Source organism: Pedobacter psychrodurus, assembly GCF_032678585.1.
GTDB classification, from domain to species: domain Bacteria; phylum Bacteroidota; class Bacteroidia; order Sphingobacteriales; family Sphingobacteriaceae; genus Pedobacter; species Pedobacter psychrodurus_A.
This window is the reverse complement of sequence record NZ_JAVTSN010000052.1, coordinates 1-47,630: the sequence shown is the minus strand read 5'-3', so window position 1 is coordinate 47,630 and position 47,630 is coordinate 1. Positions and strand designations below refer to the sequence as shown.

Genomic DNA, 47,630 nt, shown 5'->3' with positions numbered 1-47,630 from the left:
GTCCGCTCGAAATGACGATCAAATCAAGAAAAACCCTCTGCAATTAATTTTGAAGAGGGTTTTTATACATTTTACTGAAACCGACAAACACAACATTAAGTCAAATAAACCTGATTGACGGGAAAAGCTCCCGATTTTTCATCGGGACTTGTACCAAAAAGCAGGACCATAATAACCGATTAGCACCACAATTGCTTTCCAAAAAAGCTATTATTGCTCTATAAGCTATAAATGATTATTTCAACTTACTCAAAGCCGTTTTAATTCTTGGCAACATGTCTTTAATATCCTGCAAGGTACAAGCACCAACTGACGCCCTGAACCATGGCATGCTATCTTCATTTCCGAAAGCAGAGAACGGAACCAATGCTGCCCCGGCTTCTTTGATCAGATAGAAATTTACATCGGCACTGTCTTTTAAAAGCTGACCATCTTCAGTTGTTTTTCCGATGTAATCGATTTTAATGGTTAAATAAATAGCGCCCATTGGCTCAACGGCATCAACACTAAAACCTTCCGCTTTTAATTCGTTAAAGCCATTGTAAAGTGCGTTTAAGCTATCCTGGATTTTGCCTTTAAAGCTGGTTAAAAACGCATCAACCTGTGCCTTATCATTAAAATAGTTCGACATGGCTACCTGCTCTGCTTTTGGTGCCCAGGCACCCATATGGCCAACCAAGGCTTTCATTCTATTGATAATGTCTTCAGGACCGAACCCCCACCCAACACGTACGCCAGTTGCCGCCAAACACTTCGAACTGCCATCCACAAAAATGGTAAATGGTCTCATTTCCGGACGTAAAGAAACCGGATTTACATGCTCTTTTCCAAAAGTTAAAAGCGAATAAATCTGATCATACATCATGTAAAGTGGCTTTTCGTCAGCTCCACGTGAGGCGTTTTCTTCTAAAACGGCATCACAGATTTCCGCTAATGAATCTGCATCAAACATCGTTCCCGTCGGATTTAGAGGTGAACACAAAGCCAATAACGTTGCACCTTTTAAATGCGGTTTTAACTGTGCAGCTGTCGGCATAAAATTATGTGCAGCATCTGTTTCTACAGCAATTGTTTTTGCCGAAGTTAAATGCGAATAGTGGTTGTTGTTCCAGGATGGCGCAGGAAAAACCACAGTATTACCCGGATCGATCAAAGCCAGATAAGTAGCGTAGATCAGAGGACGGGATCCACCGGAAACTAAAATGCTATTGGTGTTGTACTCTAAACCAAATCTTTCTTTTAATAATTCTGAAACCGTTTCGCGCAAAGGCAAAACACCATCAGCAGGTGGATAATTGGTTTGATTGGCATTATAAGCATCAACAATTCCAGCTTTTAATTCAGTTGGGATTGGGTAAATATTTGCATCAAAATCACCTATGGTTAAGTTGGCGATTGAAGCACCTTTGCGCTTCATTTCGTTAACCTCGTTACCAATTTTTATAATTTCTGAGCCAATTAATGAACTGGCTAATACTGAAACTTTCATCTGTTTATATTTTGTTTCTATGGTGATAAAGCTATCATGACTTAGCGGTTACTCCATTGTGGAAAATCATGATCGTTTTATATTTATATATTGAATGCTATTCTTCCGATTTATAATGCTTTAATTATTTTTTGAAGTTCTCTTTTATCAATACTACTTTCTTCTGATTTATCGTAAAGGGTCAACATATTGATAATTGTACCATCTGGAGTACTTGAAACTAAATATGTTATTATCCTAAATCCTCCACTTTTACCCTTTCCTTTGCTTTTTACAGCAAGTCTAATTTTGTATAAACCTGCACCAAGATCATTGCCTTGCTGTGGATTTTCTAGAAGTTTTTCTTCTAATTCGTAGAGATCATCGACTAAAGAAAGATATTTCTTTTTATATACTTTGGCCTTTTTGATGAAAACATCTGAATAAATAACCTCATTAGCCATTAAATATCTTTTAAGCTTAAGGGCTTCCGTTTTCCTTGCTGCATTTCCTTAATTTCTTTTAAAGCCTGAACAATTTCGGAGGTAATTTGACTAGTTGGTTCTACCTTAACTTTAGCCCCAATCTTGCTAAGGAACTCTTTTACGAACCCTGCATCTTTATCCTTAATTTCTATCGTTAAAGTTGTCATAATTACAAAATTAGCAAATTTTTATTTAACCAAATCTTCAATCGCTTTATTCACTTTTCCGAAGCCAAATTGCGACAGAACATCCTGCATTGCTGCAGAAATTTGTGCGTTACAAAGGTTGCCTATGCTTCCCTCGTGTGTATGATGTATTTGGCCAGAAGGTGCAAAAGTACTATTTTCTATCTGCTCACCAACAATTTTATAAGCCTCTCTAAACGGAACACCTTGTAAAGCCAGATCGTTCACTACTTCAACGCTAAACAGGTAGTCATATTTTTTATCTTTCAAAATATCATTCTTTATCGTGATGTTCTGAAACATAAAAGTGGCGATCTCTAAACATTCGTTCAGGGAGGTAATCGCTGGGAAAAGATTTTCTTTTAGCAATTGTAAATCACGGTGATAACCCGATGGCAAATTGGTAATCATCATGGCAATTTCGTTTGGCAAAGCCTGGATTTTATTGCAACGTGAGCGGATCAATTCAAAAACATCAGGATTTTTCTTGTGCGGCATAATGCTCGAACCTGTAGTGAGTTCTGCCGGAAAACTAATAAAACCAAAATTCTGATTGATGAACAAACATACATCCATCGCCATTTTAGCTAAGGTAGCAGCCACTGCCGACATCGCCTGTGCTAAAATTCTTTCCGTTTTACCTCTACCCATCTGCGCATAAACCACATTATAATTTAAGCTTTCAAAACCCAATAATTCAGTTGTTAAAGTTCTGTTTAATGGAAATGAAGAACCATAACCTGCTGCAGAACCCAATGGGTTTTTATTGCAGATTTTCCAGGCAGCCAACATCAGTTCCATATCGTCGGCAAGGCTCTCTGCATAAGCACCAAACCATAAACCAAAAGAAGATGGCATAGCAATCTGCAAATGCGTATAACCCGGCATCAATTTATCTTTGTGCGTATTGCTCAGCTCAATTAATTGGTTAAATAAGGTTGAAGTTTGATTCACCATATCTTCGATACAGGCCCTGAAGAACAATTTCAAATCAACCAACACCTGATCATTACGTGATCTCCCACTGTGGATCTTTTTACCTGCTTCTCCAATACGCTGGGTAAGCAGCCACTCTACCTGCGAGTGCACATCTTCCACACTGTTTTCGATGGTAAAATTACCAGCTTCAATTTCTGCATAAATATTTTTCAATTCTTGCTGAACTGTTTTCAATTCTTCGGCGGTTAGCAAATTAATGGTTTCCAACATTTGAGTATGCGCCAAAGAGCCCAATACATCAAATTTTGCCATTTGCAAATCCAATTCACGGTCTTTACCAACTGTAAAACTTTCTACAAACTGATTTACATCTATATTTTTTTGCCAGATTTTCATTCTTATGATTGCTGTTTTTATACCTGCACAAAGGCAGTTGAAATACCCGCAAAAGTACAATAAATAGATTAGAATTAGGAATGAGATTAGCCTATAACTCACATATAAAGGTCAATAAACTCAATTTCATTTGGCGCCCCATAATTCTTGGTTAAAAGCTTATTTTCGTGCCAGCGGACCGGTTGAAGGACATTTAAAGATGCCGATCAGAAAAACCAATATACATTAAGCCGCAACTACCCAATTGGCGCAACGGCCGATAGCATCGCGTTTTCATACGATTGGTGGAGTAACGGGATAAACCGCTTGAATATGGAAAAACACTTAGAAGCAAGGGCTTTTGATGGCGGCGAAGAGAATTAATTAAAAGCATAATAACAAAAATGGCGCTTCAGATCTGGAACGCCATTTTTGTCATTTTAAAAGCGATAACCTATCCGCAAATGTAGGTTTAATGCCAAATCATTTTCATCCTTTAGGTAACCAGCACTTTTTGCAAAAATCCTTCTGTAACCTAAACCAATACCGGTTTCATAATTAATATGTTTACCAATGTTCCGCCTCATTCCCCAGGTGGGCACAATCGATAAATCACTTATGATACTGATATTTTCGTAATTTGAAATCACAAACCAATCAGGATGATAACTTGTTTTTAACGAAAGGAAATTGCCGCTATTGCCATCAATTCTCTTCGATTTTGATTTCCTTTTATTCAAATTAAAATACCATCTCGGTTCGGCAGTAATTACCGGTGTAAAAACATAACCTGTTTTATCATAAAAAGAACCGCCCCATATTCCGCTATCAAAACCAAGTTCAGCTCTTAAGGCAATCTGGTTCGATAATCTTAACTCATTATGTACCCATACACCCAAAAACCCAACCTGAGCACCAAAAACTGATTTTTCGACACTTGAATCCTGGGCTTCTGCAGTTTTAAAGAATAAAAACAGAGATAAAATGAGGAGCGTTTTTTTCATGAATATTTGATGTGTTATAAAATTATTTACCGTTGATTACGGGTTTCAGCATGTTTACGTATCCTGCTACACCTTCTGCAACCTCACGCACGTATAAAAATTCGTCAGCCATATGCGAGCGACCAGAAAAACCAGGGCCACATTTTACTGAGGGAATATCTAACAAAGCCTGATCGGACGTAGTTGGTGAGCCATAGGTTGTTCTTCCAAGTGCAACACCAGCTTGAACAACCGGGTGGTTTTTATCAATTGATGATGGTTTTAAACGAATAGAACGTGGCGTAACATCACAATCAACATTTGCCCTGATAATTTCTAAAACCTCTTCATTGGTATAAGCATCTGTAACCCGAACATCAACTGTGAAAGTACAATTTGCCGGCACAACATTGTGCTGCGAACCTGCATTAATAATGGTAACCGTCATTTTCAACGGACCGAAAACATCCGATACTTTTGGGAACTGATAATTTCTAAACCATTCAATGTCTTTTAAAGCTTTGTAAATGGCATTCTCTCCTTCTTCGCGGGCGGCATGACCAGCTTTACCGTGAGATACGCAATCTAACACCAACAAACCACGTTCGGCAATGGCCAAATTCATTTCGGTTGGCTCGCCAACGATTCCGAATTCAAGTTCACCTAAATCTGGCAGAACAAGCTCTAAACCATTATTGCCAGAAATTTCTTCTTCAGCAGTTGCAGCCAAACAGATGTTATATTTTAAATCCTCTTGTTCGTAATAATATAAAAATGTCCCAATCAGCGAAACCAAACATCCTCCTGCATCATTACTGCCTAAACCAAAAAGTTTATCACCTTCAATTGCAGCGTCGTACGGATCGCGTGTATAACCAGAATTTGGCTTAACCGTATCATGGTGCGAGTTCAGCAATAGCGTTGGTTTACTCGCATCAAAATGTTTGTTATAGGCCCAAACATTGTTCATCTTACGTTGGGTTTTAATGCCTCTCTCTTCCAAAAACTGAGCGATTAAATTCGCAGTTCGGTCTTCCTCTTTACTAAAAGACTGGATGCGAATTAACTGCCGCAATAAATCCAGACTTTCTTTTTGTATATTTTCTAGTAACATAGTATCAAGTTGTTGGTATCACGTATCCAGACAAATTAGATCTAGAATAACATTGCCAACCTTTTATTTTGCTTTCAGCTTCGTTCTTTTGGACTTTTAGCTTTCTTTCGTGTATAAATTCCCTGCTTTTAAAGCTGAAAGTTTAATACCTTTTATTAATGAAGAACTAAAACCATTATGCTCCATTTCGTTTAAGCCGGCAATGGTACAACCTTTCGGCGAAGTTACCTTATCTATTTCTGATTCTGGGTGTGTTCCATGCAATAAAAGTAAATCGGCTGCTCCTTTTGCGGTTTGAACGGCCATTTTCAAAGCCTCATCGGCATGGAAACCAATTTCGACGCCACCTTGCGATGCCGCTCTGATTGCCCTTAAGAAAAACGCGATCCCACAAGCGCATAATGCTGTTGCAGAAGTCATTAAGTCTTCATTTATCTTTACAACCGAGCCAACTGTTTCAAACATTTTGGTCACGTCTGCAATATTTTCAGCCGATGCGTTATCGCTCGCCATACAGGTCATAGATTGTCCGATGGCAATTGCCGTATTCGGCATTACACGGATCACTTCAACGTTTTCACCCAATTTTTCTCTAACCGCAGCGCAGCTTACCCCCGAAATTACCGAAATAACCAAATGTTTCGTAGCATCTATCGAAGCGTTAATTTCATCAAGAACCGTATTCAATTGTTGCGGTAGAACAGCTAAAATCACAACATCCGCATTTTCAACGGTTTGTTTATTGTTGTTGCTGATGTTAAAACCAGCTTCTGCAAAAGATTTTAAGTGGTCGATATTTCTTCGGGTAAGCGTAATGTCGGCTGCCTGAGCAAAGTTGGCCTTCACCAAACCTTTTGCTAAAGATAAACCGATGTTTCCGCTCCCAATTATGGCTATTTTTTTCATGATTACTATTTTTCCTGCGGGTTGATTACACAGATGATTTGATTACACAGATTTATATTTTTATTGAAAAGCAATTTCAGTAATGCTATTGATGTTCAGTCCTGCTATCCGTTACAAGTCCCGATGAAAAATCGGGTGCTTTTCACTACTATCAGGTTTAGTTTGCCAAAGCAGTAGTTAATCGGTTTGTTTTTCATGCCAGTGCAAAATTCCTCACTACTATTTCACAAGGGTATTAGGTTAATAATTCTTTGTGTGCTTCGTGCCTTAATGGTTAATAGGCTTAAAAAATATTTCTAGGCACCTCGCTAATACCTTCCGCCTTTCTACCCTCCACCTTTATTTCAGCATCTTGGTTCCAAAAGTTCCTTCTGCAAGTTCAGAAAGTTCGTCGGCTTTACCGATGTATACTGCCGAAACTCCTTTTTTAATGGCTTCAAAAGCGGTGTGTAATTTGGGGATCATCCCACCCTGCACCGTTCCATCTGCTTTTAAACTTTCAAATTCATCAGCTTTGATCTCCCTGACAACAGATTCATCATCGTTCACATCTTTAAGTACACCTTTTTTCTCAAAGCAATATACCAAACGTGTTTCATATATAGCAGACATGGCCACCGCAACAGAAGATGCAATGGTATCGGCATTGGTATTTAAAAGTTGTGTAGCGCCGTCGTGTGTAATGGCACATAAAACCGGAACCAATCCGGCTTTCAGCAAACTATCTAAAGTTGTTGAAGAAACTGAATTTTCGTCCAAGTCGCCTACAAATCCATAATCAATTACGGCTCCTGCCATTGGTCCACCTTCAGCACCGTAAGTTTTGGCACTAACCGGCCGTTTTTTTGCTTTGATCACATTACCGTCAGCTCCGCTTAAACCGATAGCGTTACTACCTTTGGCTTGCAGTTGGGCAACCATATTTTTATTGATCAAACCGGCATACACCATCGTAACAATACGCAGTGTTTCGATATCGGTAATTCTTCTTCCTTCAACCATTTTTGCTTCGATGCCTAACGATTCACCAAGCTCGGTTGCAATTTTACCGCCGCCATGAACCAGAATTTTATCTCCAGGCAATGCAGTAAAGTCAAGCAAAAACTGATGCAGGTTTTCTGAATTATCGATTACGTTTCCGCCGATTTTTATGATAGTGAGTTGTTTCATATTTTATTCTTACCATGGTTCGTGTCTCCACGAGCTATATTAACAGTTTTGTTCCACCATATTAATAATTCCAGTTCGTGAAGACACGAACCGAGGCGTATGAGTTTAACTGACGTTCAAGTTCTCTTTTTGATAGCCTTTCACTCAAACATTGATTAAGGTAAAATAATTTCTCCTCACTTGTTTTTGTTTTAGCTAAAATCAATAATTGATTGGTCCAGCTAATTTGTGTCATCAGTGTTGTCACTATTTCCTTATTACTAGAAACTTCATAAAATTGTCTCATTCTATAAAGTCCACGACGGTTAAATCCTTTTAATAAAGGTTGCCTCTCGGCAATGTAACTTGCTAAATCATTTACAGTTCCATCACCCCATTTGCCATTGGCAACTTTTTCGGAAACTATTTGACCAACATTAAAATATAACATTACTAATTCTGCATTTGCCTTACTGTAAACCCTATTCCGGGCTTCAGTAATAAGCAAAATGATCTGTTCAAAATCTGATGTTATACTTTTTATTGGCTTATTCATTTAGTAATAATGATCTACAATCCTTCCAGTATAGCTTTAATTACTGCCTGCGCAGCCCATAAGCGGTTACCAGCTTCATGAATAACCAATGAGTTTGGTCCGTCTAAAATCTCCGATGATAATTCTAAATCGCGACGAACCGGTAAACAGTGCATTACTTTAGCATCGTTGGTAAACTTCAATTTTTCGTTGTTCATCATCCAGCCATCAGGGTAAGTCAATACCTTTCCGTATTCTTTGTAACTGCTCCAGTTTTTCACGTACACATAATCAGCACCAGTCAGAGCTTCTTCTAAATGATATTGAATAGCTGCATTTGGTGTAAAATCTGTTGAGAGTTCATAACCCTCCGGTTGGGCAATCGTAAAATCAATCATGCCTTCTTCCTGAGCCTTACACATCCACTCTGCAAAAGAATTTGGTACCGCCTGAGGCAGAGCTTTAACATGGGGCGCCCAGGCTAAAACTACTTTGGGTTTACGACCGTTGGGTTGCTTTGTCCATGTTTCGTGAATCGTAATAATATCGGCAAAACTTTGCAAAGGGTGGCGTGTTGCACTTTCTAAACTCACTACAGGTACAGCGCAATACTTCACGAACTTATTAAAGAAATCTTCACTATAATCCTCTTCACGGTTATTCAGTTTCGGAAAAGAGCGTAAGCCTAAAATATCGCAATATTGGCCCATTACGGCAGCCGCTTCACGGATATGTTCAACAGTTGAGCCATTCATCACCACACCATCCTGCGTTTCTAATGCCCAACCTTCTTTATCCATGTTCATTACCATCACATTCATACCTAAATTTAAGGCCGCTTTTTGTGTGCTTAACCGGGTACGCAAACTAGGATTCATAAAAACCAAACCTAAGGTTTTGTTCTTACCTAAATCTTGATGCGCATAAGGATTCGCTTTTAACGCAAGTGCATCATTTACAAACTGTTTGATGCTTGGAACATCGTGTACGGAAGTGAAAAGTTTCATTTTTTAAAGCTTAAAAGATGCTTCGACAGGCTCAGCATGACAATATCTATTTTACTAATTTTCTAAAGGCTGCCAAAAACTCGTCAGCATGTGCTTTTGTTAAATTTAAAGCAGGCAATAAACGGATTACGTTAGGTTTAGCCTCGCCTGTAAAAATATGGTGTGTAAACAACAATTCTTTTTTAACATGAGCCAGTTCTGCTGGTAATTCGATGCCGATCATCAATCCACGGCCACGAACTTCTACCACCTGCTCAAATTTTTTCAATTCGGCAATTAAGTAATTTCCAATCTCTTCTGCATTTGCCATGAGGTTTTCTTGTTGCATCACTTCCAAAACCGCTAAGGCCGCAGCACAGGCCAAATGGTTACCACCAAAAGTTGTACCCAACTCACCATGCCAAGGTTTAAATTTAGGTGCAATAGAAATCCCTGCTACCGGAAATCCATTCCCCATACCCTTTGCCATAGTATACACATCTGCTTCAACACCAGCATAATCGTGCGAGTAAAAAGTACCTGTTCTCCCATAACCGCATTGAACTGAATCGGCAATATAAACCGCATTATATTCATCGCAAAGTGAACGGATTTTTTGCAAGAAACTTTTTGAAGCTTCTTTAATGCCGCCAACACCCTGGATACCTTCTATAATTACAGCAGAAATTTCATTACCCTGCGCTTTGAAAGTTTCTTCTAAAGCAACTTCATTATTAAAAGGCAAAAAGATAACATTTTCGGTTTGGTTAACGGGTGCTACAATTTTAGGATTATCCGTTACCGCAACAGCTAGAGAGGTTCGTCCGTGGAAAGCGCCTGTAAAAGCAATTACTTTTTTTCTTCCATTGTAAAAAGAAGCAAGTTTTAAAGCATTTTCATTGGCCTCAGCACCAGAATTACATAAAAAGAGCTGAAAATCTTTTTTACCAGAAACCGTTCCCAACAATTCTGCAAGCTGAACCTGCAAGGGAATTTTTACTGAATTGGAATAAAAACCAACTTTATTCAATTGATCTGTCAAGCGGTTTACGTAATGTGGATTGGTATGGCCAATAGAAATTACAGCATGACCGCCATATAAATCTAAATATTGTTGTTCGTTGGCATCCCAAACATTACTGCCTGCTGCTTTGGTTATTTCTATATCGTTAAGTGGGTAAACGTCGAATAGTTGCATATTTTTGAGGTATAAGGTTTGAGGTGTAGGGTTTAAGGTTTTTTCCCACCACTTCTCAAAAATTTTAAAAATGAAATTAGCATTGCCCTAACTTCGTTAATTGATTTGTTTACTTTTAAATAATCATCTTCGCTTATATGCTTTAATCCAGAAGCACATAAACAGCAATAATCTATCTCGTTTGCGGAACCTAAAGCATTATCAAGAAAATGTGCAAAATCCTTATCTGTAAATCTCCCACATCCTTCAACTATGTTCAAGGGAATAGATAATGAAGCTCTGGTGAGTTGTGAGGTCAATTCAAACCGCTCTTCTTTTGGAAATTGAGCTGCAATATTTTTTTTGATGAACATATTTAGCTCATGTGCTTTTTTCCAAACGTCAAGTTTTTTATAATCTCTCATGCTTTTTACCTTACGCCTTAAACCTTACACCCTCCACCGTAATTAAAAATTTGCTGCCTTTAATTTAAGTCCGGCTGTTTCCTCAAGACCAAACATTAAGTTCATATTTTGAACTGCCTGTCCGCTGGCACCTTTAAGCAGGTTGTCAATAATGCTGATGATAAACAATTTACCACCATGTTTTTCTATATGAACAAGTGCTTTATTGGTATTTACTACTTGTTTTAAATCGATATTTTTCCAAGTCACATGCGTGAAAGGATGATTGCTATAATATTCTTCGTAGATGTTTTGTGCTTCTTCCAAACTTAAATCGCTTTCCAGATACATGGCGGCTAAAATACCCCTGGTGAATGCCCCACGTTGTGGGATAAAATTTAAAGCTTCAGAAAGCGAAGGCTGCAATTGCAACAAACTCTCACTGATTTCATTCAAATGTTGGTGTTCAAATGCTTTATATATCGAAAGATTATTGTTTCTCCAGCTAAAATGCGAGGTGGTAGATAAGCTCTGTCCCGCGCCCGTAGATCCGGTAGTTGCATTGATATGAACTTCATTTTTGATCAAACCTTTTGATGCAAGTGGCAACAAACCCAATTGGATGCAAGTTGCAAAACAACCTGGATTGGCAATATTTTTAGCCGATTTAATTTGATCACGGTTCAGTTCCGGTAATCCATAAACGAACGCACGGTTTTCGAAGGTAGATTTTTCGTGCAACCTGAAATCCTGTGATAAATCGATGATCTTAATGTTCTCACTGATTGGATTGGCGGTTAAAAATTTTTTCGCATCGCCATGGCCAACACAAAGAAAAAGTACATCGATATCCTGTGGAATATCACTTACAAATTTCAAATCCGTATCGCCGATCAGGTCAGTATGTACATCAGAAATTAAGTTCCCGGCATTACTAGTACTGTTTACAAAAGCAATTTCAACATTTGGGTGATTAACCAAAATGCGTAACATTTCGCCTCCTGTATAACCTGCTCCACCAATTATTCCTGCTTTAATTTTGTTCATCTCTATGCGTTTAATGCTATTTTATAAAGAAAAAATTCTGTTTCCTCGCCCTGTTTTACAAAGCCTATACTTTCGTACAAATGCTGCGCATCGTAATTATCAACAGCGGTTTCCAATTGTACGAATGTAGATCCATTGGCCCTGGCGAAATCCATCGCCGTTTTAATCAACTTTTCACCTATGCCCTGCTTACGGTAATCCGCATCAACATATAGATCGTTTAAAATCCAGTTTTTACTTAACCTTACCGATGAATACTTAGGATATAACTGCGTAAAACCAACCGCCTGTTGTGTATTATGATCAATGGCAACAAAAATAATAGACTCGTTATGTTGCAATCTTTCATCCAGGAAAGCTTTAGCCATTCCGATATCCGAAAACTGATTGTAGAATATGCGATATTGGTTAAACAGTCCGGCTACTAAGTGTGCTTCTGCTGATCCAACTTGTTTAATCGTTATATTATTCACAATCAGTCCTGTCATTTTGGGTTGATGGATAGGAAAAAAGTATAAATTCCAGATCATCAATCCCATTGTTCATGATCTTATGTTTCTCACCCGCTTTAATCTGCAAACCCGAATTGGCATCAACTATAAAATTTTCACCCTCAACCAAAAATTCCGCCTCACCTTTTAATATGAAGAAAAACTGTTCTGCATAGGTATGGAAGTGCAATTTTTCAGCAGTTTGTACCGGCATCAACTCTTGTTTAACCACCGCCTCTGGCCTGCTTACAAAATTCCATCCGTCACAGTTATCACCCCATTTATAGTGGCTTAAACAATTCTCTTTTGAAAGGATTTCGCTCATTTTTAGTATCAAGTATGTAGGATCGGTATCAAGAAAAGGTAAGCTTACCTTTTCGTTTCATATTAAGCTAGGCTTCCTCACCATTCACCTTGTGCCAGATCATTACCTGGTTACCAAATATTTTAGAGAAACCCTTAACGTCTTCTCCACTCCAGGCATTGTTCATTTCGCCGTAGCTGCCAAATTTATTGCTCATTAAATCGTGGTTAGATTCAATGCCGATAATCTGGAAACGGTATGGCAACAATTCTACAAATACTTTACCGCTCACAAATTTTTGTGTATCGGCCAAAAATGCCTCAATATTCCGCATGATCGGATCGTGGAACTGACCTTCGTGCAACCAGTTACCATAGAAAGACGACAATTGTTCTTTCCAGCTTAGCTGCCATTTCGTTAAAGTATGTTTTTCTAAAGTATGGTGTGCTTTGATAATGATAATCGGGCCGGCAGCTTCGAAACCAACCCGACCTTTAATACCGATAATGGTATCACCTACGTGAATATCTCTGCCGATGCCGAAAGGCTGGGCAATGGCCTGTAATTTTTGGATCGCCCTAACAGGCTCCAGTTTTTCGCCATCAATGGCAACCAATTCCCCTTTTTCGAAGGTTAATTCAACTTTACGCGGTTCAGTTTCTGAAACCTGGGTTGGCCAGGCACTTTCCGGTAAAGTTTCGTTTGAAGTTAAAGTTTCCTTTCCCCCAACCGAAGTTCCCCATAAACCTTTGTTGATCGAGTATCTGGCCTTTTCGGCACTATATTCAACTCCGTGTGCTGCTAAATATTCTATTTCCGCTTCGCGGGATAATTTTAAATCTCTAATCGGTGTAATGATTTCAACTCCTGGAATCAGGATGTTAAAAATCATATCAAAACGCACCTGATCATTACCAGCCCCTGTACTTCCATGTGCTACATAATCGGCACCTATTTTTTTTACATAATTGGCTATTGCAGTTGCCTGACTTACGCGTTCTGCACTAACAGATAATGGATAAGTAGCGTTTTTTAATACGTTGCCAAAAACCAGGTATTTAATACAGCCTTCATAATAACTTTCAGTTTCATCTACAACAGCATGCGATTTTACGCCCAAAGCATATGCTCTTTTCTCAATTTCCTGCAATTCTTCATCAGAGAAACCACCAGTATTTACAATTACCGAGTGAACTTCTAATCCGCGATCCTGTGCCAGGTAAATACAACAAAATGAGGTATCTAATCCTCCGCTAAATGCTAAAACAACTTTTTTCATGCTATTTATTAAATAAAAAGGTAAATAAAAATAAAAGGGCTTTTAAGCCTGTTTTGGGCTTAGGTTTAACAACTAAACGTTGTTTGATGCGCATAAAGCGCTCGTATAATTTGGGTTTCTTTTGCAGTTCTTCGGCAAACTGTTTGGCTACTTCATGTTTCTTTTCAGCTGGATCATAAAGCATGGCGGTACACATACAGTTTTTGCGTTCCTTCATTTTCAAAATTTCGAAGTTTACGCAGCTCTGGCAACCTTTCCAAAATTCTTCATCCTGGGTAAGTTCACTGTAGGTTACAGGTTCGTAGCCCAAATCAGAATTGATTTTCATTACCGCCAGGCCCGTTGTTAAACCAAATATTTTTGCCTTTGGATACAACTTTCTCGATAAACCGAAAATTTCATTTTTAATGGCTTTTGCCAATCCTGCTTTACGGTATTTTGGACTTACTACCAAACCACTATTGGCTACAAACTGGCCATGGCTCCAGGTTTCGATATAGCAAAATCCTGCCCAGGAACCATCTTTATGGAAAGCAATAACCGATTTACCCTCCTGCATTTTATTAGAAATGTATTCTGGCGAACGCTTGGCAATGCCTGTTCCACGAGCTTTTGCAGATTCTGCCATCTCGGTTACTATTTCTTCTGCAAATACACGATGTTCAGGAAGTGCGACCTGCACTATAAATTCGTTAATATCCATTCGTTTTCTAACGAAAAATTATAAGTATTCTTGTTAATTGGGTTTTTAGAGAGGATCAATTCCTCGTTACGTTTAGTGTAGGTACTAAATACGTGGAGTGAAATTTTGCCGGCTTGTGGGACAATAAAATACGGGTTGAAAATGATTAATAAACAGACCTTTCCCAGACACCATTTGTGTTGAGGAAACTGAAAGTTTATGTAAAATCTGTTTAATCATTTCTTGCGTATTAAAACGGCTTTAACTCTATTGAGGTGCAAAGGTTTAAATAAAAATCGAGTTACACAATAATATCGTGATTTTTTTATGTTAAGCTTTTAGTTTTATTGAACTAATCTGACTTAATTAGCCCATAATGATACTTTATATCATGAAGTTATTTTTAATCTACAATTAATTCCCCTACATCTTAATTGTCGTTTTTAACATTGTTAAAAAAAAGAGCTAAACTTTAACATCTGCTTAACATCATTTAACATCCGGAAACGCCGTTTAAACGCAATATTTGTACACCTGTAGCGAATACCGTCCAGCTATCGTTTTATTGATGTTCCATAAATATTAAATCAAATTTTAAAACAACATGAAGAATTTTACTCCCGTTTATTTCAAACCGCTTACTTTACTTGTGCTAGTCGCCTTTACAGCATTAACTTCTTGCAAAAAAACAGAAACTGCCGATCCTACTATTGCTTATATCAGAGTAATCAATACTTCTCCGACATTGGCAACGTATAACGCTTACTTTAATGGGACGATGGTTAATACCGCAGCTTTGCCTTATGGTGGCTCTGCTTCCTATACCGCGTACACAGCGGGTTCTTACAGTTTAAAATTTACCACAGCCAGCAGTACAGAGAGTTTGTTAACCAAAACCATAGCCCTGAGTGCAAGCACTTATTATTCTTCTTATCTGATCAATAAACCAGCGGCATTGGATGTTTACACCATAGGTGATGACCTGTCAATTCCGGCAACGGATAAAGCTTACATCCGTTTTATCAATTTATCGCCAGACGCACCTGCATTGGATTTAGCAAAAACAGGCGCCACTACTACACTGATTACCAATAAAGCTTTTAAAAATGCGAGCGCATTTGTTGCGGTAGATGCAGGAACTTATACTTTTGATGCAAAAGAAACTGCTTCAGGAACAGTTAAAGCCACTACCCCAAGTGCTACTTTTGTAGCGGGCTATCATTATGATGTGATCTGTGGTGGTTTGGTAACACCTGCAAACGATACCGAACGTGCATTGAATTTACAGACGATATTAATTAAATAATAAGATTAAAATCCTTTATCCATAAAAAGGGCAATTTTCGATATGAAAATTGCCCTTTTTATATTAATAATTCAAGAACAGGTCGTTAAGATAGAGGCCTATTTTCCTTAATTATTTTTTAACTACATCAGGGAATTTTACCTGGATTATATAAGTTCCCTCGAGCTTTAACTGCCACGACCATCTTGGATTTACAGAAAAACCTGGCGATGCCGGAAAGCCATCTATTGTCTTTATAAAGGTGCTCGGTATTCTGTAATACATCAAAAAGCCCCAATCGGTAGTTGGTGTAACATATTTTGTTAAAGGAAACGGTGCTACCTCAAAATCGCAGATCATGGCTGTATCCGTCTGGATCACAGGATTAAATTTCGCATAGTTTTCAAAAATTGGCCTATCTCCCCTTGCTATAATTTCTCCCGCTTTAGGGTTGAAAACTTTACCATTTTTATCCACCATCTTTAAAATGGCCCTTGCACCCTGGTTAGAAATTTTGGTACAGGTAATGGTCGGGTTTTTCATCGGCGTTGCTACACCCGTAACATCATTAAAGCCGTTAGCAACATTATCTGTGATAACGAATAAATCTTCAATTTCTGGATCTACAACGTTGATCGTAGCGAGTTTCGGAAAAACCTTAACACCCGTAGCATTGGTCATCTCTACATCAAAAACGTATCTACCCAGTGGTAAATTGGCTGATGCTTTGTTGAAAGTAAGCTGACCGCTATTCTCATTAAAATACATGGGTAATCTCTTCACCAATTCTCTTTTTTTATCCAGTTGCTCACGCGTAACATCTGTTTCCGGATCAAAATTCATTCCTGTTTTAAACACTAAAATTTCGTATTCTTTTGAAAATTCTGCCGGTGCCGGAGAACCGTCTTCTTTTCGCAAGTTTAACATTTTAAATGTATAAGGTGGGGTAGATCCATCAGCATTAATCCTGTCAGACTGAGCTAATATCAATCCTCTTTTAGCAAAGATATCATTGTCTTTATATCGGATTGCATCGCTTTGGAAACCTTTCTCAATTTTTGTGCAGGCATACATGCTTAACAAAAACAATAGGCCTAAAATATATTTAACTTTCATATTTGATAAAGTTTATGGTTAATTCCCTAAGGGTTGTGCATTAAAGAACAAACGATGATTTCCACTTAAAACATGAACAATTCCTGTTTTGGTTATAATGCCAGATGTTTGGACGTCTACAGCCTTATCTTTTTGATCTTCGGGTATAGCATTCAAATCGGGCTCTTTATCATCACGCGTGCCAATCACTTTGGTATAGGTAACATAATCTACGTAATTTATATACTGACCATACTCGTAAGAACGCCTAAACTTTATCAGGTATTGAACGTTTGGAATTACACCTAATAAACTGTTGTATAATTTACCCCCCAGTGTAATCTGATCCCTGTTTATTTTTCCTGTAAACAGATAGGTTTTTAAAGAATCGCTCAGCTCCTGTGATGGAATATCTTTTATTCCGAAATTAAAATTTTCATTTCCGGTTTCAATAGCCTTCTGGTTTTTCTTTGCACTTACATAATCGGCAACGCTATAATTGGTGGCAGCAAAGAAGGTAACATCTCCATTTACGAGATCTTTTAAGCCAGCTTTATCAATCACCTTAACCAAAGAATCAAAATTCCGGTTGGATTTTAAATAATCATAGGTGGTCATGTCCACATAGGCATTACTCGTCCCACCATCACGTTTATAATCGTCTTTCTTACATGCCGATAAGGCAGTTAAGGCTATGCATATATATATTAAAATATTATTTTTCATGATTTTTAATCTTAGGATTAAATTTATTTACACTTTACCCAACCAATAGGTAGTTTGTTTCAGATATGGATTGTTCCTAAATAAAGCAGGATCTAAAGGCCAATAAAAGCCTTCTTTTCTAAATCTCGCTTCAGGAAGCCAGTCTACAATAAAACCATATCTTCGGGTCCGCAGCAAATCATAAAACAAATGGCCTTCCAAAAACATTTCCCTTCCACGTTCTATAATGTACTCATCCATCACCTCATCTACTGTTAGGCCAGCATCTACCAAAACAGGATCAGGATCATTTCTTCTTCTAAAGTTATTGATAATCGTAGTGGCAGTAACTGCATCGCCTTTGTAAAGTGCAATTTCTGCTTTCAGTAGCTGCATATCCCCTAATCTGAAGATAATGATGTTATTGCTTAGATAAGGGTTTAACTTTTGCCCCGGATTCCGATAAGTTACATTGCTGTATTTAATGCACATGGGTTTTTCTGGAAGTGTAAAATCAAAACCTTTTTTATACCGGATATCGGTATCCGTATAAAAATGATCATTTATATATCTTGGTACTACATAAAGCCGTGGGTTGTTCTCAAATCCATTAATATAGCTTCCGTTTAAAAACTGTGCACCTATTGAACTGGCTGATCCCTCAAGCGTATTTTCGTTAATGTTAATTTCAAAAATACCTTCCGGAGAACGACCTATAAAAGTATTTTTATAATTGGCAGTATCGGTTAAGGTATAACCTCCGCGGCTGATTAAAGTATTAATGGTTGTATCGGCACTATTTACATCAACCAAATTTGGTGCATCGGTTGTTACATCGGCCATAGTTGCCCGCCACAAATACAAATGGGCTAAAAGTGCATAAACAGATCCTTTATTGGCGGTTACTTTTGCATCGCCGCTGTTGGCATAAGTCCAGCCCAACAAGTTAATGGCTTTATGGCAGTCATCCTCTATCAGTTTCATTACCTCCGCTCTTGGTTTTCTAGGCAGCTGGGGTGCATTAAGCGGATCTTCGTATGATTCGGTGACAATTGGCACATCGCCCCAAACCCGCACCATCATAAAATAACTCAAGGCTCTTAAAAAATAAGCCTGACCTAAAATGTTGTTTCTAAATTCAGTAGCATCATCTTCTTCGGATAATTGTGCATCTGTCATTCCCGCTGCCTTTTGCAATATGAGGTTAGACATGGCTATGCTTTTATAATAAAGCGTATAATTAGCCAAGGTATTTAGGTTATATTGAAAAGTAAAGTCGCCGTTTTGTATACCTTCAAGCCCATCTCCATTGTACTGTATGGTAAAGTAATTTTTAGCAATGGCATCGCCATACATGTAGTACCGGTTATTTTTATTGGTAATGGCATTGCGCAACAAGGCGTAATTGCCAGCCATGGCGCTCCTAGCATCTTTGGAGTTCTTCCAAAAATTTTGCTCATATGGTGCATCTTTAGGCTCTTCGTAAAGTAGTTTCTTACACGCACTGGTACTTACTAGAATGATTACAGTGCTTAATATGCCGAGTTTTGTAATTATATTTTTCATCTTAATGGTATTAAAATTGAACTTGAAGACCTAAAGTATATTTTTTCGGAATCGGGTATCCGGTTCCGATATACTCACCATATCCGTTTACAGCCTCTGCATCTGGCAATTTTTTAGATTGTTGGAACATGTGCACATTATCTATCATAGCAAACACTTTAAACTGGCTTAAGCCCCACCTGCTCAAAGTTTTTGCACCTAAATCGTAGCCTAGTGTAATATTTTTTATCCTCAAATAGCCACCTTTTTCTAAGAAAAATGTTTGTGCACCTGTGTAATAATAACGGTAGGTACCCAGATCGTATTTGGCATATTCGGCATTATCGCCTGGGTTTCTCCAGATGTTTAATTTATCCAAATCTGGCGTCGAGAAACTGGCAAATTGGTATAGCGCATTTCCATCTTGAGAATTTGCAAAACGATCTGAATCAAATAAGTTAAGTACATCTCTTTTAAGGGTAAATGTTGCAAAAACACTCAACGAGAAATTTTTGTAGCTAAAATTATTGGTCCAGCCACCGGTAAAACGAGGATTAGGATCGCCGATTGGCATTTTATCAGGATTAATGCCATCATTAAAAATATCTACAAAATAATCGCCATCTAAATCGGCCAGATAAAAATCTCCTTCGTTGAAAGTACCATTGCTATTCCGGTAACGTTCGCCCGTAAATGGATTTTGTGGGATATCTCCGCTTCTGGAAAATACGCCTTTGGTTTGATACAGATAAAATGCATTAAGCGGACTACCTACTGATAAAATATGCGTTTTATCAAATCGATCACCTCTCAAAATAATATCTCTGCCACCATTAGGCAAGCTCATGATCTGGTTTTTGTTATAAGAAATATTAAATGAGGTATACCACCTAAATGGCTTGCTGATAAGATTGCCATTAAAAGTAAATTCCATACCTGAGTTACGTACTGAAAAAGCATTGGTAAAAGCCACATCATAACCCGAGGTAACTGGCAGATCTACGTTAAATAATTTATCCTTTACCTCTTTATTATAAACATCGAATGAAATTGCGTATTTTCCATTTTGAATTTCCAAATCCGTACCAATATTCCATTGGCTAGATTTTTCCCAGCTTAAATTCTTTTGCGCTACACCATTATAAAAATTTGGCGTAATAACCGTAACGCCATTGTAAGAGGAGGCACCACCATAGCCCGCTGCATCACGATCATTACCTTCAAAAACACCATTATTAACCAGGTATTTATTGTATTGTACGTATGCGTTATTTAGGTTTTCATTACCAGTAACACCATAACTACCCCTAATTTTAACCAGGGTAAATGGATTATTGGTGATGTTTTTCATAAAATTTTCTTCTGAGAGAATCCATCCAACAGATACCGACGGGAACACGCCGTACTTGTTGTTTTCACCAAAACCGGACGAACCATCAGTCCTTATCGAACCAGACAATAAATATTTATCAGCATAGTCATAACTAAAACGGCTGTAATACGCAATCAGTCCATGTCCACGATATTGCGATGACGTCCTAATATTAGCCTGCTGAAAGCCACTTACCACTGTTATATTATCGTTAGCACCACCAAAGCCAGAGGCATATGTGTTTTCATACTGATTGTATTCTATATCCTGCCCTACTAATACGTTAAACGAATGCTTATCTAGCGAACCGTTATAATTCAAATAATTAGAAGCTCTTAAGCCTATTCCGCTTGAAGAAAAACTGGTAGCACTATTACCTAAGCCATTGTTTAACAAACTATTAAAACTACCATCTCTTCGCTGATTATCTGCCGTGTATGATGACTGGGAGTTTAACGTAAAATGTTTATTAAACTCATAACTTAAATTTAGGTTGACGCCAAACTGGTTACTGATATTCCTATCTGTGTTTTCGCTGTTCGGGCTTACAAAAAAATTGAGTTTTTCTGGTGAGAGATTGAGTAATGAAGAAGGTAAATTCCCCGCACCCAACCTGGTTGGATTTAAAGGATTGTTGGGATCTTCACCGCCCCTTCCCCTATCGGTTCTGGAATAATAAAATTGTGGATTGATCGTCAATTTTTTATTGAGTGCTTTTGTTGATAAGTTGATTCTTGAACTGTATCGTTTAACGCCAGTACCTTTTACAACCCCCTGCTCATTGTAATACCCACCGCTAAAACGGTAGGTCATTCCGTTATCAGTACCACCCGTTAAACTGATGTTGTTATCGTTTATTTTAGCGACATGATAGAATAAGTCCTGCCAGTCTGTATTCCCATTAAACACTGGGTTCAAACTATCAGTAAGCAGGTAAGGAAGCTGTCTTTTCTGGTCGTAAGAGAGTTGCCTTTGTAAAACTTCCATTTTTTGCCTGCGTTCTGTAGTACCAATAGTGGCTTCGCGTAAATCTGGTCGCTGCGAAATTCCTACATAACTACTTAGGTTAATCTTTGTATCGCCGCTTACTCCTTTTTTTGTTGTAATTAAAATTACACCATTGGCTGCTCTCGAACCATAAATGGCCGCGGCAGATGCATCTTTTAACACATCGATTGATTCGATATCGTTCGGATTAATACCAGCCAGATAATTGGTACCAGTACCTGTTCCAGGCGGAACAAAATCATCAGAAGCTTGGGGTACCCCGTCTACCACATATAGTGGTGACCTTACGGTATTAATCTGATCGTAGCTGGTACTACCTGTTGAGTTACCCCTTACAGAAACGGTTGGTGCTACACCCGGTTGGCCACTAAAATTTTGAACGTTTATACCGGCAAGCCTACCCTGCAATAGTTGATCGAAGCTCGCTGCTGGTAAATTAGCCAGTTCTTTTCCCGAAATACTGGAAATAGAGGCCGTAGATTTTTTCCTGGTTATTTTCTGATAACCAATAAGCACTACCTCATCCAGCGTTTTATTGTCATCCTGCAGAGAAAAGTTTATGGTACCGCTTGCCGTAATTGTTTTTTCAACGGTAACGAAACCGACTATCCTGGCAACGAGAACAGCTTTATCGCTTTGTACAGCCAATGTGAATTTCCCTTCAGCATTGGTTGAAGTACCATTTTTTGTGCCCTTTTCTAAGATAGATACCCCGGGGATAGGTTTCTCATTTTGATCTAAAACGGTTCCTTTTATTGTTTTCTGGGCAAAAGCCAGCCAGGGAATCAATAAATAAAAGAAGGTCGCCGCTAAAAATTTCACATAGGGAGGTCTTGTAGAATTTTTTTCCATTGATGATTAGTTAGGGATGATTAGTTATGTTTGAGTTACAAGTAAAAGTATCAGAAATATTACTTTGATTTTAATTGGTTATTAACTAACAAAAGCAATATTTTAACCTATAATTCAACAAAAACACAATATTTAGTTCTGTAAAAACAACTATTTTCAATTAATAATACGTCAAGAGCAATACAAATGGCACTTTATTAACCTAATTCCCACCTTCTCCCTGAAAAATGAGTTAATTTCCAATAAAAACACTTCACAGGGAGAAAATCAGTAAAACAACTGATACTAAAACGTTAAACTAACTCATTAGGGGAATTATTTGTAGTCAGGATTAGAACTTCATTGGAAAACACCGCCCGCTATTTAGAATTAATCAAAATAATTTGGATTATACGATTTTCTGCCGTTATTTTGCAACTGTTTAGAATTAATCCAAATAAATACTATCATGCTTAAAATCAAACTTTTCAGTTTAACATTTCTTTTAACTTTTATAAGCCTACTCACCTTTGCCCAGCAATTTTCGACCATTAGTGGTACTGTTACCACTTCCGATGGAAAACCAGCTGCGTATATTTCGGTAGGCTTAAAAGGTAAAGGCTTGGGAAATGTAACCAACGATAAAGGTTTCTTCGAAATACAAAGAGTTAAACCAGGTTCTTATATCTTAAGGGTATCGGCTGTTGGTATCCAAAATATCGAAAAGCCAGTGGTCATTGCCTCAGGAGAAAACAGATCTGTCGATTTCGTCATCAGCCAAAATTCAAATCAGCTTAGCGAGGTAAATATTAACCAGGGCGTAAATAAGTATATCGCCAAAAAAAGTGAGTTTGTTTCTAAAATGCCCCTTAATAACCTGGAAAATCCTCAGGTATATACCACCATTACCAAAGAAACCATGGCTGATCAATTGGTATTTTCGGTTGATGATGCTGCCCGGAACGCAACTGGCGTTCAAAAAATGTGGGAATCTACCGCGCGTGGTGGTGATGGAGGCGCTTATTATGCTTCAAGAGGCTTTATTGTACAGGCAAAACTAAGAAACGGAATTGCGGGTAATGTAACCGGCCGGAATGATGCTGCCAACTTAGAAAATGTAGAGTTTATTAAAGGCCCATCAGCAACTTTATTTGGAAGCACACTAACCTCATATGGAGGTTTAATTAACCGTATCACCAAAAAACCTTTTGAAGGAACTGGAGGTGCAGTAAGTTTTTCGACTGGTAGTTACGATTTTAATCGGGTTAGCACCGACTTCAACTTTCCTGTTGATAAAGATAACCATATTTATGCCCGCCTAAATACATCATATAACTACAAGGGTTCTTTTCAGGAGAATGTATATGACAAAGGTTTCTTTATTGCACCAAGTTTATCATACAAAGTAAATGATAAACTGGATTTTGTTTTTGATGCAGAAATTGCCAACGGTAGAAATACGTTAAAACCTTTTGTTTTCTTCTATTTCCCAATAGCGCAACTGGGCTTTGATAGAGCTGACCAGGCTGGAATAGCTTATGACAAATCGTTTACCGGTAGTGCCATGCAACAAAAATATAACAGTTCAAATTTCTTCGGACAGGCCAATTATAAATTTAATGACAACTGGTCGTCGCACACCAGCTTTTCGAGCAATTATAGTTTCTCGAATGGCCGTGGCACCTACCTGTTCCTTGTTCCAAATAGCTACTTCGACCCTACAGCCGGTCCAGGTGCCGATAATTTATCAAGAGCAGATCAATCCACTGACAACAGCAAAATCTTCACTTACGAAGTACAGCAAAACTTTAATGGCGCGTTTAACTTAGGTTCCATTAAAAACAGGGTTGTATTAGGTTTGGATTTTTTACGCCAAAATTCTGATCAGTTATTTTATTCGATCGATACTTTTGACGTCACCAATAAAAATGGAACTGGGGCTAACTACAACAATTTTACCGAAACTAATTTAGCAGCATTTTACGCAGCCAATCCATATTCTAAATATCTATCTAAATACAAATCCAACACCTATAGTGCTTATGCTTCTGATGTAATCAATTTAACAGATAGATTAATTGCGCTTGCCGCAATAAGGGTTGATCGTTTTGATAACAAAGGAAATACCGACCGCGCAGGATCTCTACCTACAGGAGCTTACAAACAAACAGCTTTTTCTCCAAAATTCGGATTGGTATTTCAACCGATTAAAGATCAGCTGTCCTTATTTGCCAACTACCAAAATGGTTTTACCAATATTAATGGTTTAGATTATAAACAGGAAGCATTTAAACCAGAGCAGGCCAACCAGATTGAAGGCGGTATTAAAACAAACATCTTCGATGGTAAACTAACCGGATCGGTATCTTACTACTACATCAAAGTAAAAGACATTGTAAGGGGTTACAACGGGGATCCAACAAACCCTACTGCACAGATCCAGGATGGCAACAAAATCAGTAAAGGTATCGAAGCCGAAATCGTGGCAAATCCTGTTAACGGTTTAAATATTATTGCAGGTTTCGCTTATAATGATAACCGTATGGTAAATGCTTCGCCTGATGTAGAAGGCAGAAGAGATGCTTATTCGGCCGCGCCTTATTCGGCAAACTTATGGATCAGCTATAAATTCATTGATGGTTCACTCAAAGGTTTTGGCTTAGGTGCAGGTGGTAATTATGCTAGCGACAATAGAATCGTAAATAACTTGATCATCACGCCAACATCTACCACTGAAAACGTGTTTACCTTGCCTGCCTATAAAATTTTCAATGCGTCTGTATTTTACGATCATGAAAGATTCAGGATCGGTGCAAAAGTAGACAACTTTACCAATCAGAAATACTGGACGGGTTACAGCACAATGAACCCTCAGGACTTAAGAACTTTTACAGGTAGTATTACTTACAAATTCTAAATAAAAACAACAATCATATTAAAATGAATAAAATTAAACCCATTAGCTTAACGTTCTTACTCTCTCTTTTTAGTCTATTCTCATTTGCACAGCAATCCGGAACAATTAAAGGAAAGGTGAGTACCTCTAATGGAAAACCTGCTGCTTTTATTTCAATTGGCTTAAAAGGCAAAGGCCAGGGTACTATATCCGATGAAACCGGTAATTATACCATTAACCGTGTTAAAGCCGGCACCTATACCATTAAAGCTTCTGCTGTTGGTATCGATGCTTCAGAAAAAAGCATTACCATCGAAGCTGGTGAGACTAAAATTGTTGATTTCGTACTGAAAGAAAACGATCAGGTACTGGAAGAGGTTACCGTAGCCGGAATAAACAAAAAATACAAAGTAAGCTTACCTTCAGCTACCCTTAGGTTAAATGAGCCGTTATTAGAAGCTCCTCAAAACATTCAGATTGTAAGTAATCAGATTATTAAAGATCAACAGATCATTAGCATGAGCGATGGTTTGATCAGAAATGTGAGTGGTGCGGTTCGCCTTGAACACTGGGGAGATATGTACACCAATATCTTAATGCGTGGATCACAAATCCAGGCCATGCGCAACGGCTTTAATGTGGTTTCATCTTATTGGGGACCACTTACCGAAGACATGAGTTTTGTTGATCATATCGAATTCGTAAAAGGTCCTGCAGGTTTTATGCTAGGCAATGGCGATCCAAGCGGAATGTATAATGTGGTAACCAAAAAACCTACAGGTTTAAACCAGGGTGAGGTTTCATTTACAGCCGGCAGTTTTGATCTGTACCGTACAGCCATAGACTTTGACCACAAGCTAACCGCGGATGGCAAGTTCCTGTTCCGGTTAAACGCTGCAGCGCAAAACAAGGCATCTTTCAGACCATACGAAAAAAACGACCGATACAGTATTGCACCAGTACTGAGCTATCAAATCACGCCGAGCACTAAATTAACGGCAGAATATGTTTTGCAAAATGCGAAAATGACCGAGGTGGGTTCTTATTACATCTTTAACCCTGCCGGCTACGCAAGTTTACCGAGAGACTTTACCTTAACACAACCAGGCGTACAGCCTACAAGGATCAACGATCATAGCGTGACCCTTAACTTAACGCAACAGCTGGGTCAAAACTGGAAATTAACTGCGCAGGCCGCTTATTATAAATATTTACAGAATGGCTCAAGCTCCTGGCCATCAGTGATAAACGCAAATGGCACAGTTATCCGTAATGTTGGCATATGGGATGCTGAAAGCACCATGAAATTAGGACAGTTATTTGTTAACGGAACGGTTAAAACCGGTGGCATTGTACACCGTATTTTAGCCGGATTTGATGGTGGCAAGAAAAACTATATTGCAGATTGGGGCCAATCGCACGATTTAGATTTAGCAAGTGCTCCATTTGACCTGTATAACCCAAATTATGGCTTCCCATCAAACGGTTATCCAAATTTTGACCGTAGCACACCATTATTACAAAGGGCAATTGCAGCGGGAGGTTTAATGGACCAGAAATACCTGAGCGGTTATGTACAGGATGAACTGGGCTTTTTTAATAACATTGTCCGCTTAACCCTTGCCGGCCGCTACACCTATGTTAACCAATCGGCGTACGGAAGCCCGGCAGATAAAGCCAAACACTTTACCCCAAGGGTTGGCTTGAGTGTATCGGTAGATAAAAACACTTCTGTTTATGCAGTTTACGATGAAGCTTTTACCCCGCAAACCGGCTTTTTCCGGGATGGTGGCACCGCAAAACCCATAACCGGTAACAATAAAGAATTTGGTATCAAAAAAGACTGGTTTGATGGCCGATGGAATACCACCCTATCCCTTTACCGGATTACCAAACAAAACGAGATTACCGGAGATCCTAACAATCAAGCAGGAGAAACTTTTAGCATCGTAATTGGTGAAAAAAGAGCGCAGGGTGTTGAATTTGATGTACGTGGAGAATTGACCAAAGGATTAAACTTAATAGCAAACTATGCCTATACCGATGCAAAAGTAACTAAGGTTGCCGATGGAGTTGAAGGCGTTTTTGTAGGCCAGGTTGTACCAGGTTTTTCAAAGCATACCGCTAATGCATGGTTAACCTACTCATTACAGAACGGAGCGCTTAAAGGGTTCGGGGTTTCAGGAGGCTTTACCTATCTTGTCGACAGGGCTGTAGGCACCTACAGTGGCGAGAACGCCAACGAAAATCTTCCCGATTATTTCAAACTGGATGGCGGGCTTTTCTGGGGAAACAAAAAAATAAAAATCACGGCTAATGTATTTAACATTTTAGACAAGTATTTATACAGCGGCGCCTACTACACAAATTATTGGAATGCACCTACATATGATCAGGCGGTATATTCATGGCAGGCCGAAGCACCAAGAAACTACAGAGTAAGTGTAGCATACAAATTTTAATTAAAACCCATCAGGAGCAATTGGATCAGATCAGTTGCTCCTGATTTTAACCCCAAAACGGAAAACATGAAAACTAAAATCTCATTATTATTTTTCTTTCTAGCCTTTAGCATCTCGAGTGCATTTGCACATGCTTTATGGATAGAAACAGCCTCAACAGGCAAAAAAGGACAAGCGCAGGAAGTGAAAGTCTTTTTCGGAGAGTACGAAAGTAACGAACCTGATTCTGCTGCAAAATGGTTTAGCAACCTGAAAGCATTCAGCCTGGTTTTAACCGCGCCGAATGGAACAACCAAGGTTTTAACAAGCACACCAGACGTCCATTTCTTTAAAACCAGTTTCACTCCAGATCAGGACGGAACCTATAAACTTTCTATCGTTCATGAAGTTGCTGCTGTTTATGAAAAGGCAAAAATTGAATATTATGCCTTCGCAGATGTAGCAGTAGGAAACGCTAAAATTAATACGGCTTTTCCTGCAACAGCGGCTTTAACTATCAGACCAGATAAACATGCATTAACCGTTGGCGAAACTTCTGTTCACCAGGTGATTTACAACAAAGCTCCTTTTGCAAAACAAAAGTTAACCCTTGTTAATGCTGAGCGAAAGGCACAACCTACCGAAACCGATGCAGATGGAAAATTCACTTTTAAACCAGAAAAAAAAGGAAATTATTTCCTTGAAGCATTTACAGAAGATAAAACTCCTGGAAAATTAAATGGAAAAGACTACGAAAAAGTTTGGCATTTAGTAACTTATACTACTGAGGTGAAGTAACCGAAATTATATTTAAAATTTAAAGCCAATTGGTCTTGAAAAACGCCAATTGGTTCTTTTATTCATACCGCATTGCGAATGGCACTAACAAAAACATCAACTAAATCAAAAAACAAAAAATCGCGTTTGAGGCGGATAAGCGATTGGCTGCACCTGTGGCTCGGCATCGCATCTGGCTTAATCGTGCTGATGTTAGGTGTTACCGGATGTATCTATGTTTTTCAGAAAGAAATTACCGAGCTGATCCACCGTAAAGCATATTTTATTGAAGTACCTGCAAATCCAAAAACTTTACCATTAAGCATATTACAGGCCAATGCCGAAAAAGCGCTGGGCAATAAAAAGAAAATCAGCTTTATTTCTACTTACAAAGCACCTGAAAGGACCTGGGAATTTGGCACCTACAAAGCTGGGGATCCAAAAGCTTTCTGGTATTTTGATTCTATTGATTATTATGATTTGGTTTTGGTTAATCCATATACAGGTAAAGTAACCCTGGTTGCCGATCATAAATATGAGTTTTTTGCCGTAGTAAAAATGATCCATTGGAGCTTGTTGATCAATCATCCCATCGGTCAGCAGATCATTGGTTGGTCTACTTTTATATTTGTATTTCTCCTCATCTCAGGTATGGTGATGTGGTGGCCTAAAAATCTCAAAAAATCTAACTTCGATAAGAGTTTTAAAGTAAAATGGAAAGCCAAGTTTAAACGCATCAACTACGACATGCACAATGTGCTGGGATTTTATGTGATGATAATCTGTTTGATGCTGGCCTTAACCGGTCTGGTGTGGGCATTCCAATGGTTCCAAACTACAGTTTATGTGGTGGCTTCGAGAAGCATTACCCCGCCGAAAGTGGTAGAGGTTAAGTCTGATTCGACCAAAACGATAACTGCAGTGCCATTCGATATCGCTTTTGATCAGGCCAAAAGGATTTTTAAAAATGAAGACCGTATCGGCATGTCGCCTGCAGAAGGTGGTTCGGCAACCATTTACGCCACAGGTTACCGTGGTGATGAAACCTTTTGGAATTACGACCTGCTTCAGTTCGATCAGTATTCTGGCAAGTTATTGCACAGAACCAACCAGTCTGAAAAAAATGCAGGTGAAACGGTAATCGGTATGAATTACGATATCCATGTGGGCGCTATATTGGGATTACCCGGAAAAATAATGGCATTTTTTGCCAGTTTAATTGCAGCAAGTTTGCCCATAACCGGATTTATCATCTGGTGGGGTAAAGGAAAAAAGAAAAAAAATCCCGCAATAGCGGAAAATTAAGCACACCCTAATTAATAATAAAAATGAAATTTTTAAACCTAATTTTAGTATTAAGCGGTTTGATTACCCTTAGTGCTAATGCGCAAACAAAAGTTGAATCTCCGGAAGAAAAACTAGAACAGGATAGAAAAGCGATAAAATCTTTAGCTGGTTTTTATGAAGTGAATTTCAACTACGGCGAAGTTACCGCTCCTGATCCGAACTATAAATTCAGTAAACCTTACGAAAGTCATGGCAACGAATGGGCAGAGATAATCGTTGATGAGCCAAAAAGAATTGTAATCCAACACATGCTGGCCATTAACGATACCACTGTAATTAAACACTGGCGCCAGGATTGGACCTATGAAGATACCAATATTATGCTTTATACCGAAGGCAATGCATGGAAAAAAGGCAATTTAACCCCTGTTGATGTTAAAGGAAAATGGACGCAAAAAGTTTATCAGGTTGATGATAGTCCACGCTACCAGGGATACGGAACCTGGAGCCACGTTGGCGGACACGATTCATGGTCGAGCGAAACCGATTCTCCATTACCAAGAAGAGAATCTACCGTGCGTAAAGATTACAATGTATTAAACCGTGGCAGCAGGATTACCATTACTAAAAATGGTTGGATGTTTGAACAGGACAACAAAAAAGTTGTACGTTCTGCCAATGGCGACAAATTATTGGCCGTTGAAAAAGGTTATGAGGAATTTACCAAAATAGATCCTAAAACTTTTGCTTACGCTCAAAAATGGTGGGCAAGCCAACAGACTTATTGGGCAGATGTACGTGGTGTTTGGGCTGATATTATTGGTTCGCAAAACACATTCAAAGTACAAACTATGGCAAATGGTAAATTGCTTTACGAAACACTTTTTAGTTTGGGCGATCAATCGATCAAAGAAAAATGGACCGCAAATCAGAACAAAGAAAAAATCAAAACTGCTTTACAACCATATCTGGTAAAGTAAGAAAAGTGATTTCTATAATTAATGGTTGATGATTAATGGCGAAGGCTGGTAACCATCAACCATTTTTTTTTGTTAGTCGGGATTTGAAATCGACTGGATGAACTGTGGATTTTTAATCCACTGAAGGATTAAAACCTTTCCAAATTCGGATCTACAAATCCCGACCAACAGCCAGGCTTGTAAGAATCTCAACTAAGCGCTATATTAGCAGATATCTAATGTTAAATCTCATGAACTTTTTTAAAAACTATTTTCTCGCTGCCGGCATTGTTTGGACACTGGGTGCATTATCAATTCTATGCTTTAAATTTAATTTCCAAACGCGTGAAATTACCTTAACGCTTCTTTTTCCACTTGCATATGCTATTATCAGGTTGTTCGACCAATCAAAACAATTACCCAAAACAGAGTAATCCCCTGTACTATTCAATATTTTGATATGAGAATTTTTCTTTTAATTGCATTTTCCCTAGTCTCAAATTACAGTTTCGCACAAGATTCAACTTATACCAGAAATCTAGTCAACATCCTCACATCAAAACAATTTTGGGGCAGGGGTTATACCAAAGATGGGATGAAAAAAGCGGCAGATTACCTTGGGGTAGAATATCAAAAAATTGGCCTGCTGCCAATGGGCATATCTTATAAGCAGGCTTTTAATTTTCCTGTAAACACCTTCCCGGGAAAAATGATGGTAGCCATTAACGGACAAAAACTTGTTCCCGGTAAAGATTTCATTGTAAACAATGAGAGTCCGGGCATTAAGCTAAAGGCCCGGTTAATTCAGGTCGACAGCCTAAATTACCAAGCTACTCCGTCTTTACAGATTTCATTTAAAGATAAGCTCACCTGGTCTGTAGCAACTGAAGTTGGCGCCACAACAATTATTCAGGTCAATAAAAAGAGTTTCAAAGCACTCCCAAAAGAAATCAGTGTCGATATCGAAAATAAACTTCTTCCCAATTTTGAGGCGGCCAATGTTTGTGGTTTGGTTAAAGGCACCAAGTATACCGATTCTATTTTAATCATTACGGCGCATTATGACCATTTAGGTGGAATGGGTGCAGACACTTATTTCCCTGGTGCAAATGATAATGCCGCCGGCGTGGCCACTTTATTAAGCCTGGCCAAATATTATGCAGCCCATCCTCAGCCCTATTCTATCGGTTTTATCTGTTTTGCTGCAGAAGAAGCGGGATTATTGGGTTCGAGCTATTTTGTAGAAAATCCATTAGTGCCTTTAAGTAAGATTAAATTCCTCATAAATTTAGATTTGGTAGGTACTGGCCAAGCGGGCATGACGGTAGTGAATGCATCCGTTTATCCAAAAGCATTTGCACAATTAAACGCCATCAACAATGAAAATCATTATATCTCCAAAATAAATTCAAGGGGCAAGGCCGCAAACAGCGACCACTATTTCTTTACCGAAAAAGGTGTTCCTGCATTCTTCATCTACACCCAGGGCGGCCCTTCGGCCTACCATGATGTATTCGACAAACCAGAAACCTTACCACTTACCGAGTATAAAGACCTGTTTAAATTAATCGTTGGTTTTAATCAAAAACTGATGGAATAATTTCCCTTTTTAGGACGAAAGCTTTAAATCGCTATCCGAACGCTTAATTCTGAATACCCAATCCTTAAATTTCCATTTTCCCCGATTGGGATAATATTATAAAGCTTTGGGATAATTAAATTTAGCAGTAAAGCGTATATAGTCATCTTTGGATCAACAAAAAAGAACCAAAATCATGAGAACTATACAAAAACTTAGCCTTGCATTATTACTGCTGATAGCATTTACGATTAAATCGAATGCCCAGAACCAAATCGAGATTGTTATAGTAGGCTCTGCCCACGACAACTCTAAATCGACACAGAATTTTCAGGCCATCATTGACAAACTTAAAAACTTTAAACCCGACATGGTTTTTGGCGAATATCTGCCGCAGGGTGATTACGCCAAACTGGAAGAAAGCAATTGGGCAAAAAAATCATTCAGAAAAGGCCACGATTATCTAGAAAAATTAAATCCGGCATCTCCGAAAAACATTGATGCACAGATTAAAAAAGATCAAAAAGCACTTAACTCATTCGCCTACTACCATAAAACAAGGATGAATTTAGCCGTTAATTATGCGAAAAACTGGGACCGGGGAAATGCCGATTACCAAATCTTTGTACTCGAAAATTACATGAAACAAAGCTTCGGCAAAGAAGAACAGGTTGAATATGCAAAAATGTTCGGCGGTATCGATTCATTAAAGAAAAAAGGCTTCTATAGACCAGGAAGTGAATACAGCAAAATCTATTTTCCCCTGATTTACCAATTGAAACAAGATCGGATTTACAATATGGATTGCCAAAGCTATGATAAACCATGGAGCGAAGCCTGGGGTCAAACGGATTCTTTATATAAAATTTTAACGAATAAAGCGAAAGCTGCTAGCACCTCTCAGGAAGCTGCTACCATTAAAGCTATAGAAAAATATTGGGCTTATAATGAAGAGGAAGCAAAGGTTTTTAATGCAGATCCTTATGCCGGCATGAATACCGTAAAATACGGTGTTTTAGATGAGGCCTGGAACTTTTATGGCGGCCGTCACTTTTATGGTTATGCAGGCTTCCCTACTGAAACGGTAAAAGAGATGATTGTGCAATGGACCTTAAGGAACGAAGGCATGTGCAAAAACATCATCGGGCTGGCGAAAGCCAATAAAGCAAAAAGGGTTGTAGTAGGCGTTGGCGCATCGCACCGCAAATGGATGGAAGAGATTTTAGCCAAAAACCCGGAAGTTAAAATCATCAATTATAACGATCTGCACTAAATTATATATACGCATCTACTCAGCCCCATTGCATTAGCATTGGGGCTTTTTTGGTTTTAATTTATGTAATTTTTTAGTGTGTATTTGCAAAAACACTTTAACTCTCTTACTTTTACCTAAAGATTTAGTTAATTATAAAGAATGATGCAACATTTAAACACATTGTGCGTCTACTAAATAAACTGGGTTAAAATATCGTCTATCACATTTTTTTTAGCGTTCATCACATTTAACTGCCGAATAAAAAAATAGCCGATAATTTTAGGTTCTTATTCAAAACATATATGAAGAAACTCTTACTATCGTTCGTTTTAACCTTAACGATTATCAATCTGTTTGCACAAAAAAACGGTAGCATTACCGGGATTTTAGCCGATAGTGCCAACCATAAAACCACCTTAAATTATTCAACAGTTTCGGTGTATAAAGTTGGCGATAGTGTATTGAGCACCTACAAACTATCAGATGATAAAGGAATTTTTAAGATTAATGGTTTAACCATTGGCACTAAATATCGTTTGGTGGTAACGGCATGGCAATACGGAACCTACCGAAAAGAAGTAGAGCTTACCGCCACCAACCCAGCGTTAAACTTAGGAACCCTTTATCTTTCTACCAAGGCCAACGATTTAAACGAAGTAGTTATTTCAGCAGAAAGACCACCTGTTATTGTACGTAAAGATACCATCGAATTTAATGCCGAATCTTTTAAAACCCTGCCCTCAGCAGTAGTAGAAGACCTGCTGAAAAAACTTCCTGGCGTGGCCATTGCAGCAGATGGCTCTATTCAGGTTAACGGCAAGGCGGTGAGTAAAATTTTAGTAGACGGAAAAGAGTTTTTTGGCGGCGACCAACAAATTGCAACTAAAAACCTGCCTGCAAATATTATCGACAAGGTACAGGTGGTTGACGATAAACAGGCCAAAAGACGCGATCCTGACCTTACTGCAGCTGAAATACCACAGGTTATCAATTTAAAACTAAAAAAAGCCATTAAAAAAGGAGCTTTTGGTAAATTATATGCTGGTGGCGGATTAAAAGACCTTTACCAGGCTGGTGGATTAATGAACTTTTTTAGGGATACCACGCAGGTAAGTATATTGGCTTATGCCAACAACATCAATCAGCCGGGTTTTAATCCAAATGATGTGCAGCGCATTGGCGGATTTAGCAGAAGTGGTGTAAACTCCATGATGATGAGTTCTGGCGGGTACTTCGAATTTAACGGCATCAATTTCGGGGGCAGCTACAATGGCGTACAAGCCTCATCAGGTGGCGGTTTTAATTTTAACACCTTAACCAAAAAGGGAATCAAAATCAATACACAATATTTTTTCGGCAGATCTGACAATCTTTTAGAAAAACTCACCAATACCAACCAAACTTTGGGCACAGATCGGTTGATTACCAACGCAAACGAAAATACGACCTCACTGATCCTTAAACACAATATCGGAGGAAAGTTAGATTGGCAGATCGATTCTTTAACGCAACTGACCATCGAACCTGCCATTATATTGAATTCCAACAATTCGGTGAGCAAGGTTTCTTCCCGCAACAACAATGCGAACAACCAATTGATTAATACCCTCGAAAACTTAAATGACCTCAATACTTCGAGCAATAAATACCAATTAAGGGCCGATTTCAGTAAGGACTTTAAAAAGGCAGGGAGATCATTTAACCTGGGTGCCGATGTTTCTGCTACACCAAACCCGATTATTAACTACAACAGAAGCAATAGCGTCTTTTATCTCACTCCTTCTACTTCAGAGGTTGATCAGTTGAGGAACAATTCTATTGACAACTTCAGGGGCTACCTCTATGGCAACTACACCGAACCGATCAGTAAAAAGCTGAATTTCAAGGCAGATGTAAGTGGAAACATCATCAACAACGAAAATGCATTAAGCACTTTTTACCGCAATCCGGCCAATCAACTGTATGATATTGTTGTGCCAGATTTATCGCAAACAGTTAAACAGGCTGGTTTTAAAACCAATACAAACATCAGTCTTGGTTATAAAGTAACAAAAGACCTCTATCTGCAACCTGGCTTGGTGCACAATTACATTTCGTTAAATAACCGTTTTACCAAAAGTGCAGATATAGACCAACACTATAATTTTATGTGGCCAACATTTCAGCTGAAATACAAAATATTCCGCTTTAACTATTCGGCGCGTTTTACAGAGCCCAATGTGAGTTATCTTCAGCCAGTGGCCGACAACACCAATGCATTTTATATCAGAAATGGAAACCCCAATCTACTGCCCGCCCGCATGCAGGGATTAAGCATGAATATGTATAAATACGATCCTAAAAGCCTGATCAATTACAATTTATATGGCTATGGTAATTTCACAAAAAACGGCATTGTGAATTCGATTACTATCAAAGATGGTGTACAAACGGTTAACCCGGTTAACAAAAATGGCATGTACAATTTTAGTGGCGGCGCCAATATTTCAAAAGATTTTAAAAAGGATAAAACAAGTGTGAAAGTGGGTCTAGGTTTCTGGGCCAATTTTGATCATAGCCCTGTTATTGTAAACAATGTGGAGAGCAATGCCAATGTATTTTATGTAGGTCCTAATGGAAGTGTGCGGTTAAACCTGAACGATAAGGTAGAGATTAATCAGTCGTATTCGGTAAACCTGAACCGCAGCAGGTACGACGACAGTTATTATTCCAACGTGAGTTACAATACGCACCAAAGCACTTCCGAACTGATTATACGTTATCCAAAAAAACTGGTTTTCGAAACCAGCTATTCTTTAACGATAAATGAACAAAAAGTGGCCGGATATAATAACAATATCAAATTCTGGAATGCTGCCCTAACCTACCTGTTTATGAAAAATGATAGGGCACAGTTAAAATTTTCAGTGAATGATATTTTGCAGAGCAACGTGCGCAGGAATATACAGATTACAGGAAACAGTATCATCGATACGCAGAGTAATAACCTGGGCAGATATGGCATGCTCACCCTCACTTACAACATCCAAAACTTTGGACAAAAAGTAGGTGGCAGACAAACGTTTTTTAGTTTTTAAATTGCTCCCTTGTCATCCTGAATATAATGAAGGATCCCTAACCTAGATAGCGCAAATGTAATATGCTCTATAATTAAAGATTCTTCACTACGTTCAGAATGACAAATTTATAATTTCCGTGTTCTGTGTCTCCACATAACACGGAAATGAATAATCTTTTATAAAAAAACCTCCGCTAACAACTCATACGATCTCACCCTATCCTCAAAATGTTCGGTAATGGTAACCGCCATCAGTTCATCCACATCATAATCAGCTGCCAATTGGGTAAGCCGGTCTTTAATTACTGCAGGTGTACCGTAAATCATCCGCTGTTTATTGGCATTAATTCTTTCCTGCTCCGCAACACTGTAAGTTACATCTTTAATATCCTCCCAGCCCACTGCAGGTAATCCCTTACCTTTTTCCAATTGTAAAAACCGATAACTCATTAAGGCTTCCTGTTGTTTTACCTTTTCTTCATCTTCCGAACAAAAAACATGAAGTGCCACATTTTCAACAGCTTGCGCCAGATCTACCGAAGGTTTAAAATGTTCACGATAGTATTGAACAGCCTGTGCACCACCAACAGGATTGATAAAATGTGCATAAGAGAACCCCATTCCAAAATGTGCCGCAAACAGAGCGCTTTGTCCACTGCTGCTTAAAAGCCATTGTGTTGGAACCGTTTCCGAGATTGGTATGGCTTTTATTTTAGCTTGAATGCCGCCATCAGACGTATCGTGCAAATAGTGCTGCAATTCGCGCAACTGCTCTGCAAAATCCTGCTCACTCCAGGTATTTGATGGATTAAGCATTGAAGCCGTAATCCGGTCGGTACCCGGTGCCCTACCCATCCCCAGATCGATCCGGTTGGGATGCATGACCTCCAATAAGCGAAAACTCTCTGCTACTTTTAAAGCACTATGGTTGGGCAGCATAATGCCGCCAGACCCAATCCTTAATGTTTTGGTATGATTGGCCAAATGGGCAATTAAGATCTCGGGCGTAGAACCAGCCAAACTGGTGGTATTGTGATGCTCAGAGACCCAGAAACGGTGATAACCCAAGCGCTCGGTTTCTTGTGCAAGTATAGTGGTTTCCTCAATGGCACGGCGGGCGGTTACACCTTTACGTACCGGCGATTGATCTAAAACACTTAATTTAATTTTCGTATTGCTCATATGCTTATCAAACAAATCTATGCGACTGTTGATTTAAAATACAACTACGAAAAACATTATGACTTTTAAATTACCCCTACCCTCTTAAGGGGAAACTAAAATTTAAAACATTAAACTTTCTGTTTAAATAAAAATGAAGCCCCTTTAGGGGTTTGGGCTTAGTTTAACCAAATACTGATCTTCTCCATCATCGAAAATCATTTCCGTACCCCATCCCGTTTCTTTAGCAATACGTTTAATGGTTTCTTCGTCAACATAAATCCAGTTGAACCAATCGCCTTTTTCGCCTCTATACTCGTATTGGTATGATACCTCGCCATAATATTGATTTTGCGGTTTCGGCATGTCTTCGTATAGATAAGCAATATCAGACGAATCGAAAATCACCTGCCCATTAGGGTTGATGAGCTCTTTTAATTTGATGAGAAAATCCTTAAATCCTGCCAAGGTTCCGGTAAGGCCGATCCCATTCATGAGCATGATAATGGTATCGAATTTCTCTTCATAAGCAAAAACATCTTGTAACAGCGCCTTTTTTACGCCACGCTCTTTCATAATGTCTACTGCTGCTTCCGAAATATCGATGGCTGTTACATCTATATTAAAAGCCTGCAAAAGTAAAGCGTGACTGCCAACACCTGCACCGATATCCAATACTTTTCCTCTGCACATGTGCAAAGCCTGAAGTTCTAAAACAGGCATATCTTCATCATCGCGGAAGAAAAATTCTAAAGGCATTTCTTCCGGCTCACCATACGAATTGTGCAACCAAAGAGTATCGGCTTCGCCAGTTCTGTAAATATCTGTTAACGCTTTACCAAAAACATCCATAGGGCAAAGATAGAGAAAATGGAAGATGGAGGAGGTATGAGGGTGGATGGAAATGATAATATTTAATAGCACAGCTCGCAGTTGGTCGGGATTTGTAACCCCGTCTATTAAAAACCCTTCAAAAACAATTGTAAGGCCAGATCATAAGTAAAAAAGGTCCGGATTACAAATCCGGACCAATATATCCAAATGTTACTCAATCTCAAATACCTGATGGTATTCCGGAATAGCTACATGTTTAAAACCTTTATCCTTTAACCTGCTGGCAAAATGTTGTTGCACATCATATTCACCGTGCACCAAAAATAGCTGTTTCACTTTTGCAGGGTCCTGACAAGATAAAAAGTGCAATAAATCTTCATAATCACCATGCGCACTCATCGATTTTATCGATCGTACTTCGGCTTTAACCTCTAGCTCTTCACGAAAAATCTCTACCGCTTTTTGTCCCGCGATTAATTTACCCCCAAGCGAATTGGGTTCGCAATAGCCCACCATTAAAATGGTGTTCTTTTGATTTCCAATATTGTTTCTGATATGGTGTTTTACCCGGCCAGCCTCTGCCATTCCCGATGCCGAAATAATCACGCAAGGCCTTGGATCAGCATTTAAAGCTTTCGATTCTTCTACGCTTTCTACAAAACGCAATCCCTTAAAACCAAATACATCATGATCGATCTTTAAGGTTTCTTTAACACCGTTATTATATACTTCAGGATGGTTCTTAAGGATTTCGGTCGCTTTTGATGATAACGGACTATCTACATAATATGGAATATCTGGCAGCTTACCTTTTAGCTCTAAACCATTCAAAGCATATAGCAGTTCCTGTGTACGACCAACAGCAAAAGCAGGAATAATTACCTTACCTTTTTTAATTTTGCAGGTATTGTTAATGATCTCCAAAAGCATATTTTCAATCGGATCAAGATCTTTATGCAGCGAATCGCCATAGGTAGATTCCATTAAAATATAATCGGCCTGATCAAACTGTTGCGGACTTTTTAAAAGCAGATCACCATAACGGCCAACATCACCAGAAAAAGTAATGCGTGTTTGTTTTCCTTCTTCCGTAATGTTAAGGTGAACTGCGGCGCTGCCCAAAATGTGGCCTGCATCGGTAAACTTTAAGCGGATTCCAGGTTCGATCTCAAAATCTTCCTCATACTCCACAATCTTCATCTGACTAAGCGTTTTGGTAACGTCTTCTTCAGTGTAAAGTGGCTCTTCCATTTCCTCACCCTTGTGCAAATGGCGGTTCGAAAACTCCGCATCCTGCACCTGGATTTTTGCAGAATCCATCATTAAAATACGGGCAAGATCCATCGTTGCGGAAGTACAGAAAATTTTTCCACCAAAACCTTCTGAAACCAGTTTAGGCAATAAACCACAATGGTCGATATGTGCGTGCGATAAAACGAGATAGGTAACCTTTTTGGCGTCGAATCCAAAATAGTCGTTTAGTTTATCTGTAACGTGGCCCATCCCCTGGAATAAGCCACAATCTAATAATATTTGAGTGCCGTTTTTTAAGGTAATAAGGTGCTTGCTCCCCGTAACAGTACGGGCGGCACCATGAAAAGCAATGTTCATTTAAATGCTGGTTAGAATATATATAGAATAAAAATGCCGGATATTTCCGGCACTTCCAATTCTTTAAGCATTTATTTCTGCTATTTTATCTTTAACCTTATCTGCTACACCAGTTGCTTTATCGGCCAAACCTGCTAATTTATCTTTCGAAGCGTCTAACAGATCAGCAAAAAAATCTGATACTTTACTTTTTAAATCGCTTGTCGAATCTGATGATAATGCCAATGCGATTGTTGCACCAAGTGCTGCTCCAGCTAATACGCCTACTATAATTTTTGTTTCCTTTGTCATAACTTTAAGTCTTTAATAATTAAACATTAATTCGCACTTGTTGTTTTGGTTTTATTACAACATAAATCATTCCATTTACATGAAGCATATTTTTTTTATCGATCTAGACAATACCATTTATTTTACCAAACCCCATGAAGAACAGTTAATGGGTGAGTTATACGCTTTTTTAGAAAATTTGGATTTAGGGATCAGTAAAGAAGATTTTCAGCTTGCAAAACAAGACATGCTTAGAACACCATTTCAAAAAGTGGCTAAAAAATATGGATTTAACGAAGCGGTGATGCCCAAAGTACTTGCTTATTTGCAAAACCGCGAGGTAAGCAAACCGTTAAAACCTAGCAACGATTACCACTACATCAAAAGCCTTAAGGGCAGAAAGTTTATTGTAACCGCAGGTTTTCAGAAACAGCAAACTTCGAAAGTAAGGATGTTGGGCATAGCCGATGATTTTGAACATGTACATGTTGTGGATGTTTCAAAAAGCAATAAAAAAGAAGCTTTTAAACTATTGATTGATCAATACAAACTAAAAACAGAAGATATTTTAATTATAGGTGATGATGCCGAGTCGGAAATTAAATTCGGTCTCGAACTGGGGATAAGTACTTTTTTATTAGACCCCGAAAACCTGCATCCAAAAGCCGAAAGCACTTTTAGGGGAACTGATTTAAGCAATCTTCATGCCGCAGCCGGGCAATGAATCTTCTCTAAGATTAAGCAGTCTGGACACACTCGCTAGTATCGATAGTTGTAAGATTGCTTCGTGCCCCGCATCCGATAGCTATTGGATCGGGTCTAGGTAGATAAGGCAGTACAAATATTAACGTGCTGGGTGCTAATCTGCACAAGCCCTCGTTTATAAACCCGGTAGTAGCGGCAGCTCCCGATATTTCATCGGGACTATAGCGGATAACGGGACTGCTGTTCCGAAGTTGCACTAAATGTTCATTTCCAAATCAAAACATTAACAATTTCCATCATCTTGCTATTAAGTATATAACTCTTTTAAATAAAAAAGTCCCGACTTTCATCGGGACTTTTCGTTTTATCCTCTGCCACCTCTTGATGGTCTTCCGCTTTCACCGCCACCTCTTTGTTGTTGTGGTGGAGCTTCTGTTCTTCTTTGTTCTTGTCTTTGTTGTTGTTGCTGCTGTTGTTGTTGAGCTCTTTGTTGTTGCGCCTGAGCATCACGTTGTGCACGCTCTTGTTGCTGTTGTTGCGCTTGCTGGGCACGTTGTTGTTGCGCCTGCTCATTACGCTGTTGTTGCGCCTGGGCATCGCGTTGAGCCCTTTCTTGCTGCTGGGCCTGAGCTTGTTGTGCACGTTGTTGCTGCGCCTGCTCATTACGCTGTTGTTGTGCCTGGGCATCGCGTTGAGCTCTTTCCTGTTGTTGAGCCTGAGCCTGTTGCGTACGTTGTTGTTGCACCTGCTCACCACGTTGTTGCTGAGCCTGAGCATCACGTTGCGCTCTTTCTTGTTGTTGTCCCTGAGTTTGTTGAGCACGTTGCTGCTGCAATTGTTCATTACGTTGTGCTCTTTGTTGTTCCATTTGAGCAGCTCGTTGTTGTTGGTCTACCTGACCACGTTGTTGCCCCTGAACATCACGTTGCGCACGTTGTTGATCCTGGCTCGCGCGGTCTTGCTGGGTACGCTGTTGTCTGATCTGCTCTAAACGTTGCTGATCCTGGCCACGGTTTACATTTTCCTGTCCGCTTCTTCCGTCTACACCATTGCTGTTGTTGCGGCTAACACGTCCGTTTGCATCCCTGTTGTAAGCCTCACCCCTATTATTAGGCTGATTGTTATTATTATCTCGACCTGGAGTACCATTAGCTCTATCAGGTTGTGCAGTACGGTTATCTCTTGAACCAAAACGGTTATCGTTTTTGTTAGGAGTACCGCCTCTTTGATCGCGGTTGGTATACCCTTCGTTTCTTCCGCCTCTGCTAAAACCAGCATTTCCTTGCTCAAATTTCCGGGGTGCTGCGTTACGGTTATCGGCATTGCGCTCAGGTCTTGGTCTGTAAATAGATACTTCCCTGCTGTTAATCCTGCTTGCACCTGGCCTGGAACCCTGCGAATATCTATAAACTGTTACATTCCTATTGGTTGCACGTCTGATATCTTCAATCCTTGGACCGCCATAATAATTCCTTCTGTTATATACATAAGTATTATTGATGATCGTGGTATTACGGATATATACATTATTTCTTCCGTAATCATATCTTGGAAAGGTATTGATATAAATATTACTTTGAGGAATAAAGTTCCAACAGAATTCCGGTACTGAATAACGACGGCCAAAGCTCAGATTAATGCTGATACTCGGTGCCATTGGCGCCCAACCGTAATAACCATCGCCACTTCTCCAATCTACCCAGGCTGGTCCCCAATTGGTATCAGGTAACCAGATCCATTGGCGGTAACTGTTAATTACCCAACGGCCATAGTGGAAAGGTGCCCAGCCCCAATCGTAATTGGAAACCCAGGTATTACCGTATTCGGTCATGGCCCAACGTCCGTTTGTATAATATGGACGAAATTCGTTCTGGTCTACATCCGGGCGCCAAACATAACCATATTGAGGATCCTGAATCCAGGTTCCATAGGGCGAAAGTTCATCGTAAAAAGTCTGTAAAGAAACGTTGCCAGTGCTGTAACCATCATCCTGGTAGTCGTTTTGATAGTCTTGTGCCCTGACTAGGGTTGTGGTTCCGGCAAGGAGCGCAAAGAGCCCCAGCACAAGTGCCGTAGATTTCAGTGTTTTCATTTGTGTGTTTTATTTTAATAACCTAATGTGTGTGTATCAATTAGAGAACCAAAAATATAGAAGGTTTAATATGCAAGCATAGTTTTTACATTTTCCCTCAAATATTGCCCCGCAGGTCATATTTAACTAATATTTAACGTTTTAAGCCAGGTTTAATTGTGCAGAAAATAAGTCAGTTAGAAATAAAATTTGCTACACCTTTGTTTGTAAAAGAGATTATATTGCCAATACCACAAACTTTAGAACTTAAATTCTATTTATTGTAAGTATTTTTGTGGCATGCAAAAAGGCACTTTATACCTCATTCCCGTACCATTGGCCGAAGAGGTAGCACACAAAACTTTCACCCCTTATCTGGTTGATACCATTAACCAGATTGATACTTATATTGTAGAAAACAGTAAAACAGCCCGTCGCTTTTTAAAAGAGGCAGGTTTAAAAACAGCTCAGAAAGATTTAATCGTACACGATTATGGCAAACACAACAGAACAGACCTGGGTCAGTTTTTTGTTGAACTTGCTGCCGGAAAAGATGTAGGCCTAATGAGCGAAGCAGGTTGCCCTGGTATTGCTGATCCAGGTGCCGATATTGTTGCTGAAGCACATAAACGTGGCATTAAAGTAGTTCCTTTGGTGGGGCCTAGTTCCATTCTATTGGCTTTAATGGCATCAGGATTTAATGGACAGAGTTTTGCTTTTTGGGGATATTTACCCATCGATAAAGAACAGCGCACCAAAAGAATCAAAGATCTGGATCTATCGGCAAGCCGCTACAAGCAGACACAGATTTTTATTGAAACACCTTTCCGCAATAACCAGCTTTTCGAAGAGGTCTTGAAAAGCTGTAAACCCAATACTCAGGTTTGCGTCGCAAGCAACCTTACCGCTGAGGATGAGTTTATCAAAACACAAAGTGTTTACAACTGGCGGAAAGAGGAAATAGATCTTCATAAAAAGCCAACGATATTTTTGTTGTATTAGTTGGTTCATTGGTCATTGGTTCATTAGTAACTAGCCAATAGCCGGTTATTGATGATTGGTTATTAGTTTATTGTTCACATTAGTTGCCTAACCATCGCTTGCTGCACTGTGTTTAAAATGAAGACCTAATTCAAAAAAATAAAACTAATCCGGTTCCCATTGGTTGTTATAATAGCGCTCCGTAACATTATTCACTAAATTTTACCATTATGAAAAATACGAGCACACCAAAAAACAATCCAACCGTTCAGGGCAGTTCGATAGCAGACAGGGCCAACCACGATATTAAAACGGATAAAAAAATTCAGGGTATCACCAATGGCGGTGGTCAAAGGTCTGATCAGACTTCGAATAAGGATAATCAGAGAAAATACGACAATAAGAAATAATTAAAAAAATCGTAACAGAAGCCAGGTCGAAAATTCATTGAATAGAGTTTTCGACCTGGCTTTTTTTATCAAAGCAGCGTGTGTTATTTCGCCATTACATTGTAGAAATTATAATCCGTCATAGGGGCTCCGGTAATTCCTAAATTGTGGCAAATGGTAATAATCTGCCCACGGTGGTAGGTGCTGTGGTTAAAAACATGCAGTACATATTCAAAATTCTGAAAGTCGGAAGTAAACCAAGGGCTTTGAATTTCCGTTTTCTCATTAAACCTGTCTTCGCTAATAGCTGTAATATATACCGCCAGGTTTTCTGACTGTTTCAACAGGTCTTCAAAAATATCCGTTAAACTTCCGTATTCCCGAAATTCAAATTCGCTTTTAGTGAGAATAGCGTACCAATATTCCTGTGTTTGTAAAATATGGGCGAGGGTTAACTTTATACTTTTAAAACTCGATAATACTTCTTGCTCCAATAATTGCTGTGGATGTTTTTTTAACCAGTTGATCAAGGTTAAATTTGCCCAGAAATTATAGTTTGCATAATTTTTCATTAAATACACAAGGGAAGTTTCTTCCATTGTTTCTGCGAATAATTGTTCCTGTATCATAGTATTTTGTTTTTGTTATACAAAGAAAATACAGGCCACTGACAACCCTATGGCAGTGCAAAAATCATCTTAAAAATATTTACAAAAAACATCGTCCATCACACCTTTTCCATCTCACATTTCCCATTATACATCTTCCATTACATTCCTATCTAATCACCCGATCAGGAGAAAATGCGATAAAATATTCTGATCCGGACTGGATGCTAATGATAGAATCGGGTACATTTACTTTGGGCTGTTCTATTTTGAGTTGTTGTAAAACACTTGCTGCAAAATCATGTATGAGTTCTGGATTTACCCTAACAGAAACTGTAGGAAAAAAATCGTGTTCTATTTTGGCCTTTCCTTCCTCACTTACCTGACTAAATTTCCAGGATTCGTGTGCCCGAAAGCCGTTTTCATTGTTCGAATTATTTAAATGGTATAAAAATACCTTCGCCTGTAAGGCTATATTCTCATTTTGCATACGATACATTTTAGCCCTTATGGCCGTTGTTTGGTAAGGTAAGAAGAATTAACCGGTGGTACCCGTTTTTCTACATACAACCAGACATGGAATAAAGCCATTCTCTCTCTCTACCAAACCCATTTAAATCAAGAATTATCCTTAAAACCGATAGTTAGTGTAAATTTTTAAATACAAATATAGTTTTAAACAATTACAAGGTGTACGGATTAGGTTTTCGTGTAAAATTCTATCAATAGAAAAAAATCATGTAACACGTTCTTTTACATTTGTTTATCAGCTATTAAGGACTAACTAACTTAAATCCCATGAAAAAAAATCTAAAACAGATCGCTATTGTTGCGATGGTTGCAGTAGTATTTGCAGCCTGCAAAAAAAACCAGGAATCATCAACAACAGAACCACAAGAAACGGTAAAAAACACCGATAAGGTTTTACAGCACATTAAAAATCTCGGTTTCCCTGAATCAAGCATTGTCGACAATGGAAATGAATATGTTGTTGAGGAAGATATTATATTCCCTAAAAACATGGAAATTCCTGTTACTACAGCCGGACCAAGAACAGAACAGTACTACACCGGGAGCATTGTAAACGCTACGAAAAAATTGAATATCAGGATTTTTGTAGATGCCTCTATGACTTCTATGAGCAGCGAAATCAATAGTGCGATTGCGCAATGGAACGCTGTTCCAAATTCTACTTTGCGCTTCAGCACCGTAACTACTGCTCCTTACGACATCCTGATCAAAAATGAAAATTTAGGAAATGGTGTTTGTGGTCAAGGACAATTCCCATCTGGTGGAAGTGCGGGTGCTTTGGTTAAAATCAATAAAAATTATATTGCAGGCAATTCATTTGCACAACGTGCAAGAACCATTTGCCATGAGTTTGGTCATTGCATCTCGTTCAGGCATACCAATTGGGCTGCTATAGGCGAATCGAGTGCAACAAATGTACCTGGTGTTACCGGAACTGATGCTTCATCCCTTATGAATGGCGGACAGTGTGGCTCGGGTGCTACTGTTTTATCTACAAAAGATAAAAACGCAACCGCAGCCTTATATTAAAATTTTTAAAATCCCTAATCAAACCTAAACCAAGTCCTTAATCAGCTAAGTAATGATAAGCTCAGGATCAGATCAATCCTGGGCTTATTCTTTAGCCAGGGCTATAATGTCTTTCCCTTCTAAAACCCGCCTTTCATCGTTATGGCTTAAAGTATTGATCATGGCATTGGCCAGCTCAGCCATGGTACAAAATCCATTCGGATAAATACTTCTTCCAATAGGAAACAACCAGTTGATATACTTATAGAATTTGTGGGCATATTTTTGCCCTGGTAGAGGCTTAATAAAACCCGGCCGGAAATTAAAAACCTGTTCGAAAGGTAATTTCATTAAATCATTTTCAGTTTTCCCTTTTACCTGCGCCCATTTCTGTCGACCATGTTCATTGGTTCCCCCGCCAGAAACATAACAAAAAGTCATATCGCTATTGAGTTTACTCAAAGTTTCGGCAACATGCATGGTTAAAGTATAGGTCATTTTATAATAGGTATCGTTATCAACACCCACTGAGCTAATTCCCAAACAAAAGAAACAGGCGTTATAACCTGTTAACTGACTTTCTATTCCTGAAAAATCAAAAAAATCAGCATGGATAAGCTCTTTTAGTTTCGGATGCACATAACCACAGGCTTTGCGGTTAATCACCAGCACGCTGTTGATTTCGGGACTGTTTAAACATTGCATCAATACCCCCTCACCTACCATTCCGGTAGCACCGGTAATAATGACGTTAAACTGATCTCTGGTCTTTCCCATGAAGTTGATTCTATTTAAATAAAACGAAGTAAGTTAATCTTTGTTTGGGAGAATAGAATCGTAAAACCAAAAAATTTAATTT

Annotated in this window: 42 protein-coding genes; 13 read left to right on the top strand and 29 right to left on the bottom strand. The window is 38.8% G+C overall.

What is annotated here, in order from left to right; translation table 11 throughout:
* Nucleotides 1-235 precede the first annotated feature (235 nt).
* From R2S57_RS25765 to R2S57_RS25685, 17 genes are all read right to left on the bottom strand, one after another.
* Nucleotides 236-1,489 carry a pyridoxal phosphate-dependent aminotransferase gene (locus R2S57_RS25765; RefSeq protein WP_316847799.1) on the bottom strand — a complete coding sequence of 418 codons (1,254 nt, stop codon included), beginning with the start codon at nt 1,487-1,489 and terminating at the stop codon, nt 236-238.
* Nucleotides 1,490-1,599: 110 nt separating this feature from the next.
* Complete coding sequence (locus tag R2S57_RS25760) at nt 1,600-1,932, bottom strand: type II toxin-antitoxin system RelE/ParE family toxin (protein WP_316847798.1); 333 nt, start codon at nt 1,930-1,932, stop codon at nt 1,600-1,602.
* A complete protein-coding gene (locus tag R2S57_RS25755; RefSeq protein WP_184465490.1) occupies nt 1,932-2,120 on the bottom strand; it encodes a hypothetical protein in 189 nt (62 codons plus the stop codon). Before R2S57_RS25755 ends, R2S57_RS25760 begins: the two co-directional genes overlap by 1 nt.
* A gap of 21 nt (nt 2,121-2,141) precedes the next feature.
* Nucleotides 2,142-3,473 (bottom strand): argininosuccinate lyase, encoded by a 1,332-nt coding sequence (gene argH / locus R2S57_RS25750; protein ID WP_316847797.1) that lies wholly within the window; start codon nt 3,471-3,473, stop codon nt 2,142-2,144.
* A gap of 419 nt (nt 3,474-3,892) precedes the next feature.
* Nucleotides 3,893-4,456, bottom strand: a complete 564-nt coding sequence (locus tag R2S57_RS25745) for a hypothetical protein (RefSeq protein ID WP_316847796.1) — start codon at nt 4,454-4,456, stop codon at nt 3,893-3,895.
* Nucleotides 4,457-4,478: 22 nt separating this feature from the next.
* A complete protein-coding gene (locus R2S57_RS25740) occupies nt 4,479-5,549 on the bottom strand; it encodes a M20 family metallo-hydrolase (protein ID WP_316847795.1) in 1,071 nt (356 codons plus the stop codon).
* A gap of 96 nt (nt 5,550-5,645) precedes the next feature.
* Nucleotides 5,646-6,455: a pyrroline-5-carboxylate reductase gene (proC, locus tag R2S57_RS25735; protein WP_316847794.1), complete on the bottom strand. Its 810-nt coding sequence runs from the start codon at nt 6,453-6,455 to the stop codon at nt 5,646-5,648.
* Between the two features lie 339 nt (nt 6,456-6,794).
* A complete protein-coding gene (gene argB, locus R2S57_RS25730; RefSeq protein ID WP_316847793.1) occupies nt 6,795-7,625 on the bottom strand; it encodes an acetylglutamate kinase in 831 nt (276 codons plus the stop codon).
* A gap of 61 nt (nt 7,626-7,686) precedes the next feature.
* Nucleotides 7,687-8,160 (bottom strand): DUF1016 N-terminal domain-containing protein, encoded by a 474-nt coding sequence (locus tag R2S57_RS25725; protein WP_316847792.1) that lies wholly within the window; start codon nt 8,158-8,160, stop codon nt 7,687-7,689.
* 14 nt (nt 8,161-8,174) lie between these two features.
* On the bottom strand, nt 8,175-9,146 hold the full coding sequence (locus R2S57_RS25720) for an acetylornithine carbamoyltransferase (protein WP_316847791.1): 972 nt from the start codon (nt 9,144-9,146) through the stop codon (nt 8,175-8,177).
* Between the two features lie 46 nt (nt 9,147-9,192).
* A complete protein-coding gene (locus R2S57_RS25715) occupies nt 9,193-10,323 on the bottom strand; it encodes an aspartate aminotransferase family protein (RefSeq protein WP_316847790.1) in 1,131 nt (376 codons plus the stop codon).
* A 32-nt stretch (nt 10,324-10,355) separates the two neighbouring features.
* Complete coding sequence (locus R2S57_RS25710; protein WP_316847789.1) at nt 10,356-10,727, bottom strand: four helix bundle protein; 372 nt, start codon at nt 10,725-10,727, stop codon at nt 10,356-10,358.
* Between the two features lie 42 nt (nt 10,728-10,769).
* Entirely contained in the window at nt 10,770-11,753 is a 984-nt protein-coding gene (gene argC / locus R2S57_RS25705) for an N-acetyl-gamma-glutamyl-phosphate reductase (protein ID WP_316847788.1), read from the bottom strand.
* A 2-nt stretch (nt 11,754-11,755) separates the two neighbouring features.
* Nucleotides 11,756-12,241 (bottom strand): GNAT family N-acetyltransferase, encoded by a 486-nt coding sequence (locus R2S57_RS25700; protein WP_316847787.1) that lies wholly within the window; start codon nt 12,239-12,241, stop codon nt 11,756-11,758.
* Nucleotides 12,219-12,569 (bottom strand): cupin domain-containing protein, encoded by a 351-nt coding sequence (locus R2S57_RS25695; RefSeq protein ID WP_316847786.1) that lies wholly within the window; start codon nt 12,567-12,569, stop codon nt 12,219-12,221. Before R2S57_RS25695 ends, R2S57_RS25700 begins: the two co-directional genes overlap by 23 nt.
* A 67-nt stretch (nt 12,570-12,636) precedes the next feature.
* On the bottom strand, nt 12,637-13,827 hold the full coding sequence (gene argG / locus R2S57_RS25690; protein ID WP_316847785.1) for an argininosuccinate synthase: 1,191 nt from the start codon (nt 13,825-13,827) through the stop codon (nt 12,637-12,639).
* Nucleotide 13,828: 1 nt separating this feature from the next.
* Nucleotides 13,829-14,530 carry a GNAT family N-acetyltransferase gene (locus R2S57_RS25685; RefSeq protein WP_316847784.1) on the bottom strand — a complete coding sequence of 234 codons (702 nt, stop codon included), beginning with the start codon at nt 14,528-14,530 and terminating at the stop codon, nt 13,829-13,831.
* Between the two features lie 583 nt (nt 14,531-15,113).
* On the opposite strand from R2S57_RS25685, the gene R2S57_RS25680 reads away from it, so the two are divergent.
* Nucleotides 15,114-15,815, top strand: coding sequence for a DUF4397 domain-containing protein (locus tag R2S57_RS25680; protein ID WP_316847783.1), 702 nt, complete (start codon nt 15,114-15,116; stop codon nt 15,813-15,815).
* A 111-nt stretch (nt 15,816-15,926) separates the two neighbouring features.
* Here R2S57_RS25680 and R2S57_RS25675 read toward each other — a convergent pair whose 3' ends face one another.
* From R2S57_RS25675 to R2S57_RS25660, 4 genes are read right to left on the bottom strand one after another with little or no spacing between them, the layout of a single operon-like run.
* Nucleotides 15,927-16,910, bottom strand: coding sequence for a DUF5007 domain-containing protein (locus tag R2S57_RS25675; protein ID WP_316847782.1), 984 nt, complete (start codon nt 16,908-16,910; stop codon nt 15,927-15,929).
* An 18-nt stretch (nt 16,911-16,928) separates the two neighbouring features.
* The gene (locus R2S57_RS25670; RefSeq protein ID WP_316847781.1) at nt 16,929-17,615 is read right to left on the bottom strand and encodes a hypothetical protein; all 687 of its coding nucleotides are present in this window, start codon (nt 17,613-17,615) and stop codon (nt 16,929-16,931) included.
* 27 nt (nt 17,616-17,642) lie between these two features.
* Complete coding sequence (locus tag R2S57_RS25665) at nt 17,643-19,160, bottom strand: RagB/SusD family nutrient uptake outer membrane protein (protein WP_316847780.1); 1,518 nt, start codon at nt 19,158-19,160, stop codon at nt 17,643-17,645.
* Nucleotides 19,161-19,170: 10 nt separating this feature from the next.
* The gene (locus R2S57_RS25660) at nt 19,171-22,371 is read right to left on the bottom strand and encodes a SusC/RagA family TonB-linked outer membrane protein (protein WP_316847779.1); all 3,201 of its coding nucleotides are present in this window, start codon (nt 22,369-22,371) and stop codon (nt 19,171-19,173) included.
* 448 nt (nt 22,372-22,819) lie between these two features.
* On the opposite strand from R2S57_RS25660, the gene R2S57_RS25655 reads away from it, so the two are divergent.
* From R2S57_RS25655 to R2S57_RS25620, 8 genes are all read left to right on the top strand, one after another.
* Nucleotides 22,820-25,267: a TonB-dependent receptor gene (locus tag R2S57_RS25655; protein WP_316847778.1), complete on the top strand. Its 2,448-nt coding sequence runs from the start codon at nt 22,820-22,822 to the stop codon at nt 25,265-25,267.
* A 23-nt stretch (nt 25,268-25,290) separates the two neighbouring features.
* Nucleotides 25,291-27,708, top strand: coding sequence for a TonB-dependent receptor (locus R2S57_RS25650; RefSeq protein WP_316847777.1), 2,418 nt, complete (start codon nt 25,291-25,293; stop codon nt 27,706-27,708).
* 66 nt (nt 27,709-27,774) lie between these two features.
* On the top strand, nt 27,775-28,485 hold the full coding sequence (locus R2S57_RS25645; protein WP_316847776.1) for a DUF4198 domain-containing protein: 711 nt from the start codon (nt 27,775-27,777) through the stop codon (nt 28,483-28,485).
* Between the two features lie 78 nt (nt 28,486-28,563).
* Complete coding sequence (locus R2S57_RS25640; protein WP_316847775.1) at nt 28,564-29,769, top strand: PepSY-associated TM helix domain-containing protein; 1,206 nt, start codon at nt 28,564-28,566, stop codon at nt 29,767-29,769.
* A 23-nt stretch (nt 29,770-29,792) separates the two neighbouring features.
* Complete coding sequence (locus R2S57_RS25635; protein ID WP_316847774.1) at nt 29,793-30,731, top strand: DUF6607 family protein; 939 nt, start codon at nt 29,793-29,795, stop codon at nt 30,729-30,731.
* A 439-nt stretch (nt 30,732-31,170) separates the two neighbouring features.
* Nucleotides 31,171-32,310 (top strand): M28 family metallopeptidase, encoded by a 1,140-nt coding sequence (locus R2S57_RS25630; protein ID WP_316847773.1) that lies wholly within the window; start codon nt 31,171-31,173, stop codon nt 32,308-32,310.
* 175 nt (nt 32,311-32,485) lie between these two features.
* Nucleotides 32,486-33,562, top strand: a complete 1,077-nt coding sequence (locus R2S57_RS25625; RefSeq protein WP_316847772.1) for a DUF5694 domain-containing protein — start codon at nt 32,486-32,488, stop codon at nt 33,560-33,562.
* Nucleotides 33,563-33,846: 284 nt separating this feature from the next.
* Nucleotides 33,847-36,621 carry an outer membrane beta-barrel protein gene (locus R2S57_RS25620; protein WP_316847771.1) on the top strand — a complete coding sequence of 925 codons (2,775 nt, stop codon included), beginning with the start codon at nt 33,847-33,849 and terminating at the stop codon, nt 36,619-36,621.
* 158 nt (nt 36,622-36,779) lie between these two features.
* Here the strand turns inward: R2S57_RS25620 and R2S57_RS25615 are convergent, their stop codons facing one another.
* From R2S57_RS25615 to R2S57_RS25600, 4 genes are all read right to left on the bottom strand, one after another.
* Entirely contained in the window at nt 36,780-37,784 is a 1,005-nt protein-coding gene (locus tag R2S57_RS25615; RefSeq protein ID WP_316847770.1) for an LLM class flavin-dependent oxidoreductase, read from the bottom strand.
* 144 nt (nt 37,785-37,928) lie between these two features.
* Nucleotides 37,929-38,615: a class I SAM-dependent methyltransferase gene (locus tag R2S57_RS25610; protein ID WP_316847769.1), complete on the bottom strand. Its 687-nt coding sequence runs from the start codon at nt 38,613-38,615 to the stop codon at nt 37,929-37,931.
* A 192-nt stretch (nt 38,616-38,807) separates the two neighbouring features.
* Entirely contained in the window at nt 38,808-40,208 is a 1,401-nt protein-coding gene (locus tag R2S57_RS25605) for an MBL fold metallo-hydrolase (RefSeq protein ID WP_316847768.1), read from the bottom strand.
* A gap of 63 nt (nt 40,209-40,271) precedes the next feature.
* On the bottom strand, nt 40,272-40,499 hold the full coding sequence (locus tag R2S57_RS25600) for a YtxH domain-containing protein (protein ID WP_316847767.1): 228 nt from the start codon (nt 40,497-40,499) through the stop codon (nt 40,272-40,274).
* 79 nt (nt 40,500-40,578) lie between these two features.
* Here R2S57_RS25600 and R2S57_RS25595 point away from each other — a divergent pair, with 79 nt between their 5' ends.
* On the top strand, nt 40,579-41,202 hold the full coding sequence (locus R2S57_RS25595; RefSeq protein ID WP_316847766.1) for an HAD family hydrolase: 624 nt from the start codon (nt 40,579-40,581) through the stop codon (nt 41,200-41,202).
* 345 nt (nt 41,203-41,547) lie between these two features.
* Here the strand turns inward: R2S57_RS25595 and R2S57_RS25590 are convergent, their stop codons facing one another.
* Nucleotides 41,548-43,275: a DUF6600 domain-containing protein gene (locus R2S57_RS25590; RefSeq protein ID WP_316847765.1), complete on the bottom strand. Its 1,728-nt coding sequence runs from the start codon at nt 43,273-43,275 to the stop codon at nt 41,548-41,550.
* A gap of 279 nt (nt 43,276-43,554) precedes the next feature.
* On the opposite strand from R2S57_RS25590, the gene R2S57_RS25585 reads away from it, so the two are divergent.
* Both R2S57_RS25585 and R2S57_RS25580 read left to right on the top strand, forming a co-directional pair.
* The gene (locus R2S57_RS25585; RefSeq protein WP_316847764.1) at nt 43,555-44,256 is read left to right on the top strand and encodes an SAM-dependent methyltransferase; all 702 of its coding nucleotides are present in this window, start codon (nt 43,555-43,557) and stop codon (nt 44,254-44,256) included.
* Between the two features lie 209 nt (nt 44,257-44,465).
* A complete protein-coding gene (locus R2S57_RS25580) occupies nt 44,466-44,645 on the top strand; it encodes a hypothetical protein (protein ID WP_316847763.1) in 180 nt (59 codons plus the stop codon).
* A gap of 83 nt (nt 44,646-44,728) precedes the next feature.
* Here R2S57_RS25580 and R2S57_RS25575 read toward each other — a convergent pair whose 3' ends face one another.
* Nucleotides 44,729-45,253 (bottom strand): DinB family protein, encoded by a 525-nt coding sequence (locus R2S57_RS25575; protein ID WP_316847762.1) that lies wholly within the window; start codon nt 45,251-45,253, stop codon nt 44,729-44,731.
* A 148-nt stretch (nt 45,254-45,401) separates the two neighbouring features.
* Nucleotides 45,402-45,722 carry a hypothetical protein gene (locus R2S57_RS25570; protein WP_316847761.1) on the bottom strand — a complete coding sequence of 107 codons (321 nt, stop codon included), beginning with the start codon at nt 45,720-45,722 and terminating at the stop codon, nt 45,402-45,404.
* 308 nt (nt 45,723-46,030) lie between these two features.
* Between R2S57_RS25570 and R2S57_RS25565 the strand changes: the two genes are divergently transcribed.
* Nucleotides 46,031-46,792 carry a M57 family metalloprotease gene (locus R2S57_RS25565; RefSeq protein ID WP_316847760.1) on the top strand — a complete coding sequence of 254 codons (762 nt, stop codon included), beginning with the start codon at nt 46,031-46,033 and terminating at the stop codon, nt 46,790-46,792.
* Between the two features lie 84 nt (nt 46,793-46,876).
* On the opposite strand, the gene R2S57_RS25560 is transcribed toward R2S57_RS25565, so the two are convergent.
* Nucleotides 46,877-47,548: an NAD-dependent epimerase/dehydratase family protein gene (locus tag R2S57_RS25560; protein WP_316847759.1), complete on the bottom strand. Its 672-nt coding sequence runs from the start codon at nt 47,546-47,548 to the stop codon at nt 46,877-46,879.
* Nucleotides 47,549-47,630: the final 82 nt, after the last annotated feature.

What these genes read in the sequence shown, in the direction of transcription:
- R2S57_RS25625 (WP_316847772.1), top strand. Translation starts at nt 32,486, where the DNA reads ATGAGAACTATACAAAAACTTAGCCTTGCATTATTACTGCTGATAGCA.
- R2S57_RS25700 (WP_316847787.1), bottom strand. Translation starts at nt 12,241, where the DNA reads ATGACAGGACTGATTGTGAATAATATAACGATTAAACAAGTTGGATCA.
- R2S57_RS25605 (WP_316847768.1), bottom strand. Translation starts at nt 40,208, where the DNA reads ATGAACATTGCTTTTCATGGTGCCGCCCGTACTGTTACGGGGAGCAAG.
- R2S57_RS25695 (WP_316847786.1), bottom strand. Translation starts at nt 12,569, where the DNA reads ATGAGCGAAATCCTTTCAAAAGAGAATTGTTTAAGCCACTATAAATGG.
- R2S57_RS25765 (WP_316847799.1), bottom strand. Translation starts at nt 1,489, where the DNA reads ATGAAAGTTTCAGTATTAGCCAGTTCATTAATTGGCTCAGAAATTATA.
- argB (WP_316847793.1), bottom strand. Translation starts at nt 7,625, where the DNA reads ATGAAACAACTCACTATCATAAAAATCGGCGGAAACGTAATCGATAAT.
- R2S57_RS25610 (WP_316847769.1), bottom strand. Translation starts at nt 38,615, where the DNA reads ATGGATGTTTTTGGTAAAGCGTTAACAGATATTTACAGAACTGGCGAA.
- R2S57_RS25715 (WP_316847790.1), bottom strand. Translation starts at nt 10,323, where the DNA reads ATGCAACTATTCGACGTTTACCCACTTAACGATATAGAAATAACCAAA.
- R2S57_RS25645 (WP_316847776.1), top strand. Translation starts at nt 27,775, where the DNA reads ATGAAAACTAAAATCTCATTATTATTTTTCTTTCTAGCCTTTAGCATC.
- R2S57_RS25655 (WP_316847778.1), top strand. Translation starts at nt 22,820, where the DNA reads ATGCTTAAAATCAAACTTTTCAGTTTAACATTTCTTTTAACTTTTATA.
- R2S57_RS25685 (WP_316847784.1), bottom strand. Translation starts at nt 14,530, where the DNA reads ATGGATATTAACGAATTTATAGTGCAGGTCGCACTTCCTGAACATCGT.
- R2S57_RS25640 (WP_316847775.1), top strand. Translation starts at nt 28,564, where the DNA reads ATGGCACTAACAAAAACATCAACTAAATCAAAAAACAAAAAATCGCGT.
- R2S57_RS25595 (WP_316847766.1), top strand. Translation starts at nt 40,579, where the DNA reads ATGAAGCATATTTTTTTTATCGATCTAGACAATACCATTTATTTTACC.
- R2S57_RS25725 (WP_316847792.1), bottom strand. Translation starts at nt 8,160, where the DNA reads ATGAATAAGCCAATAAAAAGTATAACATCAGATTTTGAACAGATCATT.
- R2S57_RS25680 (WP_316847783.1), top strand. Translation starts at nt 15,114, where the DNA reads ATGAAGAATTTTACTCCCGTTTATTTCAAACCGCTTACTTTACTTGTG.
- R2S57_RS25570 (WP_316847761.1), bottom strand. Translation starts at nt 45,722, where the DNA reads ATGCAAAATGAGAATATAGCCTTACAGGCGAAGGTATTTTTATACCAT.
- R2S57_RS25635 (WP_316847774.1), top strand. Translation starts at nt 29,793, where the DNA reads ATGAAATTTTTAAACCTAATTTTAGTATTAAGCGGTTTGATTACCCTT.
- R2S57_RS25615 (WP_316847770.1), bottom strand. Translation starts at nt 37,784, where the DNA reads ATGAGCAATACGAAAATTAAATTAAGTGTTTTAGATCAATCGCCGGTA.
- R2S57_RS25670 (WP_316847781.1), bottom strand. Translation starts at nt 17,615, where the DNA reads ATGAAAAATAATATTTTAATATATATATGCATAGCCTTAACTGCCTTA.
- R2S57_RS25585 (WP_316847764.1), top strand. Translation starts at nt 43,555, where the DNA reads ATGCAAAAAGGCACTTTATACCTCATTCCCGTACCATTGGCCGAAGAG.
- R2S57_RS25760 (WP_316847798.1), bottom strand. Translation starts at nt 1,932, where the DNA reads ATGGCTAATGAGGTTATTTATTCAGATGTTTTCATCAAAAAGGCCAAA.
- R2S57_RS25590 (WP_316847765.1), bottom strand. Translation starts at nt 43,275, where the DNA reads ATGAAAACACTGAAATCTACGGCACTTGTGCTGGGGCTCTTTGCGCTC.
- argC (WP_316847788.1), bottom strand. Translation starts at nt 11,753, where the DNA reads ATGAACAAAATTAAAGCAGGAATAATTGGTGGAGCAGGTTATACAGGA.
- R2S57_RS25630 (WP_316847773.1), top strand. Translation starts at nt 31,171, where the DNA reads ATGAGAATTTTTCTTTTAATTGCATTTTCCCTAGTCTCAAATTACAGT.
- R2S57_RS25565 (WP_316847760.1), top strand. Translation starts at nt 46,031, where the DNA reads ATGAAAAAAAATCTAAAACAGATCGCTATTGTTGCGATGGTTGCAGTA.
- argH (WP_316847797.1), bottom strand. Translation starts at nt 3,473, where the DNA reads ATGAAAATCTGGCAAAAAAATATAGATGTAAATCAGTTTGTAGAAAGT.
- R2S57_RS25720 (WP_316847791.1), bottom strand. Translation starts at nt 9,146, where the DNA reads ATGAAACTTTTCACTTCCGTACACGATGTTCCAAGCATCAAACAGTTT.
- R2S57_RS25620 (WP_316847771.1), top strand. Translation starts at nt 33,847, where the DNA reads ATGAAGAAACTCTTACTATCGTTCGTTTTAACCTTAACGATTATCAAT.
- R2S57_RS25755 (WP_184465490.1), bottom strand. Translation starts at nt 2,120, where the DNA reads ATGACAACTTTAACGATAGAAATTAAGGATAAAGATGCAGGGTTCGTA.
- R2S57_RS25650 (WP_316847777.1), top strand. Translation starts at nt 25,291, where the DNA reads ATGAATAAAATTAAACCCATTAGCTTAACGTTCTTACTCTCTCTTTTT.
- argG (WP_316847785.1), bottom strand. Translation starts at nt 13,827, where the DNA reads ATGAAAAAAGTTGTTTTAGCATTTAGCGGAGGATTAGATACCTCATTT.
- R2S57_RS25675 (WP_316847782.1), bottom strand. Translation starts at nt 16,910, where the DNA reads ATGAAAGTTAAATATATTTTAGGCCTATTGTTTTTGTTAAGCATGTAT.
- R2S57_RS25600 (WP_316847767.1), bottom strand. Translation starts at nt 40,499, where the DNA reads ATGACAAAGGAAACAAAAATTATAGTAGGCGTATTAGCTGGAGCAGCA.
- R2S57_RS25740 (WP_316847795.1), bottom strand. Translation starts at nt 5,549, where the DNA reads ATGTTACTAGAAAATATACAAAAAGAAAGTCTGGATTTATTGCGGCAG.
- R2S57_RS25575 (WP_316847762.1), bottom strand. Translation starts at nt 45,253, where the DNA reads ATGATACAGGAACAATTATTCGCAGAAACAATGGAAGAAACTTCCCTT.
- R2S57_RS25660 (WP_316847779.1), bottom strand. Translation starts at nt 22,371, where the DNA reads ATGGAAAAAAATTCTACAAGACCTCCCTATGTGAAATTTTTAGCGGCG.
- R2S57_RS25665 (WP_316847780.1), bottom strand. Translation starts at nt 19,160, where the DNA reads ATGAAAAATATAATTACAAAACTCGGCATATTAAGCACTGTAATCATT.
- R2S57_RS25580 (WP_316847763.1), top strand. Translation starts at nt 44,466, where the DNA reads ATGAAAAATACGAGCACACCAAAAAACAATCCAACCGTTCAGGGCAGT.
- R2S57_RS25710 (WP_316847789.1), bottom strand. Translation starts at nt 10,727, where the DNA reads ATGAGAGATTATAAAAAACTTGACGTTTGGAAAAAAGCACATGAGCTA.
- R2S57_RS25745 (WP_316847796.1), bottom strand. Translation starts at nt 4,456, where the DNA reads ATGAAAAAAACGCTCCTCATTTTATCTCTGTTTTTATTCTTTAAAACT.
- proC (WP_316847794.1), bottom strand. Translation starts at nt 6,455, where the DNA reads ATGAAAAAAATAGCCATAATTGGGAGCGGAAACATCGGTTTATCTTTA.
- R2S57_RS25560 (WP_316847759.1), bottom strand. Translation starts at nt 47,548, where the DNA reads ATGGGAAAGACCAGAGATCAGTTTAACGTCATTATTACCGGTGCTACC.